Annotated in this window: 51 protein-coding genes and 2 pseudogenes (2 of these 53 running past the window's edge); 27 read left to right on the top strand and 26 right to left on the bottom strand. The window is 73.1% G+C overall.

The window, feature by feature from the left end; translation table 11 throughout:
* On the top strand, positions 1–235 hold the 3' portion of the coding sequence (locus AB0I60_RS33780) for an ABC transporter ATP-binding protein (RefSeq protein ID WP_360737295.1). It extends 1,646 nt beyond the left edge of the window; only the last 235 of its 1,881 coding nucleotides appear in the window; its start codon lies off the left edge, out of view; the stop codon is at positions 233–235.
* A 7-nt stretch (positions 236–242) separates the two neighbouring features.
* Here AB0I60_RS33780 and AB0I60_RS33775 read toward each other — a convergent pair whose 3' ends face one another.
* Positions 243–1,817: a penicillin-binding transpeptidase domain-containing protein gene (locus tag AB0I60_RS33775; protein ID WP_360737292.1), complete on the bottom strand. Its 1,575-nt coding sequence runs from the start codon at positions 1,815–1,817 to the stop codon at positions 243–245.
* A gap of 61 nt (positions 1,818–1,878) precedes the next feature.
* Positions 1,879–2,616, bottom strand: coding sequence for an SIS domain-containing protein (locus AB0I60_RS33770; protein ID WP_360737290.1), 738 nt, complete (start codon positions 2,614–2,616; stop codon positions 1,879–1,881).
* 108 nt (positions 2,617–2,724) lie between these two features.
* Here AB0I60_RS33770 and AB0I60_RS33765 point away from each other — a divergent pair, with 108 nt between their 5' ends.
* Positions 2,725–3,489 carry a DeoR/GlpR family DNA-binding transcription regulator gene (locus AB0I60_RS33765; RefSeq protein ID WP_360737288.1) on the top strand — a complete coding sequence of 255 codons (765 nt, stop codon included), beginning with the start codon at positions 2,725–2,727 and terminating at the stop codon, positions 3,487–3,489.
* A gap of 14 nt (positions 3,490–3,503) precedes the next feature.
* Here the strand turns inward: AB0I60_RS33765 and AB0I60_RS33760 are convergent, their stop codons facing one another.
* The 4 genes and pseudogenes from AB0I60_RS33760 to AB0I60_RS33745 all read right to left on the bottom strand — a co-directional run bounded on the left by AB0I60_RS33760 (position 3,504) and on the right by AB0I60_RS33745 (position 5,822).
* On the bottom strand, positions 3,504–4,151 hold the full coding sequence (locus AB0I60_RS33760) for a hypothetical protein (RefSeq protein ID WP_360737286.1): 648 nt from the start codon (positions 4,149–4,151) through the stop codon (positions 3,504–3,506).
* Between the two features lie 41 nt (positions 4,152–4,192).
* Positions 4,193–4,753: a nucleotidyltransferase family protein gene (locus AB0I60_RS33755; protein WP_360737284.1), complete on the bottom strand. Its 561-nt coding sequence runs from the start codon at positions 4,751–4,753 to the stop codon at positions 4,193–4,195.
* 4 nt (positions 4,754–4,757) lie between these two features.
* Positions 4,758–4,940: pseudogene (locus AB0I60_RS33750) on the bottom strand (helix-turn-helix transcriptional regulator); the annotation flags it as partial.
* Positions 4,941–4,994: 54 nt separating this feature from the next.
* Entirely contained in the window at positions 4,995–5,822 is an 828-nt protein-coding gene (locus AB0I60_RS33745; protein ID WP_360737282.1) for an alpha/beta hydrolase, read from the bottom strand.
* Positions 5,823–5,877: 55 nt separating this feature from the next.
* Here AB0I60_RS33745 and AB0I60_RS33740 point away from each other — a divergent pair, with 55 nt between their 5' ends.
* From AB0I60_RS33740 to AB0I60_RS33695, 10 genes and pseudogenes are all read left to right on the top strand, one after another.
* The gene (locus tag AB0I60_RS33740; RefSeq protein ID WP_360737279.1) at positions 5,878–6,582 is read left to right on the top strand and encodes an alpha/beta fold hydrolase; all 705 of its coding nucleotides are present in this window, start codon (positions 5,878–5,880) and stop codon (positions 6,580–6,582) included.
* Positions 6,566–7,840 carry an FAD-dependent oxidoreductase gene (locus AB0I60_RS33735; protein ID WP_360737276.1) on the top strand — a complete coding sequence of 425 codons (1,275 nt, stop codon included), beginning with the start codon at positions 6,566–6,568 and terminating at the stop codon, positions 7,838–7,840. Before AB0I60_RS33740 ends, AB0I60_RS33735 begins: the two co-directional genes overlap by 17 nt.
* Entirely contained in the window at positions 7,834–8,538 is a 705-nt protein-coding gene (locus AB0I60_RS33730) for a DUF1365 domain-containing protein (RefSeq protein WP_360737340.1), read from the top strand. Before AB0I60_RS33735 ends, AB0I60_RS33730 begins: the two co-directional genes overlap by 7 nt.
* Positions 8,535–9,761 carry a cyclopropane-fatty-acyl-phospholipid synthase family protein gene (locus tag AB0I60_RS33725; RefSeq protein WP_360737273.1) on the top strand — a complete coding sequence of 409 codons (1,227 nt, stop codon included), beginning with the start codon at positions 8,535–8,537 and terminating at the stop codon, positions 9,759–9,761. The genes AB0I60_RS33730 and AB0I60_RS33725 overlap by 4 nt, the downstream gene beginning before the upstream one ends.
* 178 nt (positions 9,762–9,939) lie before the next feature.
* On the top strand, positions 9,940–10,632 hold the full coding sequence (gene shbA, locus AB0I60_RS33720) for an RNA polymerase sigma factor ShbA (protein ID WP_360737270.1): 693 nt from the start codon (positions 9,940–9,942) through the stop codon (positions 10,630–10,632).
* Positions 10,633–10,650: 18 nt separating this feature from the next.
* The gene (locus tag AB0I60_RS33715; protein ID WP_360737267.1) at positions 10,651–11,688 is read left to right on the top strand and encodes a carbohydrate kinase family protein; all 1,038 of its coding nucleotides are present in this window, start codon (positions 10,651–10,653) and stop codon (positions 11,686–11,688) included.
* A gap of 223 nt (positions 11,689–11,911) precedes the next feature.
* Entirely contained in the window at positions 11,912–14,026 is a 2,115-nt protein-coding gene (locus AB0I60_RS33710; protein ID WP_360737265.1) for a transglycosylase domain-containing protein, read from the top strand.
* A gap of 659 nt (positions 14,027–14,685) precedes the next feature.
* The gene (locus AB0I60_RS33705) at positions 14,686–15,537 is read left to right on the top strand and encodes a M23 family metallopeptidase (RefSeq protein ID WP_360737263.1); all 852 of its coding nucleotides are present in this window, start codon (positions 14,686–14,688) and stop codon (positions 15,535–15,537) included.
* 151 nt (positions 15,538–15,688) lie between these two features.
* Positions 15,689–16,342, top strand: a complete 654-nt coding sequence (locus AB0I60_RS33700) for a GNAT family N-acetyltransferase (RefSeq protein ID WP_360737261.1) — start codon at positions 15,689–15,691, stop codon at positions 16,340–16,342.
* Between the two features lie 60 nt (positions 16,343–16,402).
* Positions 16,403–17,118, top strand: a pseudogene (locus AB0I60_RS33695) (LLM class flavin-dependent oxidoreductase).
* A gap of 32 nt (positions 17,119–17,150) precedes the next feature.
* Here the strand turns inward: AB0I60_RS33695 and AB0I60_RS33690 are convergent.
* Positions 17,151–17,609 (bottom strand): peroxiredoxin, encoded by a 459-nt coding sequence (locus AB0I60_RS33690; protein ID WP_360737258.1) that lies wholly within the window; start codon positions 17,607–17,609, stop codon positions 17,151–17,153.
* A 150-nt stretch (positions 17,610–17,759) separates the two neighbouring features.
* On the opposite strand from AB0I60_RS33690, the gene AB0I60_RS33685 reads away from it, so the two are divergent.
* From AB0I60_RS33685 to treZ, 6 genes are all read left to right on the top strand, one after another.
* Entirely contained in the window at positions 17,760–18,725 is a 966-nt protein-coding gene (locus AB0I60_RS33685; RefSeq protein ID WP_360737337.1) for a LacI family DNA-binding transcriptional regulator, read from the top strand.
* A 108-nt stretch (positions 18,726–18,833) separates the two neighbouring features.
* On the top strand, positions 18,834–20,696 hold the full coding sequence (locus AB0I60_RS33680) for a 4-alpha-glucanotransferase (protein ID WP_360737255.1): 1,863 nt from the start codon (positions 18,834–18,836) through the stop codon (positions 20,694–20,696).
* Positions 20,697–20,784: 88 nt separating this feature from the next.
* Positions 20,785–21,132 carry a hypothetical protein gene (locus AB0I60_RS33675; protein WP_360737253.1) on the top strand — a complete coding sequence of 116 codons (348 nt, stop codon included), beginning with the start codon at positions 20,785–20,787 and terminating at the stop codon, positions 21,130–21,132.
* A gap of 49 nt (positions 21,133–21,181) precedes the next feature.
* Positions 21,182–23,299 carry a glycogen debranching protein GlgX gene (gene glgX / locus AB0I60_RS33670; protein ID WP_360737250.1) on the top strand — a complete coding sequence of 706 codons (2,118 nt, stop codon included), beginning with the start codon at positions 21,182–21,184 and terminating at the stop codon, positions 23,297–23,299.
* On the top strand, positions 23,296–25,461 hold the full coding sequence (treY, locus tag AB0I60_RS33665) for a malto-oligosyltrehalose synthase (protein WP_360737248.1): 2,166 nt from the start codon (positions 23,296–23,298) through the stop codon (positions 25,459–25,461). Before glgX ends, treY begins: the two co-directional genes overlap by 4 nt.
* Complete coding sequence (gene treZ / locus AB0I60_RS33660; protein WP_360737246.1) at positions 25,458–27,185, top strand: malto-oligosyltrehalose trehalohydrolase; 1,728 nt, start codon at positions 25,458–25,460, stop codon at positions 27,183–27,185. Before treY ends, treZ begins: the two co-directional genes overlap by 4 nt.
* On the opposite strand, the gene AB0I60_RS33655 is transcribed toward treZ, so the two are convergent.
* Positions 27,134–27,616: an ANTAR domain-containing protein gene (locus tag AB0I60_RS33655; protein ID WP_360737244.1), complete on the bottom strand. Its 483-nt coding sequence runs from the start codon at positions 27,614–27,616 to the stop codon at positions 27,134–27,136. The two genes, treZ and AB0I60_RS33655, sit on opposite strands and share 52 nt — an antisense overlap.
* An 852-nt stretch (positions 27,617–28,468) precedes the next feature.
* Here AB0I60_RS33655 and AB0I60_RS33650 point away from each other — a divergent pair.
* Complete coding sequence (locus AB0I60_RS33650; RefSeq protein WP_360737241.1) at positions 28,469–29,197, top strand: 3-oxoacyl-ACP reductase family protein; 729 nt, start codon at positions 28,469–28,471, stop codon at positions 29,195–29,197.
* Between the two features lie 92 nt (positions 29,198–29,289).
* Here the strand turns inward: AB0I60_RS33650 and AB0I60_RS33645 are convergent, their stop codons facing one another.
* The 3 genes from AB0I60_RS33645 to AB0I60_RS33635 all read right to left on the bottom strand — a co-directional run bounded on the left by AB0I60_RS33645 (position 29,290) and on the right by AB0I60_RS33635 (position 31,458).
* On the bottom strand, positions 29,290–29,808 hold the full coding sequence (locus tag AB0I60_RS33645) for a lytic polysaccharide monooxygenase auxiliary activity family 9 protein (protein WP_360737239.1): 519 nt from the start codon (positions 29,806–29,808) through the stop codon (positions 29,290–29,292).
* 139 nt (positions 29,809–29,947) lie between these two features.
* Positions 29,948–30,841, bottom strand: coding sequence for a DUF4231 domain-containing protein (locus AB0I60_RS33640; protein ID WP_360737236.1), 894 nt, complete (start codon positions 30,839–30,841; stop codon positions 29,948–29,950).
* A complete protein-coding gene (locus AB0I60_RS33635; protein ID WP_360737234.1) occupies positions 30,838–31,458 on the bottom strand; it encodes a hypothetical protein in 621 nt (206 codons plus the stop codon). The genes AB0I60_RS33640 and AB0I60_RS33635 overlap by 4 nt, the downstream gene beginning before the upstream one ends.
* Before the next feature lie 54 nt (positions 31,459–31,512).
* Between AB0I60_RS33635 and AB0I60_RS33630 the strand changes: the two genes are divergently transcribed.
* From AB0I60_RS33630 to AB0I60_RS33620, 3 genes are all read left to right on the top strand, one after another.
* Positions 31,513–32,544, top strand: a complete 1,032-nt coding sequence (locus AB0I60_RS33630; RefSeq protein WP_360737232.1) for an AI-2E family transporter — start codon at positions 31,513–31,515, stop codon at positions 32,542–32,544.
* Positions 32,545–32,617: 73 nt separating this feature from the next.
* Positions 32,618–32,818 (top strand): hypothetical protein, encoded by a 201-nt coding sequence (locus tag AB0I60_RS33625; RefSeq protein WP_360737230.1) that lies wholly within the window; start codon positions 32,618–32,620, stop codon positions 32,816–32,818.
* 136 nt (positions 32,819–32,954) lie between these two features.
* Positions 32,955–34,562: an HEXXH motif-containing putative peptide modification protein gene (locus tag AB0I60_RS33620; RefSeq protein WP_360737227.1), complete on the top strand. Its 1,608-nt coding sequence runs from the start codon at positions 32,955–32,957 to the stop codon at positions 34,560–34,562.
* 6 nt (positions 34,563–34,568) lie between these two features.
* Here the strand turns inward: AB0I60_RS33620 and fxsT are convergent, their stop codons facing one another.
* From fxsT to gabT, 7 genes are all read right to left on the bottom strand, one after another.
* Positions 34,569–38,915, bottom strand: coding sequence for an FxSxx-COOH system tetratricopeptide repeat protein (gene fxsT, locus AB0I60_RS33615; protein WP_360737224.1), 4,347 nt, complete (start codon positions 38,913–38,915; stop codon positions 34,569–34,571).
* Positions 38,912–39,919 carry a MoxR family ATPase gene (locus tag AB0I60_RS33610; RefSeq protein ID WP_360737222.1) on the bottom strand — a complete coding sequence of 336 codons (1,008 nt, stop codon included), beginning with the start codon at positions 39,917–39,919 and terminating at the stop codon, positions 38,912–38,914. Before AB0I60_RS33610 ends, fxsT begins: the two co-directional genes overlap by 4 nt.
* Positions 39,916–41,424: a hypothetical protein gene (locus AB0I60_RS33605; protein WP_360737219.1), complete on the bottom strand. Its 1,509-nt coding sequence runs from the start codon at positions 41,422–41,424 to the stop codon at positions 39,916–39,918. Before AB0I60_RS33605 ends, AB0I60_RS33610 begins: the two co-directional genes overlap by 4 nt.
* A 102-nt stretch (positions 41,425–41,526) precedes the next feature.
* On the bottom strand, positions 41,527–42,555 hold the full coding sequence (locus AB0I60_RS33600; protein WP_360737335.1) for a hypothetical protein: 1,029 nt from the start codon (positions 42,553–42,555) through the stop codon (positions 41,527–41,529).
* Positions 42,556–43,478: 923 nt separating this feature from the next.
* Entirely contained in the window at positions 43,479–43,934 is a 456-nt protein-coding gene (locus AB0I60_RS33595; RefSeq protein ID WP_360737216.1) for an NUDIX domain-containing protein, read from the bottom strand.
* A 171-nt stretch (positions 43,935–44,105) separates the two neighbouring features.
* Positions 44,106–45,533 (bottom strand): aldehyde dehydrogenase family protein, encoded by a 1,428-nt coding sequence (locus tag AB0I60_RS33590; RefSeq protein ID WP_360737214.1) that lies wholly within the window; start codon positions 45,531–45,533, stop codon positions 44,106–44,108.
* Positions 45,530–46,810: a 4-aminobutyrate--2-oxoglutarate transaminase gene (gene gabT, locus AB0I60_RS33585; protein ID WP_360737212.1), complete on the bottom strand. Its 1,281-nt coding sequence runs from the start codon at positions 46,808–46,810 to the stop codon at positions 45,530–45,532. The genes AB0I60_RS33590 and gabT overlap by 4 nt, the downstream gene beginning before the upstream one ends.
* 81 nt (positions 46,811–46,891) lie before the next feature.
* On the opposite strand from gabT, the gene AB0I60_RS33580 reads away from it, so the two are divergent.
* Genes AB0I60_RS33580 through AB0I60_RS33570 form a run of 3 tightly spaced genes read left to right on the top strand, consistent with a single transcriptional unit; the run spans position 46,892 to position 49,263 of the window.
* Complete coding sequence (locus AB0I60_RS33580; protein WP_360737210.1) at positions 46,892–48,202, top strand: PucR family transcriptional regulator; 1,311 nt, start codon at positions 46,892–46,894, stop codon at positions 48,200–48,202.
* Positions 48,203–48,254: 52 nt separating this feature from the next.
* On the top strand, positions 48,255–48,761 hold the full coding sequence (locus AB0I60_RS33575; RefSeq protein WP_360737207.1) for a hypothetical protein: 507 nt from the start codon (positions 48,255–48,257) through the stop codon (positions 48,759–48,761).
* Positions 48,762–48,771: 10 nt separating this feature from the next.
* A complete protein-coding gene (locus tag AB0I60_RS33570) occupies positions 48,772–49,263 on the top strand; it encodes a hypothetical protein (protein ID WP_360737204.1) in 492 nt (163 codons plus the stop codon).
* 144 nt (positions 49,264–49,407) lie between these two features.
* On the opposite strand, the gene AB0I60_RS33565 is transcribed toward AB0I60_RS33570, so the two are convergent.
* Positions 49,408–49,551 carry a hypothetical protein gene (locus AB0I60_RS33565; protein ID WP_360737202.1) on the bottom strand — a complete coding sequence of 48 codons (144 nt, stop codon included), beginning with the start codon at positions 49,549–49,551 and terminating at the stop codon, positions 49,408–49,410.
* Between the two features lie 189 nt (positions 49,552–49,740).
* Between AB0I60_RS33565 and AB0I60_RS33560 the strand changes: the two genes are divergently transcribed.
* Positions 49,741–51,054: a protein kinase gene (locus AB0I60_RS33560; RefSeq protein WP_360737199.1), complete on the top strand. Its 1,314-nt coding sequence runs from the start codon at positions 49,741–49,743 to the stop codon at positions 51,052–51,054.
* A 28-nt stretch (positions 51,055–51,082) separates the two neighbouring features.
* Here the strand turns inward: AB0I60_RS33560 and AB0I60_RS33555 are convergent, their stop codons facing one another.
* From AB0I60_RS33555 to AB0I60_RS33525, 7 genes are all read right to left on the bottom strand, one after another.
* Positions 51,083–52,039, bottom strand: coding sequence for an LLM class F420-dependent oxidoreductase (locus AB0I60_RS33555; protein WP_360737197.1), 957 nt, complete (start codon positions 52,037–52,039; stop codon positions 51,083–51,085).
* A gap of 9 nt (positions 52,040–52,048) precedes the next feature.
* Positions 52,049–52,696 (bottom strand): HAD family hydrolase, encoded by a 648-nt coding sequence (locus AB0I60_RS33550; RefSeq protein ID WP_360737195.1) that lies wholly within the window; start codon positions 52,694–52,696, stop codon positions 52,049–52,051.
* Between the two features lie 151 nt (positions 52,697–52,847).
* Positions 52,848–53,600: an alpha/beta fold hydrolase gene (locus tag AB0I60_RS33545; RefSeq protein WP_360737192.1), complete on the bottom strand. Its 753-nt coding sequence runs from the start codon at positions 53,598–53,600 to the stop codon at positions 52,848–52,850.
* A gap of 84 nt (positions 53,601–53,684) precedes the next feature.
* Positions 53,685–54,605, bottom strand: coding sequence for a sensor histidine kinase (locus tag AB0I60_RS33540; protein ID WP_360737190.1), 921 nt, complete (start codon positions 54,603–54,605; stop codon positions 53,685–53,687).
* 42 nt (positions 54,606–54,647) lie between these two features.
* Positions 54,648–55,151 carry a GNAT family N-acetyltransferase gene (locus AB0I60_RS33535; protein ID WP_360737188.1) on the bottom strand — a complete coding sequence of 168 codons (504 nt, stop codon included), beginning with the start codon at positions 55,149–55,151 and terminating at the stop codon, positions 54,648–54,650.
* Between the two features lie 203 nt (positions 55,152–55,354).
* Entirely contained in the window at positions 55,355–55,732 is a 378-nt protein-coding gene (locus AB0I60_RS33530) for an STAS domain-containing protein (RefSeq protein ID WP_360737186.1), read from the bottom strand.
* 12 nt (positions 55,733–55,744) lie between these two features.
* Complete coding sequence (locus AB0I60_RS33525) at positions 55,745–56,656, bottom strand: exopolyphosphatase (RefSeq protein ID WP_360737184.1); 912 nt, start codon at positions 56,654–56,656, stop codon at positions 55,745–55,747.
* A 197-nt stretch (positions 56,657–56,853) separates the two neighbouring features.
* Between AB0I60_RS33525 and AB0I60_RS33520 the strand changes: the two genes are divergently transcribed.
* Positions 56,854–57,671 carry the 5' portion of a S8 family serine peptidase gene (locus AB0I60_RS33520; RefSeq protein WP_360737182.1) on the top strand. It continues 742 nt past the right edge of the window, so 818 of the gene's 1,560 nt are visible here — the first part of the coding sequence; its start codon is at positions 56,854–56,856; the stop codon falls past the right edge of the window.

The raw sequence follows: 57,671 nt of genomic DNA, 5'->3' as shown, positions 1-57,671 counted from the left end.
CGAGGCGGCGGTGCAGGCCGCGCTCACCGAGGCGTTGCAGGGCCGGACGGCGCTGGTGATCGCGCACCGGCTGTCCACGGTCCGCTCGGCGGACCAGATCCTGGTCGTGGAGGACGGTCGCGTCGTGGAACGCGGCACGCACGTCGAGCTGCTCGCCGCGGACGGGCGCTACGCCGAGCTGTACCGCACGCAGTTCGACGAAGCGCCCGCCGCGGAAACGCCCGCAGCGGTCTGACGACCGCCTACAGGGCACCGAGGAAGGTCGCGGTCGCGCCGACCGCGACCTTGGAGGTGCCCGCGTCCACCACGAGCACCGCGAACGCGAGATCGCCCCGGTAGCCGACGAACCAGCCGTGCGACATCGAGCCGTCGCCGTGCTGGGCCGTCCCGGTCTTGCCGCGCACGCCACCGAGCCCCGCGAGCGCCGTCGCCGTGCCGCCGGTGACGACCTCGCCCATCATCGAGCGCAACGCCGACGCGACACCGCCCGGCAGCGCGCGGCCCTGCCCGCCCTGCGTGGGGATCTCGCGGATCAGCTGCGGCGTGGGCGTGCTGCCGTTCGCCACGGTCGCCGCCGCCAGGGCCATGCCGAACGGCGTGGTCTGCATGGTGCCCTGGCCGATGCCCGCCTCGACGCGCTGGGTGACCGTCTCGGACGGCGGGATCTTGCCGGTGTTCGTGGTCAGGCCCGCGACCGCGTAGTCCTCGCCCAGCCCGAACAGCGAGGCCGCCCGGGGCAGGGCGTCGGCGGGCAGGTCGGCCGCGAGCCGGCTGAAGCTGGTGTTGCACGACGCGGCGAACGCCCGGTGCACCGGCACGGTCCCGAGGTCGAACTGGTCGTCGTTGACGATCTGGCGCGGCCCGATGGTCGCCTTGCCGGGGCGCTCGACGGGGGAGTCTGCCGTGACGTTCCCGGACATCAGCGCCGCCGTCGCGGTCACGATCTTGAACGTCGAGCCGGGCTCGTAGTAGTTCTGCAACGAGATCGGCCCGCCGGCGCTCGCCCCGGCGTTCTGCGCCACGGCCAGGATCTCGCCGTTGGACGGTGCCAGCGCGACGATCACGGCCGGCAGCGGCACCTGGTCGACGGCGGTCTGCGCGGCGTTCTGGGTGGACGGGTCGAGCGTGAGCGTCAGCTTCTGGCGGGCCTTGGCCTTCTTCTCCGCCAGCACGGCCACGGGCGTGCCCGCCGCGTCGACCACGGCCACCTGCCAGCCCTGCTCACCGGTGGTGCCGCCGAGCTGCTGGGTGACCGACGACACGACCACGGGCGCGAACCCGGGCGGCACGGGCGTCCCGTCGCGGTCGAGCAGCGCGCCGTCGCCGGAGGTCGTGGTGTAGGCCAGGGACTGCCCCTCGACCAGGTTCGGGTGCAGCAGCGCGGGTGTCCAGTGCACCTGCCACCGGGTGTCCGCGCGGCGCAGTTCCACGGGCACCGCGTACTTCAGCGGTGTGCTGTCGGGCAGCGTCCAGGTCACGTCGACGGTGATCGTCGCGGTCCTGTCCGCGTCGCCGATCGCCGGCGACGCACCCACCCGGCCCCCGTAGACGACGCCCTTCATGCCCTGCAACATCTTCTCGATGGCCGGTTGCGCGGCGGCGGCACCGTCGGTGGCCGCAGCCGCCTGCGCCGCGTCGCCGGCCATCAGCGCCGCGACGAACTGCTGGGCGACCGGTGCCGGCAGCGGGCGGACGGTGGGCGGTGCCGAGGCCGACCTGCCGTCGGACGGCCACAGCACCACCACGCCCGCCACCACGACGGCCACTGCGGCCAGGCTTCCCCCGGCCAGGATCCATCTCTTGCCAGTCCTGTTCACGTTTCCCCCTCTGCGACCGGAGACTAGCCAGATCGCGTGGAGGAATCGTGAACAGGGACGCTCAGCCGAGTTCGGGGATGCGGGCCTGGTACTTGCGCAGCAGGTCGGAGTTGGCGGCGTCGCCGCCCTCGACGTTCGCGCTGCGCCACAGCGGCAGCTCCACGCCCGCCTCGGTCGCCTTGTCCAGCAGCCGCACCAGCAGCAGGTTCCACAGGAACGCGGTGGCCACGGTGGACACGGCCGCCGTGACCGGGTTCTCCACCGGGTAGGTGGCGTCACCGGCCGGCACCAGGTTGTCCAGCACGACGGTCGCGTTCTCGGCGAGCGTGGTGCCCGCGCGGCGCGGCGCTGCGGCGCTGGCGGCGAGCGAGGTCACCGCGACCACCGGGCAGCCGGCGTCGGCGGCCAGCACGGCCAGCTCCACCGGGTACGGGTTGACGCCCGAGGTCGAGAACACGAACAGCACGTCGTGCGCGGCCAGTCCGGCGTCGCGCAGCACCTCGGCGGCGAGGCCGGAGCGGCGTTCGGCGGAGGTGCTGCTCACCGCGCCGTGCATGGGCAGCAGTTCGGGGTGGTAGATCGGCCGCACGCAGGCCAGGCCGCCCGCGCGGTAGAACGTCTCGGCGACGGCGGCCAGCGAGTGGCCCGCGCCCGCCGCGAGCACCATGCCGTCCGCCTGCACGCCGGCCAGGACGAGTTCCGCAACGTCGTCCAACGCAGCGGCGTTCTGCTGCTCCACCCTGGTCAGGTGGGTCCGCACGACGTCGCCGTAGTCGGAGCCGGGCACGGTCTCGGTCATGCGGTCTGCCCTCCGGTGGTCTACACCAAGTTGGTGATCGCCAGTCCTACCCGATCCGCCGGCCCGCCGCCAGCAGGTGTTTGACCTCCGAACACAGCACGTGTTCAGATGAACACCGTGGATGTTGCCAGACGGCACGAGCTGATCCTCCAGAGCCTGCGCCAGGGCCGGCGGGTCGGGGTCGGTGCCCTCGCCGAACTCGTGCAGGCGTCGGAGATGACCGTGCGGCGCGACCTGGACGTGCTGGAGCGCGACGGCCTGCTGCGTCGGGTGCGCGGCGCGGCGGTAGGCATGTTGACCGGTGAGGAGACGCCTTACGCGGCCCGAGCCCGGCAACGGCTGGAGGCCAAGCGCCGCATCGGTCACGCCGTGGCCGAACTGCTCGACGACGGCGAGACCGTCGTGCTCGACGGCGGCACCACCACGCTGGAGGTCGCGCGCCGGCTCACCGACCGGCGGGTGACCGTGCTGCCGCTGTCACTGCACTCCGTGGACGTGCTGCGAACCGCCGACCAGGTGCGGGTGGTGCTGCCCGGCGGCGAGCTGCGTCCCGGTGAACTGGCGTTCGGCGGCCCGCTGACCCTGTACGCGTTCCAGGTGATGCGCTTCGACACGGTGGTGCTGGGCTGCTGCGGGCTGAGCGCGGCCAACGGGGTCTCCGCGCACGACCTGGCCGAGGTCGCGGTGAAACGGGCCGCCGTGGACGCCTCCGCGCGGGTCGTCGCCGCCGTCGACAGCTCCAAGTTGGGGCGCACCGCGTTCGGCCGGGTCTGCCCGGCGCGCGAGGTCGACGTGCTGGTGACCGACGAGGACGCGCCCGAGGACGAGGTGGCGCGGCTGCGCAAGGCGGGCGTGGAGGTCCGCCTGGTGTGACGCCGTCGCGCCGGTCAGTGCGACGGCGGCTCGTAGCACGCACCCTCGCGCGTGGGGCCCGTCACCGACACCAGCACCTCACCCGGTCGCACGTGGCCGATCACGCACCCGGTGCCCTGCGGGCTCTCCAGGGTGAGCGCGTACACGACACCCGGCGGCGGCGTGGTGCCGGGCGACGTGGTCATCGTGGTGAGCCAGACCTTCGGCTGACCCGCTTCGGCGAACACGGACCGGACCGACTCCGGCGAGGTCGTGCCCGCGTCGCACCCCGCGTCGAGCCCCGGCCGCACCTTCTCCGCCACCGCGAGGGTCGACGCGCGCACCTCCGGCCTGAGGGCCTTGCGCACCCGCCACGACCGGTTGTCCACGTGGTTGGGCGGCATGTCGCCCGGCAGTTCCCTCGAAGTCGCCGGCGTCGTCGTCGCGCCCGGAGTCGCGGCCTTCGCCACCTCGTCCACGTCGAACGCGACCCGGCACGCCCCGGTCTGCGGGATCTCGGTCGCAGTGGCCGGCGGAGTGGCCGGCGCAGTCGTGACCTGGACCGTCGTGACCTCGGGAACCGGTGGCAGGTCGCCGCCGCCGTCCGACGCCGTGTCCGCGCGCTGCGCGCACCCCGCCGCCGCCAGCGCCACCAGCACCAGCCCCCACCTGGAACGTGACATGCCGTCGACTGTGGCACACCCGATCCGGGCGCGTGCGCGGATCAGCGAAGATCCTCCGGCCGGTCCACGTCCGCACCGTCCGCGACGTCCTCGCACGCCACCGCCACCGCCCCGTGCGCCCGCAGGTAGTCCCGCGCGCCGGCGTCACCGGTCGCCGAAGCCGACACGGCCGCCCAGTGCTCACGGCCCAGTAGCACCGGGTGCCCCGGCGCACCGCCGTAAGACGCGCGCAGCAAGCCACCGGGCGAGGCCAGGACCACGAAACGGCGGACCGCCTCGACCGTCACACCCGGCGTGTCGACCGGCAGCACGACGACGGCGTCCGCCGAGGTGCCCAGCGCCGCCAGACCCGCTCTCAGCGACGAGCCCATGCCCGTCGCCCACGCGGGGTTCTCCACCACCAGGGCGTCGCCCAGCGTCGCCCGCGCCCTCACGTCGTCGGCGCCCGCGCCCAGCACCACGACGACCGGCGCGCAGCCCGCGTCCCGCAGCGCGGACCGGGCCGACTCGACCCAGAGCGCGCCACCGCGCCGCACCAGCGCCTTGGGCCCGCCGAACCTGCGCCCGGCCCCCGCGGCGAGCAGCAACCCGGCGACCCGCATGAGGTCACACTAAGGCCCGGTGTCCCTTCAGCTCGGCCCGGCTGGACACCGCCAGCTTGCGGTAGACCCTGGTCAGGTGCTGCTCCACGGTGCTCACGGTGATGTGCAGCCTCAGCGCGATGGCCCGGTTGCTGTGGCCACACGCGGCGAGGGTCGCGACCCGGCGCTCCGAGTAGGTCAACTCCGTCATACGGACAAACACGTGCCACGCCGAGGGTGCGGTTCAACGGTCACGGAAAAATCACGGCGCGAGGTGCTCCAGCAGCAGCGCGGTGAGCACCTCGGGCACCTGCTCGGGCACCCAGTGCGAGACGTCCTCCAGCATTTCGAAGCGGTAGGGCCCGCTGACCCACTTGGCGGTGTCGAAGGCGGCGGTGGACCCGAACGCCACGTCCTCGGTGCTCCAGACGTACATCGTCGGCACCGCCACGTGCTCGATCCGGCCGTCCGGCCGGCCCGCCCGGTACCAGTTCAGCGCGGCGGTCAGCGCGCCCGGCTCGGCCAGCCGCCGCAGGTAGTCGTCGACCCGCGACGGCGGCACCTGCCACTCGAACATCTGCCGCAACGCCGCGCCGTTGTCCGCGAGCATCCGCCGCTCGGTGGAGCTCTGCCGCCACTCGGTCATGTACGCCGACCGCATGTGCTGGTCCTCGTCGCTCTGCACCGCGTCGGCCAGCGCGCGCGGGTGCGGCGTCGACACGGCCGTCAGCGTCCGCAGGCGGTCGGGGTGCTCGTAGGCCGTCCACCACGCCACGGCCGCGCCCCAGTCGTGCCCCACCAGGTCGAACCGCGACCACCCCAGCGAGTCCGCGACCGCCAGCACGTCGCCGACCAGCGAGTCGATCCCGTACTCCAGCGCGGCCTCGGGCCGCACGCCGGGGGAGTAGCCGCGCTGGTCGAACGCCAACGCCCGGTAGCCGGCCCGCCCCAGCACCGCCACCTGGTGCTCCCACGCCACCGCCGCCTCCGGGAAGCCGTGCAGCAGCAGCACCGGCCGGCCGTCCTCGGGACCTGCCGCGATCGCGTCGAACACACCTTCGGCCGTCTGCACCCCGAGCTGTTCGGTCACTGTGATCCGAGTCCCATCCTCGATCCGGTCGTGCTGTCCGAGCGAACATTGTGCTGTGGAACCCGCCATCGACGTCCTCGCACCCACCGGACCCGTCCGCGCCGTGGTCCTGGTCCTGCACGGGGGCAGTGTCGAAGGTCACCGCCCGGTCAGCCGCCACAAGCTGCCGTACCTGCGGATGGTTCCCTTCGCGCGGTCCATCCACCGCCACGGCGAGGGCGTGGCGGTGTGGCTGCTGCGGCACACGCACAACGGCTGGAACGCGCCTCACAAGCACCCCGTGCAGGACGCGCGGTGGGCGTTGGCCAAGATCCGGCGCGAGCACCCCGCCGTGCCCGTGGTGCTGGTCGGCCACTCCATGGGTGGCCGGACCGCCCTGCACGTCGCCGACGACCCGCAGGTGGTCGCGGTGTGCGCGCTGGCCCCGTGGATCGAGGGCGGCGACCCGCACCGGGGCCTGGCCGGGCGCGCGCTGCTCATCGCCCACGGCGACCGCGACCGCACCACCAGCCCCGCCGCGTCCTACCGGTACGCCCTGCTCGCCCGGCAGGTCACCGACCGCGTGGCGCGGTTCACCGTGCCGGGCGAGGGCCACGCGATGCTGCTCCGGTTCCGCTGGTGGACCCGGTTGGTCACCGACTTCGTGCTCGGCGTGATCGACATCGAACCGCTCGCCCCCTATCTGGCGAACGCCATGCGGGAGCCCACACCGAAGGGCTTGGACGTGCCTCTGGGAGGAACGCGTGGTGGTAACCGGTGAACGGCAACGGGTAGCGGTGGTCGGCAGCGGGGTCTCCGGGCTCACCGCCGCCTACCTGTTGCAGCGCCGCTACGACGTGGTGCTGTTCGAGCAGGACGCCCGACTGGGCGGCCACGCCCACACCCACGAGCTGGCCACCGACGACGGTGGCACGACCGTGGTCGACAGCGGCTTCATCGTGCACAACGAGCGGACGTACCCCAACCTGGTGCGGCTGTTCCGCGAACTCGGCGTGTCCACCCAGGACTCCGAGATGTCCATGAGCGTCCGGTGCCTGGGCTGCGGCCTGGAGTACGCGGGCGCCCGCAAGCTGGCCGGGCTGTTCGCCCAGCCGCGCAACCTGACCCGGGCCGGCTACCTGCGGATGCTCGCGGAGGTCACCCGGTTCCACCGGCACGCGAAGCGGCTGCTGGCGATGCCCGACGAGCACGACACGACCCTGGGCGCGTTCCTGGTGATCGGCGGGTACTCGCAGTACTTCGTGGACCACTTCGCCCTGCCGCTGGTGTCCGCCGTGTGGTCGTCCGGGCCGCAGGACAGCAGGCGCTACCCGGCGCGCTACCTGTTCGAGTTCCTGTCCAACCACGGAATGCTGTCCGTGGGCGGCACGCCGCAGTGGAAGACCGTGGTCGGCGGCTCGCGCGCGTACGTCGAACGCGCCGCGAAGGGGCTGACCGCCGTACAGGTGTCCACGCCCATCCGCAGCATCCTGCGCACCGCCGACGGCGTCGAGCTGCGCGACGACGCCGACCAGCGGCACCTCGCCGACAAGGTCGTCGTCGCCACCCACCCGGACCAGGCGCTGGCCTTACTCGGCGACCCGACCGACGCCGAGCGCGAGGTGCTCGGGGCGTTCCGCTACTCCCGCAACGAGACCTGGCTGCACCACGACGCCGGCGTGCTGCCCGAGAGCCCCGGCGCGAAGGCGTCCTGGAACGTCCTCAAGCCCGCGTGCCACGAACGCGGCGGCGAGGTCCTGGTCAGCTACCACATGAACCGGCTCATGCGGCTCGTCGAGCCCCTTGACTACGTGGTGACACTGAACGCGACCGATCTCGTCGACCAGGGTTCGGTGATCGCCCGCATGGTGTACGAGCACCCCGTCTACACGCCCGAGTCGCTGGCGGCGCAACGGCGGTTGCCGGAGCTGAACACCGGGCGCACGGCGTACGCGGGCGCGTACCACGGGTGGGGTTTCCACGAGGACGGGTGCGCCTCGGGGGTGCGTGCGGCGACCGGCTTCGGGGTGGCCTGGTGAACCTGTACGAGGTCGAGATCGGCCACACGCGCCGGGAACGGCTGCACCGGTCGTTCCGGCACAAGGCGTACGTGTGGCTGGTGGACCTGGACGCGCTGCCCCGGCTGCCCCGGTGGCTGCGCCCGTTCGCCCGGTTCGAGGCGCGGGACCACCTCGGGTCCCCGCAGCGCACGATCCGGCAGAACGTCGATGCGTGGCTCGCCGAGCGCGGCATCGACCTCGGCGGCGGCCGGGTCACCATGCTCGCCAACGCCCGCCTCCTCGGTTACGTGTTCAACCCCCTGTCGCTCTTTTGGTGCCACAACGCGTCCGGGGAGCTTGAGTGCGTCATCGCCGAGGTACACAACACCTATGGGCAGCAGCACGTGTACTTGCTGCACCCGGACGCCGCAGGACGCGCGCGCGTGGACAAGAACTTTTACGTGTCGCCCTTCCTGGAGATCTCCGGGCACTACGTGATGCGCGTCCCCGAACCAGGTGAAGAACTCTCCGTGACCATCGCCCTGCGCCAAGGCGGGGCCACGCCGTTCAGCGCCACCATGAAGGGCCACCGGCGACCCGCCACCCCGCGCGAGCTGGTGCGGCTGCTGATCCGCCGGCCACTGATGACGTACCGGGTTTCCGGGCTGATCCGCCGTCATGGCATCGCGCTCTGGGCGCGGCGCGTGCCTGTAGTCCCGAGGAGTGACAAGCGATGAGCACGATCGACCTGCCCCGTCCCAACCAGGGGATCTGGCCGGGGCTGCACTACCCGCCGCGCTCGCCGTGGCGGGCCGGGATCGCCGAGGCGCTGTTCCGCCGGGCCGTGCGCACGCTGCCGATCAGGGTCGTCCTGCCCGGCGGCGTCCGGCTCGGCGCGGGCGGCACCGACGCGCCGGTCATGCGCGTGCACCGGCCCGCCGCGTTCTTCCACCGGCTCGGGGTGGACGCCAAGATCGGGTTCGGCGAGGCGTACATGGTCGGCGACTGGACCTGCCACCGGCTCGCCGACCTGCTCACGCCCTTCGCCGCGCGGCTGAGCACGCTCATCCCGCCCAAGCTGCAACTGCTGCGGCGCTGGGTGGAGCGCCGGCACCCCGCGTCGGACGCCAACGACGTGCGGGGGTCGCGGCGCAACATCCACCGGCACTACGACCTGTCCAACGACCTGTTCACCACGTTCCTGGACGAGACGATGACGTACTCGTCGGCGTGGTTCGACGGGACCGACTCGCTGCCCGAGGCGCAGCTCCGCAAGATCGACGGCGTGCTGGACTACGCCGGCGTGCGCTCGGGGTCGCGGGTGCTGGAGATCGGCACCGGCTGGGGCGCGCTCGCCATCCGGGCCGCCCAGCGCGGTGCGACCGTCACCTCCCTGACGCTGTCGGCCGAGCAGAAGGCGCTGGCCGAGCAGCGGGCGTCCGCAGCGGGCGTGTCCGACGCCGTCGACATCCGCCTGCGCGACTACCGCGAGGAGCGCGGCACCTACGACGCCGTGGTCAGCGTGGAGATGATCGAGGCCGTGGGCAGCGAGTACTGGCCCGCCTACTTCACCATGATCGACCGGTCACTGGTGCCGGGCGGCCGGGTCGGGCTCCAGGCCATCACCATGCCCCACGACCGGATGCTGGCCAGCGCCGCCAGCTACACGTGGATCCACAAGTACATCTTCCCCGGTGGCCTCATCCCGTCCGTGCGGGCGATCGAGGAGACCGTCCGCGACCACACCCGGCTCAGGGTCGAGGCGACCCGCGAGTTCGGGCTCGACTACGCCGAGACGCTGCGCCGGTGGCGGGAGCGGTTCACCGACCGGTGGGAGGACGTCGCCGCGCTCGGGTTCGACGAGACGTTCCGCCGGATGTGGGAGTTCTACCTCGCGTACTCCGAAGCGGGGTTCCGGGTGGGCTATCTGGGGGTGCGCCAGTTCGGCATGGTGAAGTAGCGCTGCGCCGACTGCGCCGAACGGCTCATCCTCTCCCTCGGTCGGGTGCTGTTCCCACCACGTGGGCCACGATCGTGGTCAGCTTTGGCGAATCCCGTATCAGGGAGCGGAGTGCTCCCTCCTCATCAATGAGCCGGGATGTGCCGGGAAGGGTTGACGAGCGTGAGGAGGTCGCCGGATGGTGCACGCATCCGTGCGGACCGACGTCGGGATCGAGGTCGGCGCGGTCGGCGACGCAGGCGCACCCGGTCGTCCCGAGGTCCGATTGGTCGCGGGCGGTGCGCCGACCGGGGTGACCACCCGGTGGCTGGCCGAGGCCGAGATGTCGGAGCTGGTCGACGCCGCGCTGGCCGGGGAGCCGCGCGCCGTCGAGCAGCTCCTGGCCCGGATCCAGCCGCTGGTGCTGCGCTACTGCCGGGCCCGGGTCGGCTCCCGGGAGCGGACGCTGGTCTCGGCCGAGGACATCGCGCAGGAGGTCTGCCTCGCCGTCGTGGCGGCGCTGGCCAAGTACCGCTACGAGCCCGGCTCGTTCCTCGCGTTCGTGTACGGCATCGCCGCGCACAAGGTCGCCGACGCGCGCAGGCGCGCGGTCCGCAGCCGGTCCGAGGTCGTCCCCGAGCTGCCCGACACGCCGACCCTGGAGGACGGGCCGGAGCAGCGCGCCATGAACGGCGAGATGATCGAGGCCGTCACCCAGCTGCTGCGCCGGCTGCCCGAGCGCCAGCGGGAGATCCTGGTGCTGCGCGTCGCGGTCGGGCTGTCCGCCGAGGAGACCGCCGCCGCCGTGGGCTCCACGCCCGGCGCGGTCCGGGTCGCCCAGCACCGCGCGCTGGCGCGGATGCGGGAGATGTTCGCGGCCGTCGAGGGCTGACCCTGGCATCGTAGGGGGATGACGACCCCCGACGAGCCCGCGTTCGACGTGGTGTTGTCCGGCACCGTGTTCCTGGACATCATCTTCACCGGCCTCCCGCGCCCGCCCGCACCGGGCACCGAGGTGTGGGCCGAGGGCCTCGGGTCGTGCCCCGGCGGCATCGCGAACCTCGCCGTGGCGCTGAGCAGGCTCCAACTGCGCACCGCGCTGTCGGCCGCGTTCGGCGAGGACGCCTACGGGGACTTCTGCTGGGAAGTCCTCTCCGAACAGGAAGGCGTCGACCTGTCCTACTGCCGCCGCTACTACGGCTGGCACTCGCCGGTCACCGTGTCGATGGCGATGGACCGCGACCGCTCCATGGTGACCCACGGGCACCGGCCGCCCGTCTCCGCCGACGAGATCCTGTCGCCGCCCCCGTCCACCCGCGCGTGCTTCGTGCACATCCAGCCGGAGGAGGAGCAGTGGGTGCAGGCCGCCAAGGCGGCCGGGGCGCTGCTGTTCGCCGACATCGGGTGGGACCGCACGGGCGTGTGGGCGCCCCAGCTGCTGCGGCGGCTGGAGGACTACGACGTGTTCCTGCCCAACGACGCGGAGGCGATGCGGTACACGCGCAGCGAGTCGGCGGAGCGCGCTGCGATCGCGTTGGCCGAACACGTGCCCGTGGTGGTCGTCACGCGCGGCGGCAAGGGGGCGGTGGCCGTCGACTCGTCCACGGGGGAGGTCGTGGACGTGCCCGGGTTGAACGTGGCACCGCTGGACTCGACCGGCGCGGGCGACGTGTTCGGTGCGGGGTTCGTGCTCGGGACGCTGGCCGGGTGGCCGCTGGCGGACCGGGTGCGGTTCGCCAACCTGTGCGCGGCGCTGTCGGTGCAGCACTTCGGCGGGTCGCTGTCGGCTCCCGGCTGGGTGGACATCGCCACGTGGTGGCGCACCGTCAGCCGGCGTGCCGACTCCGACCTGTGCGGGTACGGGTTCCTGGAGGACGTGCTGCCGCACCGCGCGGGCGTCGAGGTGAGCCGGGCGAGCGCCACCATCCGGCTCCGGGGCCCCCGATGATCACCCGATGGTGATCTTGCGCTGGTTCGAACTCCTGTTCGAGAATCTACCCGTACGGTCCGCCGCCATCCGGCGCAGGGGGTTTGGCGTCGGCCGGTAACGGGCAGGAGTAATTTCGGGTGTGCGAGCAACCTGGGGCGGTCGCCAAGCGACTTAGTGATCAGGGAGCTTTTCCCGACGGGGATCGCAGGGGCTTCGCAAGGGGATCGGAAGGGGTTGTTCGGTGTTCGCCGCGCGCGCGACGGGTCTGTTCAAATTGCTGGGGTTGTGCCTGATGGCGGGCGTGCTGCTGGCCGCTCTGCTGTTCCCCGTCGTGGGCGGGCTGGGCCTGGCGTCCAACCGCGCCGCCGACACCGTCGACCAGACCTCGGGCGAGCTGACCAAGGCGGAGCCGCCGCTGGTCACCACGGTGCTCGACAAGGACGGTGCGCCGATCGCCTACCTGTACGACCAGTACCGCATCCCGGTGCCGTCCTCCGGCATCTCCGACACCATGAAGGCCGCGATCATCGCGATCGAGGACAAGCGGTTCTTCGAGCACAAGGGCGTCGACTGGCAGGGCATCGCGCGCGCCGCGGCCAAGGCGGGCGTCGACGGCGGGGCGTCCCAGGGTGCGTCGACGCTGACCCAGCAGTACGTGAAGAACTACCTGGCGTTCGTGGTGGGCGAGGGCAAGCAGGAGGCGTACGAGAAGGCCACCGAGGCCACCCTCGGCCGCAAGATCAGCGAGGCGCGCATCGCGACCCAGCTGGAGCAGAAGCTGAGCAAGGACGAGATCCTCACCGCGTACCTGAACATCGTCCCGTTCGGCAACGGCACCTACGGCGTCGGCGCGGCCTCCAAGACCTACTTCAACACCACGCCGGACAAGCTCACCGTGCCGCAGGCCGCGATGCTCGCCGGCCTGGTCAACGAGCCCAGCCGGCTCAACCCCGGCGCGGCCGTCGAGCCCGCGATCAAGCGGCGCAACACGGTGATCGACAAGATGCGCGAGAACGGCGCGTTCGGCGCGGACGCGAAGGTCGCCGAGGAGAAGGCCAACGAGTACAAGGCGGCGGACATCGGCGTCGTGCCGGACCTCCAGCTGCTGCCCAACGGCTGCGTCGGTGCGGGCGACGGCCCGGTGTACGGCTTCTTCTGCCGCTACCTGCTCGACTACCTCGACACGGCGGGCATCCCGCCGGCGAAGCTGCGCAAGGGCGGCTACACCATTCACACCACGATGGACCCGGTCGCCACCCGCGCCGCCAAGGAGGCGGCCGAGGAGCAGGTGCCCAAGACCCAGCCGGGCGTGGCGAACGCGATGGCCGTGGTCGAGCCGGGTGACGACAAGCACCGCGTGCGGGCGCTGGCCGCGAACCGCGACTTCGGCAACAACGCCGACGCCGGGCAGAGCGCGTACTCGATCCCGGCCGAGGTGACCAAGTTCGGCGCGGGCTCCATCTACAAGGTGTTCACCGCCGCGTCCGCCCTGGAGAAGGGCGTCACCGGCATCGACAAACCGATCGACGTCCCCGCGACCTACACGTCCAAGGTGTACAAGAACGGCAGCAAGCCGTACACGGTGAAGAACGCCGGCCCGTACAAGGACAAGATGACGCTGACCGAGGCGCTGGCCCAGTCGCCGAACACCGCGTTCATCATCCTGGAGGAGAAGGCGGGCCTGAACAACGTCGTGGACATGGCGCACCGCCTCGGCCTGCGCGAGTCGATGCAGGGCGTGAACGAGGCGGGCGACCCGCTCAAGTCGGACGGCTCGAACGGTCCCAGCCAGGGCGACGTCTACAAGCGCGACAACAGCGGCTCGTTCACCCTGGGTGCCGGCCCGACCAGCATCCTGGAGCTGTCGAACGTGGCGGCGACCATCATGAGCGGCGGCAAGTGGTGCCCGCCGACCCCGGTCGAGAAGATCACCGACCGCAACGGCGTCCCGGTCCAGCTCAAGGAAGCCCCGTGCGACCAGGCCGTGGCCCCCGAGGTGGCGAACGCCCTGGCCACCGCCATGAGCCACGACACCAAGCCCGGCGGCACGGCGGCCAACGCGACCAGGGGCTGGGACCGTCCGATGATCGGCAAGACGGGCACCACCGAGAACCACTGGTCGGTGGCGTTCATCGGCGCGACCCCCCAGTTCGCGGGCGCGGTGATGACCTTCACCGACGGCGTGGCACCGCAGGTGATCTGCAACGGCTCCCCGCCCTACCTGTGCGGCACCAACGACGCGGGCGGCGTCTTCGGTGGCCAGGTGGCGGCCCCGACGTGGTTCAACGCGATGAAGACCATCCACGGTGCGGCCGAGACGAAGCCCCTCCCGCCGGTGGACCCCCGCTTCCGCTGACCCCACCGACCACTCCCGCCCACCCCACCGGACCCCGCCCGCTCCCCAGCGGGCGGGGTTCGCGCATCTCGGCCGCCGCCTCGACCCCGTGCCGGACCGCAGCCCGACCACGGCCGAGGAAGGCTTCGGGATCGCCGTAGAGGCACGCCGGGGCGGGCCGGTGCAGATGCTCGCCGGGCAGGAGGCGTCCCGCCCGGGGCGAGGCCGACCCGCACCTCTGCGTCGGGGGCGTCCGCGCCGTTCCTGTGCGGTGCCGCGTTCGCCTCGCCGCGAACTTCGCAGGTCATCGCGGTGTGTCAGGGGTCGGTTGCGAAGCGTGGGGCGATCACGGTCCGTGGCCTTCGGGGAGCCGTGGTGGTCATGGCCCTGACCTGCGATTTGTAACGGCCCAATACGAGACCTGCATGTATCTGAACACGCACTGTGACAAACAGTGGGCTATCTCACCAAATTGCCCCAGTTGGTGCGGTGTGTCTTGCCTTCCCTCGTTACGTCGGGTTACGTTCCCGGCCGCATGTCACGGTTCGGTCACCAAAAGGACACGGCGTCGCTCCCCGAAAGCGCCGCCACCCGGATCCCCCGCCGGGTGTCCTGACCGGGCTCCCCGATGCAGGAAGGCAACCCCCTTGGCACGGCACACCAAGGCCCGTGGTCGCAGCGTGTTCACCACGCCCCCGAGGACCACCGGCAAGCGCGGCTCCCACCGCGCGGACGACGAGAAACCCCTCGCCTCCGGCAAGATCACCGCAGTGGTGGCCTTCGGAGCACTGACCGCCGGCATCGGCGTGGCGGCCGGCTCGTCCGGTCCGCAGATCACGCCCCTCGCCGGCTCCGGCGACCTCGCCGCAGCGCTGGCGGGCACCACCGCCTCGCCGCAGTCCCACGCGATCCAGACCCGGCACGTCATCGAGCCCGGCCTGGAAGCGGCGAAGCTCATGCGCTCCGAGGGCATGTACGCCCGACAGCACGTCGACCAGGCCATCAAGCACGCCTCCAACGGCTACGTCGACCGCCAGGCCGAGCTCAAGCGCCAGAAGGACGCGCAGGACGCCGAGAACGCGCGCATCGCCGCCGAGAACGCCGACAAGGCACGCGCCGCCGCCGCTGAAGAGGCCGCGCGCAAGCCCAAGGTGTTCAAGCCCGCCGAGGGCACCTTCACCTCCGGCTTCGGCGCGCGGTGGGGCACCACCCACTTCGGCGTCGACATCGCCAACGCCATCGGCACGCCGATCGTCGCCCCGCTGGACGGCACGGTGGTCGAGGCGGGTCCGGCGAGCGGCTTCGGGCTGTGGGTGCGCGTCCAGCACGCCGACGGCACGATCACCGTCTACGGGCACGTCAACGAGATCCTGGTGAGCCAGGGCCAGCAGGTCGCCGCCGGTCAGCAGATCGCGACCATCGGCAACCGGGGCGAGTCCACCGGCCCGCACCTGCACTTCGAGGTGTGGATCGGCGGCTCGCAGAAGATCGACCCCATCGGGTGGCTGGGCGAGCGCGGCATCTCCCTCTGACCCACCCCGCCGCCGACGCCGCGGAGCGTCGGCGCGCTCCTCACGCCGGTCGGCGTTCGCTCGAACCGCACCCCGCTGAGCCGGACCAGTCCCCCTGGTCCGGCTCAGCGCGTGTCCGGGGTCGGCGGCGTGGGCGTGGCAGGATCGTGGGGTGGTCGATTCCCGGAGTCCGGCACTCGCGTCGCGGACCGGCGAGGTCGTCGCCGACTGGGTGTGGGGCTGGGCGCTGTCCCGTGGCACGGTGGATCCCGTCACCGAGCCCGACGGCTTCCGCGTCGACGTCGGGTTGCCCGGCCACCGGGTGCGGTACGTGCTGGTGGAGCCGAGGTCGGTGGGCGCGCGTGCCGCCGGCCTCCGCGACCCGGGCACGTGGGTGAAGGTCTGCGGGCCGCTCGACGAGGTGCGGTCCGGCCTCGGACCCGAGTGGGTCCTCGGCGAGCCGGAGTACCTGATGAGCACCGGGCTGGGGGAGCAACCGCCCCTCGCCCCGCCGGCCCCCTACGCGGTGGAACTGCGCAGCACCGGTGACGTGCACGACGTCGTGCTCCGCGCCGGCGACGGCGGGTGCGCGGCGAAGGGGCGCGTCGCGGTGCGGGGCCTCGCCGCTGTCGTGGACATGGTGGAGACCGACCCGGCGCACCGCCGGCGGGGCCTGGGCAGGGTCGTGATGTCCGAGTTGTCGCGGGTCGCGTCGGCTCGTGGTGCGGTGCGGGGCGTGCTGGTCGCCACCGAGGCCGGGCTCGCGCTCTACCGCAAGCTCGGGTGGACGGTCGAGTCGCCGATCACCGCCGCCCACCTGGAGTAGCACCCCACCTGGAGCAGTACCCGTCTGGAGACACGGAGGGCGATCGTGGGGCGTTGAGGCATCACGCTGCCGTTGACCGGTGTGCCGGTGCTCGCGTTCACGCCGCTGGCACCGGCCGCCCAGTGGTCCGACCGGCTCCGGCTCGGCGGCGATCGCGCCCGTCTTCACCCGTGGGCCGGCGACGCTCGCCATGACCGCCGCCACCCTGGCCGGCGACGAGGTCACCGAGGAGTACGAGACGTTCGCCGTGCGCGGGTTCCGCCTCGAACGCGCCCCCGAGCGGCGGGTGCCGGTCATGCTCGCCGCGCTGCGGCCCGCCATGCTCCGGCTCGCCGGGCGCGAGGCCGACGGGGCGATCACGAACTGGCTGGGTGCCGGGGACGTCGCCCGGGTCCGCGCCGAACTCGGGCAGGGCGAACTCGCCGCCCGGGTCTTCGTCTGCCCGACCGAGGACGCCTCCGCCGCCCGCGCTCGGCCGGGTGCTCATCAGCACCTACCTGACCGTGCCCGCCTACGCCGCGTTTCACGAGTGGTCGGGGCGCGGCGACGCGCTGCACCCGATGCACGACGCCTGGAACGCCGGCGACCGGCGGGGCGCGGCCGCGCTCGTCCCCGACTCCGTGGTGGACGACCTGGTGGTGCACGGCAGCGTCGACCGGTGCCGCGCGCGGGTGGCCGAGTACGCCGCCGACGGTGTCGACACGCCGGTCGTCGCCGTGCTGCCCACCGGGGCGGACCAGCTCGACCTGGTGCGCGCGCTGGCACCGGGTGCCTGAGCCGGCCGGGGGCCGGTGACGCCGCGCGGCGGTCAGCGGCCGGCGCGGGTGCGGAGGGCGGCCAGGGCCTTGTCGGCGTGGGTGGTCATGGAGAACTCGGACTTGATCACGTCCAGCACCGTGCGGTCCCGGTCGATGACGAACGTGTGCCGCTTGACCGGCAGCGGGCCGAAGCGGCGCTTGACGCCGAACAGGGCCGCCACCTCGCCGGACTCGTCCGACAGCAGCGGGTAGTCGAAGGCGTGCAGGTCGGAGAACTGCTTCTGCTTCGCCACCGCGTCCGTGCTGATCCCCACGCGCCGGGCCCCCGCCTCGGTGAACTCGGCGGCCAGGTCGCGGAAGTGGCAGCTCTCCGCCGTGCACCCGCCGGTCATCGCGGCCGGGTAGAAGAACAGCACCACCGGGCCGTCCGCCAGCAGCCCGGACAGCGTGCGCGGTGCCCCGCCCTGGTCGGGGAGGGTGAATTCGGGGGCGGTGTCGCCTGGCTTCATGGTTCGGCGGGTCCTTCCGCTCGGTGCCCCACCGGCGGGCTCGCGGCCACCGGGGGTGGTGATCACTTCTCGCACGGTGTTCGCGTCGGGCCGTCCGCGCGGTTCTCGCTAATCTCGTGTCAGCCCGGGAGGTGTGTGCAGGTGACCAGCATGTCCGATGTCGCGCGGGCCGCCGGTGTGTCGGCGGCCACCGTGTCGCGCGCGCTGCGGGGCGAGCCGGGGGTGTCCGAGGCGACCCGCCGGTACGTCACCGAGGTGGCGAAGCGGATGCAGTACGCGATCGCGCGCGACGCGTCGAGCCTGGCGGGCGGGCGCAAGTACGCGGTCGCGGTGCTGACCGCCGACGTGGGGCGCGGTGACCTGCTCGCCGGCGCCGAGAGCGCGCTGCGCGGCGCCGGCTACGACGTGCTGCTGTACGTGCTGCGCGACGACGACTCGCGCGCGCGGTTCTTCGAGGGACTGCCGCCGCTCGGCCGGCGGGTGGACGGCGTGCTCGCGCTGTCCGTGGGCTTCTCCGCCGACGAGCGGCAGGCGCTCGACGCGCTGGACGTCCCGGTGGTCGCGGTGCGGCCCGACGACCTGCGCGACGCGCTGCGGCTCGCGGCCGGGCACGTGGCGGGGCTCGGCCACCGGGAGGTGGCGCTGGTGCTCGCCGAGGACGTGGACGAGTCGTGCGAGGAGCTGCTCGTCGCCGAGGGGCTGCACGTGCGTCCCGAGTGGACGCTGTGGTCGTCGTCCACGGTCGCGGGCGGCGAGCAGGTGGCGGACGCGCTGCTGGACGGCGACCGGCTGCCGACCGCCGTGATCTGCTCCGCCGGCGAGGTGGCGCTGGGGGTGTTCCTGCGGCTGCGCCGCGACGGGCGGGGCGTGCCCGAGGACGTGTCGATCGTCAGCCTGGACGGGCCGGAGCTGGCCCGCGCGGTCGGGATCACGGCCGTGGAGGGGGCTTGGCGGGAGCGCGGTGAGCACGCGGTGGCCCGACTGCTGGCCGCGGTGCGCGAGGAGCCGCGGCCCGCGTCGCAGGAGGGGTCGGCGGGCGGGGCCCGGGAGGAGCGTTCGCCGTCCGTGCACCTGGTGGTCCGGGGGTCGACCGGACCGGTGACGATCACCCCGTGATCATCGTCACCCGCCGGGCGGGGGGTTCGATGAACCTCCTGCGACCATCGGGTGACCACCGCTACCCCGCCTGGCCCCGGGGTGCCGGGAGCGACGAAGCTGTCCCACGTGGACGACGAGCTTGCCGCACTGGCCGAACTGCACGGCGTGGCCACCTGGTACGAGGACGCGAACCAGCGTCGCGCGGACGTCGACGCCGACGTCGTGGTGGCCGTGCTGGCGCAACTGGACGTGGACGCCTCGACCCCGGAGGCGGTGCGCCGGGCGCTCGCCGCGCCCCGGCCCGAGCCCCGGACCCTGGTCCTGCGGGCCGGCGACGTGCTGGGGGGACCCGGGTCGCTGCTGCTGGAGGGCGGTGGCGAGCTGGCCCTGCCGGCCGAACCGCCGCTGGGGTACCACCGGCTGGGCGACCGCACCGTTGTCGTCGCGCCGCGCGCCCTGGAACCGCCGCCGAGGGCGTGGGGCTGGATGCTCCAGCTCTACGCGATGCGCTCGGACGAGTCGTGGGGCATGGGCGACTTCGCCGACCTGGCCACGATCGCCCGGCGCAGCGCCGACGAGCTGGGGGCGGGCGTGCTGCTGGTCAACCCGGTGCAGGCGGTCGCGCCCACCACCCCGGTGGAGCGCTCGCCCTACTCGCCGTCGAGCAGGCGGTTCGCCAACCCGCTCTACCTGCGGGTCGAGGACACCGACGCCTACCGGGAGGCCGACGCCGCGACGCGCGCGGCGGTCGACGCGCTGCGCCCCGACAACGACACCGAGCTGATCGACTACGACGCCGTGTGGACGGCGAAGAGGGCCGCGCTGGAACTGCTCTGGCCCTCGGTCGAGCACCCCGCGCCGGAGGGCGACCTGCGCGACTTCGCGCGGTTCTGCGCGCTCGCCGAGGTGCACGGCCCGGACTGGCGGCAGTGGCCCGAGGCGCAGCGCGACCCCGCCACGGCGACCGCCGACCCGGAGCGGGTGGCGTTCCACGCGTGGTTGCAGGAGCTGTGCGAGCGCCAGCTCGCGGACGCCCGGCAGGCCGCCGGTGCCATGCCGGTCGGCATCGTGCACGACCTGCCGGTGGGGGTGCACCCCGGTGGCGCGGACACCTGGGCGGTCCGCGACGCGTTCGCGCCCGACGTGCGGGTGGGTGCGCCGCCGGACGCGTTCAGCCAGCTCGGCCAGGACTGGAACCTGCCGCCGTGGCGGCCCGACCGGCTCGCCGAACAGGGCTACGAACCGTTCCGCGCGGTGCTGCGCAGCGTGCTGCGGCACGGTGACGGCGTCCGCGTGGACCACGTCGCCGGGCTGTGGCGGCTGTGGTGGATCCCGCCGGGCGAGCCGGCCAAGCGCGGCACTTACGTGAACTACGACGACGACGCGATGCTCGCCGTGCTGACCCTGGAGGCCCACCGGGCCGGCGCGGTCGTGGTGGGGGAGGACCTGGGCACCGTCGAGCCGAAGGTGACCGAGGGCCTGCACGAACACGGGATGCTCAGCTCGGCCGTGCTGTGGTTCCAGCGCGACTACGACCGGCCCGGCCACCCGCTGGTCCCGCCGGGGCGGTGGACGACCTCGGCGATGGCCAGCATCTCCACCCACGACCTGCCGACGGTCGCGGGGTTCCTCGGCGCGGAACACGTTCGGCTGCGAGCCGAACTGGGGCAGTTTGCGAACGACCCGGAAGGGGAACTCCGGAACGCGGAGCGGGAGCGCGCAGAATTGATCGCGCTGCTCAAGCAGGAGGGGGTGGCTGCCGATGACCTGGTTACCGCGTTCCACGCCCTACTAGCGAAGGCACCGTCCCTGCTGCTGCTGACATCGCCACAGGACGCGCTGGGGGAGACCCGCCAGCCGAACCTGCCCGGCACCGTCGACCAGTACCCGAACTGGCGGATCCCCCTGCCGGTCCGGTTGTCCGGCCTGTTCGAGGACGCCCGCGTCCGGCGGGTGGCCGGGGCGTTCGCGCCCGGGCGTGGCCGATGACCGGGCGCACGCCCGTCCCGCAGGCCGCCCACCTGCGGAGTACCGTCGAACCGTCACCCGCGCCATGGTTTGGAGGTGGCATTCTCCCGTGAACACCGACGTGGTGTCCCGCTCCGGGCTGGTGCCCGAACAGATGATCGCCACCGCACCCGCCGACGCCCTGGAGAGCGCCGTCGAGTACGCGCTGGCCGCCGTCCGCCCGTCGAACCCCGTCGACACCGCGTCGACCGAGCCGGCGAGTTCCCGGTTGGCGGAGGAGTCCCTGGTCGACGCCCTCGGGCGGACGCGGCCGGGGGTGGACGACGCCCTCGGGCAGGCGGTGGCCTGCGCGGAGGCGGCGGCCGAGCACCTGCGCTACGGCGAGCTCCAGGAGGCCCGCCTGCTGCTGGTGGCGGCCCGTGGCCAGCTCGTCAGGTCGCACACCCGCAGATCTTGATCTAGAACAGTAGGGTCGAATGGTTTCAGCTCGTCCCGGAGGAGCATCAGTGCGGCCCTGGCCCGGAACGCCTTACCCGCTCGGTGCGGGGTACGACGGCGTTGGCACGAATTTCACCCTGTTCTCCGAGGTGGCCGATTACGTCGAGCTCTGCCTGTTCGACGACGACGGGACCGAGACCCGGGTCCGGCTGCCGGAGGTGGACGGCTTCGTCCACCACGGCTACCTGCTCGGCATCGGTCCCGGCCAGAAGTACGGCTACCGCGTGCACGGCCCGTACGACCCGGAGCAGGGTCTGCGGTGCAACCCGAACAAGCTGCTGATCGACCCGTACGCGAAGGCGATCGCGGGCGGCGTCGACTGGCACGAGTCGTTGTTCGACTACCGGTTCGACGCCCCCGACGAGCGCAACGACCAGGACTCCGCCGGTCACGTGCCGCTGTCGGTGGTGGTGAACCCGTACTTCGACTGGGCGAACGACCGCCCGCCGAAGACGCCGTACAACGAGTCGGTGGTCTACGAGACGCACGTGCGCGGGCTGACCATGCAGCACCCGGAGGTGCCCAGGTCGCTGCGCGGCACGTACGCGGGCCTCGCGCACCCCGTGGTGATCGACCACCTGAAGTCGCTGGGCGTCACGGCGGTCGAGCTGATGCCGGTGCACCAGTTCGTCAGCGATCACGCGCTGTCGGAGAAGGGGCTGCGCAACTACTGGGGTTACAACACGATCGGGTTCTTCGCCCCGCACGACGGCTACTCCGCACAGCAGGCCAACCAGGTGCAGGAGTTCAAGGGCATGGTCCGCGCCCTGCACGAGGCGGGCATCGAGGTCATCCTCGACGTCGTCTACAACCACACCGCCGAGGGCAACCACCTCGGTCCGACGCTGTCCATGCGCGGCATCGACAACCAGGCGTACTACCGGTTGGTCGAGGACGAGCCGAAGTACTACATGGACTACACCGGTACCGGGAACTCGCTCAACGTGCGCAGCCCGCACACGTTGCAGCTCATCATGGACTCGCTGCGGTACTGGGTGACCGAGATGCGGGTGGACGGCTTCCGGTTCGACCTCGCCGCGACGCTGGCCCGCGAGTTCTACGACGTGGACCGGCTGTCCACGTTCTTCGACCTGGTGCAGCAGGACCCGGTGGTGAGCCAGGTGAAGCTGATCGCCGAACCGTGGGACGTCGGGCCCGGCGGCTACCAGGTCGGCAACTTCCCGCCGCTGTGGACCGAGTGGAACGGCAAGTACCGCGACACCGTGCGGGACTTCTGGCGCGGCGAGCCCGCCACCCTGGGCGAGTTCGCCTCCCGGATCACCGGGTCGTCCGACCTCTACCAGGACGACGGCCGCCGGCCCTACGCGTCGATCAACTTCGTCACCGCGCACGACGGGTTCACGCTCACCGACCTGGTGTCCTACAACGACAAGCACAACGACGCCAACGGCGAGGACGGCCGCGACGGCGCGGACGACAACCGGTCGTGGAACTGCGGTGTCGAGGGCCCGACCGACGACCCGGAGGTCAACGACCTGCGGGCCCGCCAGCGCCGCAACCTGCTGGCCACCACGCTGCTCTCGCAGGGCGTGCCGATGCTGCTGCACGGCGACGAGCTGGGCCGCACCCAGCAGGGCAACAACAACGCCTACTGCCAGGACAACGAGCTGTCCTGGGTGGACTGGACGCTGCTGGAGAAGAACCGGGACCTGGTGGAGTTCACCGCCGCGCTGACCGACTTCCGGCGGCGGCACCCGGTGCTGCGCCGCCGCCGCTTCTTCCAGGGCAAGCCCATCCGCAAGGGCGACGAGCTGCGCGACATCGCGTGGTTCACCCCCGCCGGCGAGGAGATGACCGAGCAGAACTGGGAGGACGACTTCGGCCGCTGCGTCGTGGTCTTCCTCAACGGCGAGGGCATCCCGAGCCTGGACCAGCGCGGGATGCGGGTGCTGGACGACTCGTTCCTGATCGCCTTCAACGCCCACTACGAGGACATCGAGACCACGCTGCCCGAGGCGGGCTACGGTCCGCAGTGGACGGTGGTGGTCGACACCGCGACCGGGGTGGTGCAGGACGCCGACCGGGGCGAGCCGGTCCCGGCGGGCGGCACGGTGACGCTGACCGCGCGCTCGCTGGTCGTGCTCCAGCGGACGGGCGTCGAATGAGCCCGGCGTCGACCTACCGCATCCAGTTCACCCCCGACTTCACCTTCGCCGACGCCGAAGCGCTCGTCGACTACCTCGACGCCCTGGGCGTCGGCGCGCTCTACGCGTCGCCGCTGCTGGAGGCGGTGCCCGGGTCCACGCACGGCTACGACGTGGTGGACCCGACCCGGGCGCGCGAGGAGTTCGGCGGCGAGGCGGGCCGGCAGGCGCTGGGCAAGGCCCTGCGGCAGGCCGGGCTGGGGCTCGTGCTGGACATCGTGCCCAACCACATGGCGGTCGAGGACGGGCCGGTCAACCCGTGGTGGTGGGACGTGCTGCAGCGCGGCGGGGCGTCGCCGTACGCGGGGTACTTCGACGTGGACCGGTCCGCCGGGAAGCTGCTGCTGCCCTTCGCCGGCTCGCCCGAGGACGAGCGGGAGCACGAGCACTACGTGTCGGCGTTCTGGCGGCGCGGCAACACCGAGCTGAACTACCGGCGCTTCTTCGACATCACCACCCTCGCCGCCGTGCGCGTGGAGGACCCGGAGGTGTTCGAGGCGACGCACGGCGAGGTGCTGCGGTGGGTCGCGGCCGGCGACGTGACCGGCCTGCGGGTCGACCACCCGGACGGGCTGGCCGACCCGGGCGGGTACGTGCGGCGGCTGCGCGAGCGGGCCGGCTGCTGGCTGGTCGTGGAGAAGATCCTCGGCCCGGACGAGGCGCTGCCCGCGAGCTGGCCGGTGGACGGCACCACCGGCTACGACGCGCTGCGCGAGGTGTGCGGGCTGTTCGTCGACCCGGCGGGCGAGGCCGGCTGCACCGCGCTGGCCCGCGAGCTGGGCGTGCCGGTGGACTTCGCCGCCGTCGAGCACGAGTGCCGGGACCTGGTGACCGGCTCGATCCTGCGCGCCGAGGTGCGCCGGATCGCGGCCCTGGTCGACCACCCCGACCGCGAGGCCGCCGAACGGGCCGTGGCGCGGGTGATGGCGGCCTTCCCGGTCTACCGGTCCTACCTGCCCGAGGGCCGCGACGCCTGGGACTCGGCGGTCGCGTCGGCGCTCGCCGGGCCGGACGGCGCGGCGGTGCGGGCGCTGGACGAGCAGGTCCGCGCCGACCCGCGCGGCGAACTGGCCACCCGGGTCCAGCAGACCTCCGGCATGGTCGTGGCCAAGGGCACCGAGGACACCGCGTTCTACCGGTACACCCGGTTCGTGGCGCTCAACGAGGTGGGCGGCGCCCCGGACCGGTTCGGGGTGGCCCCGGCCGAGTTCCACCAGCGCGCGGCGGCGCGCGAGGCCGGGTCGCCGGCCGCGATGACCGCGCTGTCCACGCACGACACCAAGCGCTCCGAGGACGTGCGGGCCCGGCTGGCGGTGCTCGCCGAGATCCCCGACGAGTTCGCCTCGGCCGTGCGCCGGTGGACCGCCGCGCACCCGATCGACGAGCCGTCGCTGAACCTGCTGGCCTGGCAGTCGCTGGTGGGCGCGTGGCCGGTCACCGCCGAGCGGATGGCGGCCTACCTGGACAAGGCGGCCAAGGAGTCGAAGGTCCGCACCACGTGGGTGGACCACGACGAGCCGTTCGAGGCGGCCGTCGCGGCGTGGCCGCGCGAGGTGCTGGACGGGCCGCTGGCGGGCGACGTGGCCGCGTTCGCCGCGCGGGTCGAGGGGCCGGGCTGGTCCAACGCCCTGGGGCAGAAGCTGGTGCAGCTCACCGCCCCCGGCGTGCCGGACGTCTACCAGGGCACCGAGCTGTGGGACCTGTCGCTGGTCGACCCGGACAACCGGCGGCCGGTGGACTACGCCGTGCGGCGCGAGCTGCTCGACGCGATCGCGGACGGCTGGCTGCCTCCGGTGGACGTGACCGGCGCGGCGAAGCTCCTGGTGGTGCACAAGGCGCTGCGGCTGCGGCGCGACCGGCCGGAGCTGTTCCGGGGCTACCGGCCGCTGCCCGCCTCCGGACCGGCCTCGGCGCACGCGGTCGCGTTCGAGCGCGCCGGCCTGGTCGCGGTGGCGACCCGGCTGCCGCTGGGCCTGGCCGCCGCCGGCGGCTGGGGTGACGCGGAACTGCCCCTGCCGCCCGGCGAGTGGACCGACGTGCTCACGTCGCGGCCCGCCCGGACCCGGCTGGCCGACCTGTTGGACCACTACCCGGTGGCACTGCTGGTGCGAGGAGATCGGTGAGCTTCTCTGTGTGGGCGCCGCACCACGAGCGCGTCCGGGTGCGGGTGGACGGACAGGACCACGAGATGACCGCCGGCGACGGCGGGTGGTGGCACAGCGACGCCACGGGCGTGGACTACGCGTTCGTGCTCGACGGCGACGCGCTGCCCGACCCCCGGTCGCTGTGGCAGCCCGACGGGGTGCACGGGGCGTCGCGCGTCTACGACCACTCCGCCTTCCAGTGGGGTGACGGGGCGTGGACCGGGCGCGGGCTGCCCGGCGCGGTCCTCTACGAGCTGCACATCGGGACGTTCACCCCGGCGGGCACCTTCGACGGGGCCGTCGAACGGCTGGACCACCTGGTGGACCTCGGCATCACGCACGTCGAGGTGATGCCGGTGAACTCGTTCGACGGGGTCGCGGGCTGGGGCTACGACGGCGTGCTGTGGGGCGCGGTGCACGAGCCGTACGGCGGCCCGGACGGGTTCAAGCGGTTCGTGGACGCCTGCCACGCGCGCGGCCTGGCCGTGCTGCTGGACGTGGTCTACAACCACCTCGGGCCGTCCGGGGCGTACCTCGACCGGTTCGGCCCGTACTTCGCGGGCAGCAACGACTGGGGCCCCGGCCTGAACCTCGACGGCGCGGACTCCGACGAGGTGCGCCGGTACGTGGTCGACAACGCGGTGGGCTGGCTGCGCGACTTCCACATCGACGGGCTGCGGCTGGACGCGGTGCACGCCCTGGTCGACCGGGGCGCGGTGCACCTGCTGGAGCAGCTGGCGGTCGAGGTGGACGCGCTGTCGGCGGCCGTGGGCCGGCCGCTGTCGCTGATCGCCGAGTCGGACCTGAACGACGCGCGGCTGGTGAGCGCGCGCGAGGCCGGCGGGTACGGGCTGACCGCGCAGTGGGACGACGACCTGCACCACGCGCTGCACGTGGCGCTGAGCGGGGAGGACTTCGGCTACTACCCGGACTTCGCGGGCGCGCTGCCGGAGACGCTGCGCGGGGTGTTCTTCCACGCCGGCACGTGGTCGTCGTTCCGGCACCGCCACCACGGGCGGCCGGTCGACCGGCGCCTGCCCGGCCACCGGTTCCTGGCCTACCTGCAGAACCACGACCAGGTCGGCAACCGGGCGACCGGCGACCGGCTGTCCGCGACGGTGCCGCTCGGGCGGCTCGCGGTGGGCGCGGCGATCGTGCTGTGCTCGCCGTACACGCCGATGCTGTTCATGGGGGAGGAGTGGGCGGCGAGCACGCCCTGGCAGTTCTTCGCCTCGTTCCCGGACCCGGAACTGGCGGAGGCGGTGCGCACCGGCCGGCGGCGGGAGTTCGCCCGGCACGGGTGGGGCGAGTCGGAGGTGCCCGACCCCCTCGACCCGGCGACGGTCGAGCGGTCGACGCTGCGGTGGGACGAGCTGACCGCCGATCCGCACCGCGAGGTGGTGGAGCTGTACCGGTCGTTGATCGCGCTGCGGAGGTCCCGGCCGGAGCTGTCGGACCCCCGGCTGGACCGGTTCGGCGTGGAGCAGGACGGCGACGTGCTGGTGCTGGTGCGGGGCGGGCTGCGGGTGGCGTGCAACCTCGGCGCGACCGGTGCCGAGGTTCCGCTGGCCGGCGAGGTGCTGCTGGCGTCGGGCGGGGCGGAGGTGGTCGGGCAGGTGGTGCGCCTGCCCGCCGAGTCGTTCGCGATCGTTCAGTTGTCGGGCAGCCAGCCGACCTCGGCCAGCTTCTCGGCCAGCAGCTGACCGGCCTGGGTGACCTGGTCGGCGAGCTGTCTTCGCACCTCGGGGTGTTCCGCGCCGGCGGCGTCGACCGCGTCGTAGGCCGCGACGAGCCGCCGCGCGGCCTGCACCACGTCCACGCCGGGCCAGTCGGGCCGGTCGCCGTTGCCCTCCGACTGGTGCACCGCGCGCACGGCGCGGCGCGGTCCCAGCTCGGCGGCGAGGTCCAGCAGCTTCACGGCGATCGTGTGCAGCTTCACGTTGTGGTGCTGCGACATGGCCACCAGCAGCCGGAACCCCTGCTGCGGGGTGCAACCCTGCACGGCCGCGATCAGGCCGGTGGCCTGGCCGATGACCGTTCGGGTCTGCACCGCCTTGCGCAGCCCCGCCACCTCGGCCTCCAGGCCGGCGATCCGCGCGGACAGCGTTCCGTCCAGTCCGTTGTCCCCGACCACGGTCGGGCTCCTCTCGCACGTCGAAGACGGGTCGGCGCGCGCGAGGACGGGCGGTGCCAGCCCCGGCAAGCCCTCAGCGGACGCTGACCCTGGGACCCAGCAGGCTGGGTCCCAAGTGGCTTGCGGCTGGCTTTTCAACCGCGTGAACGATCACCGTAGTCGAGGCGGGCGGGACGTCCGGTCCCGGGGGCGAGGTTCGGGCGCGTCGGGCGGGTGGGAGCGGCCGGGGCGCGCCAAGGGTGAGCCGGGGGCTGTCAGGCGGCTTGAGCGGCCGGGGCGCGGGATCGCCCGTCCGGCGGCGGAGAAGCCCCACGGCGACCGGTGGGGGTCGGTGGCCGAGGCTGGGGGGTCGGTGGCTGAGAGGCCCTGCGGCGGCCGAGGAGGGAGATCGTCGGACCGGTGCCGGACCGGCCGTCGCGCGGGGCGGAAAGGTGCCTGGAGGCGCGGGACCGGGCGGCAGCGGAGGCCGGGGCCGCTGCGCGCGGCGGGAGGGCACTGCGCCGGGTGCGGGCGGTCGGCCGTGCGCGGAGCGTGACGGCCCGACAATGTGAAACGGCCCCCTGACCGTCTCCCGCACGGGGTGCGGGCCGAGCTGGACTGGGCTCGGGGTCACGGGGGCCGGGTGGCTGCCTGGGATTCGCCCAGACCACCTTGGGGGAGGTCCTAGCGGACAGCCACCTCACGACGAGTCCTGTAGCTATACAACTTCGGACCACCTCCTTCCTCGTGTACCGCGAACGCTATGCGGTCACCGGGGGCGTCCGCAACGGGTTTCCCCGATCTCCGCCGAGCGCCGGCGCGACGTCCGATTGCCGCCGGACTTCCGGTCGGCGGCCGGCCAGGATGGCTTCCATGGACATCGAAGGCAAGGTCGCGCTGGTCACCGGCGGTAGTCGGGGGATCGGCGCGGCGGTGGCGGAGCGGTTGGCGCGCGACGGCGCGGACATCGCGTTGACCTACCGGAACAACGCGGACGACGTGGTGGAGAGGATCAAGGGCACCGGCCGGCGGGTGGTGGCGATCCGGGCGGACAGCGGGGACCCGGCGGCCGTGGAGGCGGCGGTGGCCGAGGCGGTGGGGACGCTGGGCCGGCTGGACATCCTGGTGAACAACGCCGCCGAGTTCCTGGTGGGCCCGGTGGAGCAGCTCGGCGTCGAGGAGTTCGACCGCACCTTCGACGTGAACGTGCGGGCGCCGTTCCTGGCGGTGAAGGCGGCGCTGCCGCACCTGGGCGCGGGCGGGCGGATCGTGAGCATCGGCAGCAACGTCGCCGAGCGGGCGGCGTTCCCGGGCTTCTCGCTGTACTCGGCGAGCAAGGCGGCCCTGCTGGGGCTGACCAAGGCGCTGGGCCGCGAGCTGGGGCCGCGCGGCATCACGGCCAACCTGGTGTGCCCCGGCGCGACGGCGACCGACCTCAACCCCGAGGACCACCCGATGGCGGGCGCGATTTGCGCGCTCACCTCGGTCGGCCGGTACGGGCAGCCGGACGAGATCGCCTCGGCGGTGGCCTACCTGGTCTCCGACGAGGCCCGGTACGTGACCGGGACGCAGTTGGCCGTGGACGGCGGTTTCACCAGTTAGTGCGCCGGGCGGGACGGACAGGGGCGGGGGCGTGCCTACAGGCTGGCACGCCCCCGCCGGTATCCGGTCCTGCTTCGTCCCTCAGCCCGTCATCAGCTCACGTTGACGTCGATGCAGGCGTAGAACGCGTTCGAGGTGTCGCCGATGTTCCAGATGGCGAGCACCTTCTGCTTGCCCGTCACGCCACCGAGGTTGATGGTGTGCGACACGGACGCCGGCGGCTGCTGCATCTTGCCGTCGACGAACCCGACCCGCTTGCCCCCGATGTAGTACTCGTAGTTCGAGGTGCGGTGCCGGGCGGTGAACACCCAGTTGAACGTCACCGTCTGACCGACGTTCGTGACCTTCCAACCCTTGCTGTCGTTGTTCAGGTCGGCGAACCCGGCGACGCCGCCGTTGCAGCTGCGCAGGCCCTTCGGGCCTTCCACGCTCTGCGGCTCGTACTTGATGCTGCCGCAGCTCACGGTGCCCTTGGCGCACTGGGCCTGCCTGCTGGGCGGTGAGGACACGTAACCGTGGGCGAACGCCTGGGAGGTCGGCAGTGCGACCACCAGCAGCGGCGCGGCGAGGACGCCGGCCGCCAACGCGGCGATCCGTCGGCGGAGTGCCATGTGTCAGCTCCTTTCGGGTGGACAGGACTTCGCTGGGCCGGCCCGTTCCCGAAGCAGCCGAAACCGCTTTGGGCGGACATTTCACCCAACGCGGCGGCAGGTCTAGACCATACTCTGTGTGATTGCCGGGTGACAACTTTTATCCGGCAGGTCGGGTCCGGGAGGCCCGCCACATCGTGTGCTCCCGGCTCACCGCGTCCTCCGCGTCGGCCACCTCGGCGGCCCACGCCGCCTCGTCCTCCACCAGCGCCAACCGGCCGCGCACGATGCCCAGCTCGTTGGCCGCGAACGTGTACGCGCGGGCCAGCGTGGAGAGCTGGCGCAGGCTCATCCAGGCCGTCCCGGCGGCGATCACCGCCGCCACCACGCCCGCCAGGTCGATCGTGATCGCGCCGACCGCCTTGGCCAGCGCCGCGCCGATCCCGGCCACCTCGATCGCCAGCAGCGCGGTCCGCCACCAGCCCGCCCGCCGCTCGTTGCGCTTCGCCCGGCGGGTGTAGTAGTCCTGCTGGTCCTCGATCCGGGAGCGGAGGTAGACCTCCTTGCGGGTGTCCAGGTCCTGAGACCGCAGCAGGCGCATCGCGTCGGTCACCACCGGCCGGTCCGACGGCGTGATCGCGGTGGTGGGCGCCTCGGCCAGCAGCTCGCCCACCTGCTTGATGAACTCGCGCTCGGCGGCCTGCGGGTCGCGCACCCGGCCGGTCTTGGCGAACGGGCTGCCGCCGACGGCGAACTTCCACGCCAGGCTCTTCGCCGACTCGGCCAGCGCCCGCCCGTCGTACCAGCGGTCCTCGGGCCGGGACGACTTGAGGTTCAGCTCCGTCGCGGTCACCCCGGCCAGCGCGATCGCGGTGCCGATCGCGGCCAGGTCGACCCGGCCCACGATCAGCGGCCACACCCCGGTGGCCGCCGCCGCCACCGCCAGCACCAGCCGCAACCGCACGGCGCGCACGTACCGCCGCTGGCCGTCCAACGACGCGGCGTCGGCCGCCTCGAACAAACCGGGCAGGTCCCGGTCGGTTAACCCGCTCATACCACCCCTTCGCCGTTCAGCACGCGGGCGACGCCGGCCGCCAGCCCGTCGAGGTCCACCACCCCGGTCAGCGGCGACGCCGAGATCCGCGCCGCCTCGGGGCCCGAAGCACCCGCGATCGCGTCCGCGCTGCGCCCGGTTCCGCGCACCACCAGCAGGGGACGGCCGTGCGCCAGGCTGGCCGCCGCGTCCGCGAGCGCGACCTCGCCGCCGTTGACCAGGACGGTGACCGACGGGCGGCCCCCGGCGACGTCGGCCGCGACCGAGGCCAACCAGGGCACCTCGTCGCCCCACCGCTCGCCCGGCACCCGCACGATCGCCGTGTGGTGCGGCTCCAGGACGGGGGACACGCCCTCGACCACCACGCCCACCAACGGGAACCTGCCGGCCCACCGCGCCCGCGCCCGGCCCATCGCGCCCATGACGCCGCTGTCCGTGCCCCCGTCCACCACCGCCGCGCCCAGGTCGTCCAGCAGCGGCACCAGGTCGGCGAGCGCGTCCTCGAACAGCGCCAGGTGGGCCGGCCCCATCTTCGCCGCGCCACCCACCAGCACCAGCACCGGTCGTCCGGTCGGCAGGCCCGGCAGCGGCCGGCCGGTGGGCGAGGTGATCCGCATGATCGCCGACGCTACCGGCAGGCCGGCCCGCCGTGCCGGCCTTACCCTGCGGGGATGGACCTCCCCCGAGGGCTCGTCGTGTTGCTGGGCACGGCCGCCGCGGTGATCGCGGGCGCCGGGATCATGGCCCTGTCCTGGTTGATCGGCCCGGTGTTCCTGGCGCTCACGCTGGTCATCGCGGTCGGCCCGGTGCACGGGTGGCTGCGTAGCAGGGGGTTGCCGAACTGGGTCGCCGCCACCGCGCTGGTGGCCGGCGTCTACGCCATCCTGCTGTCGCTGGTGGTCGTGCTCGTGGTGTCGGTGGCCCAGCTCGCCACCGAGCTGCCCCGGTACGCCGACCAGGCGCGCGACCTGGTCGACGCGGCGGCGGGGGAGCTGTCCCGGTTCGGCGTCGGCGCGGCCGAACTGCGCAAGGTCGCCGACGGGCTCGACGTGGGCAGGGTCGCGGGCGTGCTCGGCACCGTGCTGAGCAGCGTGGGCGGCCTCGCCTCGAACATCGTGTTCCTGCTGTCGCTGCTGCTGTTCCTCAGCGTCGACGCGGGCAGCACCGGCGCGCGGCTGGCGGTGATCGCGGCCGACCGCCCGGAGGTCGCCTCGGCGCTGGGGCGGTTCGCCTCCGGCACGCGCAAGTACCTGGTGGTGTCGACGGTCTTCGGGCTGATCGTCGCGGTGCTGGACGGCGTCGCCCTGGCGATCATGGGCATCCCGCTGCCGGTCCTGTGGGCGCTGCTGGCCTTCATCACCAACTACATCCCCAACGTGGGGTTCGTGCTGGGCCTGGTGCCGCCGGTCCTGCTGGCGCTGCTGGAAGGCGGCTGGCAGACCGCCGCGTGGGTGGTCGTCGTCTACAGCGTGCTGAACTTCGTCGTGCAGACGCTGATCCAGCCCCGGTTCGTCGGCGACTCGGTGGGCCTGTCCACCACCGTCACGTTCCTGGCGCTGCTGTTCTGGGCGTGGCTGATCGGCCCGCTGGGCGCGGTGCTCGCGATCCCGCTCACCCTGTTGGTGAAGCTGCTGCTGGTCGACATCGATCCCCGGGCCCGGTGGGCGGACGCGTTCCTCACCGACCGGGCACGGCCGGAATAGACCTGTTGGCCGTCGGGTGAATAGCCGCCTGGGGGCAGACGTGGCCGGAGTCGTTCGGGCATCATGCGGTGAGGTGGACGAACGTGGGGAGGCGGTCGGCGTGGCAGCACTTTCTCCGACGGAACTGCCGTCGCGGGTGCTCGATCTGACCGGGATACCGTTGTCGGAGCTCAGAGACCTGCGCGAACCGTCCTTCCAGAAGGCGGTGCGCCGCACGGAGTGCCTGATCCGCGCCGGTGCTTATGGGGACGCGGTCCAGGGACAGCGTGACTAGTGGTGCGGCGAACTCGGGTCGGCTGAGGACGCACGGACTTCCGCGTTCCGTCTTCGACGAGATCTGTTCCGGCCCCGTGTCGGGCGGGGGAATCGCATTATTGCGGGAAAGCCAGCACAGCCTCCGCAGACTGCGCTTGCGGACATTCGCCGCAGCGGCGGAATCGCTCGCGGACCGGCTCGGTCCGTTCGCCGACGTGGCCCGCGCGTGGGCGCTGCTCGCCGAGGCCGAGCGGGTCGCGCCCGCCGTCGTGGAGGAGTTGTTGCTGCTGCCCTCGGTGGGCGTGTGGCTCAGCCGGGTGCTGCGCCACACCGTGGCCACCGCGCCCGACGCGACCCCGCTGCGGTCTGAGGTCGGCGGCTTCCACGCGCTGGCCGCCGCGGCGGCCGTCCGCAGCGGGCTGCCGTGCGAGGTGCCGGTGCCGGTGGTGCACGGGGTGGTCACCCTGCCCTCGGTCGGCGCGTACCGGCCGGCGACCGGCTTCCCGGTCGGGCACGCCGTCCTGCGGCACGACGCCCACGGCACCGCGCTGGTCGTGCGCGGCAAGCCCTGCGCCGCCGCCTTCGAACCCGTGAAGCGGCACCGCAGCGCGGTGCGCGGCCGGAGCGTGGAGCTGACCTTCGACGACCTCGACCCGTACCGCGAGTTCGGCGCCCCGGTCCGGCCCCGGCCGCTGGGCGAGGCCGAGTACGCCGAGTGGCGCAAGCTGATGGACGAGTCGTGGGACCTGCTCACCCACGCCCACCCGGCCTGGGCGGAGGAACTGGCCGCCTGCCTGTCCACCGTCACGCCGCTGGACGCCGGCCTCAACGTGTTCGCCGCCTCGTCCACGGCCGCGTTCGGCGCGGTGGCGATGTCGCCCAAGCGGTCGGCCGCCCAGTTCGGCGAAGCCCTGGTGCACGAGTTGCAGCACTCGAAGGTCAACGCGCTCATGGACCTCGTGGACCTCTACGAGGGCGACGACGTGGAGCGGTTCTACGCGCCGTGGCGCGACGAGCCCCGGCACGTCGCCGGGCTGCTGCACGGCGTCTACGCCTTCGTCACGGTGGTCGAGTACTGGAACGTGCAGCGCCGCCACCTGTCCTCGGACGACCTCGCCGCGCACGCCTCGTTCAGCCACGCGCTGCGCGCCCGCCAGGTCGCCGAGGTGGTCGACACCCTGCGCGGCCTGACCGAGCTGACCGACCTGGGGCGGCACTTCGCCGCCACGGCCTCGGTCCGGCTCGCCGCCGCGACGCCGACCGACCTGCCCGACGGGCTGGCGGAGGCGGTCTCGATGATCACCGACGCGCACCGCGCCACGTGGCGGCTGCGGCACGCCCACCCGGACCGGGCGGTGGTCGCCGACCTCGCCGACGCGTGGTGCCGGGGCCTGCCGCCGGGACCGGCGGCGGAGTCCCACGTCGAACCGTCCGGGGAGGCGGGCACCTCGCCGCTGGAGGCGCTGCTCAGGCTGCACGTGCTCGACCCGTACCGGGCGCGCGGGCTGGCCGGCCGGCCCGGTCCCGACGTCGCGCTGGTGCACGGCGACCGGGCGGGCGCGACCACCGGCTACCTGGCCCGGCTGCGCGCCGCGCCGGGCGACTCGGCCGCGTGGGTCGGCCTCGGCGTCGCCCTGGGCTCGCCCGCCCTGCGGCTGCGCCCGGAACTCGTCCGGGCGGTGCACCACCGGGTCGCCACCCGGTCGGGCGCGGCACCGGACCCGGCCGACCTGGCGGCCTGGTTCGACCAGGCCGCCGGGTGACCGCCGTCAGAGCTGCATCGTGTCGCTGTCGCAGTTCGCCCGCACGTGCTGGGTGGCCGCCAGCACGGCGGGGTGGTTGTCGCCCAGCACGGCGCGCAGGGCCTGCACGGTCTTGTTGTGCAGCAGGGCGGCGTCGTCGTCCTCGCCCAGCGCCGTCAGGTCCAGCGACAGGTTGAGCGCGACGGCCAGGGTCGACGGGTGGTCGGGTCCCAGCACCCGCTCCGACCGCGCCCGGGTCTCCTCGTCCAGCGCCCTCGCCGAGGCGAAGTCGCCCTTCGCGGCCAGGTCGCTGGCCAGGTTGGTCGCCGCGAGCAGGGTCGTCGGGTGGTCGGCCCCGAACACGTCGAGCAGCGCGGTGTGCGTCTGCCGGTCGAGGTCCAGCGCCTCGTCCAGCTCGCCGCGCAGGCGCAGCGTGACGGCCAGGTTGAGCGCCGCGACGAGGGTGAACAGGTGGTTCGGCACCATGAGCGCCTGGAAGCGCTCGTGGCTGCCGCGCGCCAGCCTCAGCGACTCGTCCAGGTCGCCCAGGTGGCGCAGGTCGGTGGAGACGTTCATCTCGGCGGTGACGGTGTCGACGTGGTCCTCGCCGTGCCGGCGGCGGTAGCGCGCCAGGCAGTCGTCGGAGTACTCCTTGGCCCGCTCGTGCAGGCCCGCCTTGCGCAGCGCCACCGACAGGTTCCGGGTCGCGCCGATGGACTGGGGGTTGTCCGGGCCCGCGACCTCCAGCAGGTAGTTGAGGCTGTCCTCCTGCTGCTTGGCCGCGTCCAGGTACTGGCCGCACTCGCGCAGGTCCATGCAGTAGGCGTTGCGGGAGCCGAAGGTCTGGAGGTGGTTCGCGCCCAGCACGGCCGTGCGCCGCCGCAGGATCGCCTGGTCCAGGTCCCGCGCCTGCTCGTACTGGCCCATGAGCCGGTAGCAGCCGGACAGGTTGAAGCCGTAGTTCAGCGTCTCCGGGTCGTCGTCGCCGAGGATCGTGCCCGCGCGCTCGTAGACCTCCTGCTGGAGCCGCAGCTCCTCGGCGAACCGGCCCTCGTTGCGGTGGTCGGCCGCGACGGTGTCCAGGATGCCGAGGTACTGCTCGTCGTCCTCGCCGACGACCTCGCGGACCAGTTCGAGGGTGCGCTCGTTGAGCGCGCGGGCCTCGCCCGCGAAACCGAGCCGGCGCAGCGCGATCGCGTACCGCCGGCTGATCTCCAGGGTGTCCCGGTCGCGTTCGCCCAGCGCCTCGGTCCAGAACTCGCGGGCTTGACCGGCCAGGTCACGTGCGGCACCGAAATCGCCTGTGCGGAGCAGGTAGCGGACCAGGTTGATGACCAGTACCCGGACCCATTTGTCCTTGCTCTCCACCGCGCGCGACACGAGGGCGTGCGGGAGTAGTTCGGCGTAGCGGGGCCAGTTGGCGGCGGCGTCCGGGTCACCCGGGTCGCCGTTGACCAGCAGCACGTGCACTGCGTGCCTCATCTCGTCTTGCTCGGATTGGTTCAACTTGTTCTTCAGCACCGTCTGCACCAATCGGTGCAACTGGAGCGCGTTGTTGCGGTGGTCGATCTTCGCCAGGCTGTACCGGGTGATCTCCTTGACCGCGCGACTGATTTTGATGGGGTCGCCGAACGCCTGGGCGAGCGCATCGGGGACCGGCACGTCCCGGGCACCCCGGAACAGCTTCTGGGAAATCGGCTCCGGGCCGAAGAACGCGCACACCTGGAGCAGTTGGAGGGCCGCCGGCTGCTCGGCCTCCAATTTGTTCAGCGGCACGTTCCAGGCCGCCGCCACGGGGAGCTGGTCGGTCGCCAGCGGGTCCGCTTCCAGCAGTTCGGTGCGGTTCTGCTCCAGCAGGTCGAGGTACTCCGAGACCTGCATACCGGTCTGCGCGCGCCAAGCCGCCGCCTGCTCGACCGCCAGCGGCAGGTCGCCCAGCGCCTCGGCCAGCGCGTCGGCCTCGGCGTCCTCTATCCCGCCGCCGCGCCTGCGCAGCAGCTCGATGCTCTCCCGGCGGGTGAACAGGTCGACCTCGACCGGGCGGGCGAACCCCTCCCACGCGGAGTTCCGGGAGGTGACGACGATGTGACCGGCTCCGGCCGGGAAGAACTGGCGCACGTCCTGCGGCCGGTCGGCGTTGTCGAACACCAGGATCCAGCGCTGGTGCGGCACGCCCTTGCGCAGCGCCTCCCGGACCGCCGGCACCGCCGCCTCGGTGGTGCCCGACCCGGCCACGCCGAGCTTCTTCGCCAGTTCCACGAAGCTGTTCCGGATCTGTGCCGGGTGTTCGGCCGGAATCCACCACACGACGTCGTACTCGGCGGAATGCCGGTACAGGTACTCGATTACCGTCTGCGATTTGCCCACGCCGCCGAGACCGTGCAGCGCTTCCGGGAGAACCGCCGTCGTGCCCGACTCGCTCAACCGCAGCCGGAGATCCTCCAGCAGTTGTTCCCGACCGACGAATATGGGGTTCCGCAACGGGATCTGTCCCCACACCTGGGGTTGGAGCGCGGCCGGGCGGTGCTCGGGTACCACGTCGGTCTGGATGCCGGGAGCGGTCACTGTCTCTTCTCCTCCGGGCGGCTCCACAGTCTCGTTGACTGGTGACTGCGGCTCGGTTATAGTCAACTCGTCGTTCTCCCGATTCACCGTTGTTCCGACCTGCCGACCTCCATTCGGGGCTGCCGGGGTGGTTAATCCCAGCGCTTCGCGAATGCGTTTCGACCTGGGCAGGTACGGGCCCGAGAGGGCGCGCAGAACGGCCTCCTGGACCCGGAGGAACGGTGTGGAACCGGGCGTGGCCTCCGGTGCTTCGGCAGTCGGGTCGTCCACCGCCGCGCGGTAGGTGCGCAGGGCGGGGATGGTGGAACCGGCGTAGTCGTCCAGGACCCGCGCCACCCGTGCCGTGGTGCTGCGCCGGCCGATGGCCAGCAGTTCGCTGCGGACGTCCGCGTGGAAGTCGTAGGCGACCGAGGTCGGGCCGCCCCCGTCGCCGGGCAGCTTGGTCAGCAGGCCGCCGAGCATCACCTCGGCGAGCACCGACAGGTCGGCCCCGGGCAGCAGGACGCGCTGGACGAGCGTCATCAGGCGGGGCGCGAGCGGCGTGGCGGCGAGCAGGCCCGCCAGCTCCACCGCGTCGGTCGAGGCGTAGGACCGGAACCGGCGGACCCGCTGGGCGGCCGTGACCGGCTCGTCGTCGGGCAGCTCCGAGGGCGGTATCCCGGCCTGCGGCCCGACCAGCGCGGTCGTCGTCTCCACCCACTCGGCGCCGGGCGAGGTCAGCAGCCGCGCCCAGCCCGACATCCAGCTCTCGGCGAGGGCGAGCACGGGCACCGGGATCACGTCCGCGTCGGTCTTGCCCGCCACCCGCAGCGCCCGGTTCGGGCAGCCGGGCCTGGGCGCGGACAGCCTCATCCGCCGCGTGGGCAGGCCGCCGAGCGGCCACAGGCGCTGGTTCAGCGTCTGGACCACGGCCACCGGGGCGCGGCTGCCGCACTCGTGCAGCACGTGGCCGACCGCGCCGGAGTGCCAGCCCTCGGCGATGGTGTCGGTCAGCACCAGGACGATCCGGTTGCCGGTGGGCTCCAGGAGGTGCCGCCAGTGGTGCCGGGCACCGCCCTCGCTGCGCAGCACCAGCCGCTCGGGGTCGGCGTGGGCCGAGTCGAGCCGGTAGGTGCGGACGTTGCGGAACGCGCCCTGGTGGTCGAGCAGGGCGCGGAACTCGGTGACGGTCGGCTCCCAGATGTCCGGCGCGACCACGGTGTCCACCACGAGGGCGACCTCGAAGCGGTGCCACGGCGCGGGCCGGCACTCGGGGATCCACAGCGACTCCCGCGCGGCCCGCACGGCGGTCTTCTCCTCGTCCACGACCACCCGCCACGGCGACGAGGACCGGCTGCGCGCGAGCGGCCGGAGGGCGCGGCTGATGCCGTGCCGGTCGGGCAGCCCGGGGACGGTCGGCCAGGCGGAGGCCGCCGTCGGGGCGGTGGCGGAGCGGTCGGGGAGCGGTTCGGCGGGCGGCAACGACAGGGGACCGCGTGCCCAGTCCCGCGTGGCGCGCGGCTCGGTGGCGGACTCCGTGGCTCCCGGGTCGGCGGGATCGGGTTCCGTGGCAGCCTCCTCAGAACGCGGTGGCTGTTCCTGGGTCGCCGGGTCCGGTTCCGCGTCCGGGGCGGTGAGGGGGTCGTCGGGTGGGACCGGACGCGGTGGGCGGTCGGCGGGCTCGACCAACCTGGCGGCCAGCCAGACGGCGTCCCGGACCTCGTGGAGGCTGAGGTCCGAGGCGCTCGAACGCTTCTCCCGGCCCTTGGTCGACTCCCAATGTTGGAGCAGGACGAGATCGACCGCGGCCCTTTCACGCGGTTGGGTCATCCGTGCTCCGCCGAAAGGGGATGCCAGAGCTTGAGGACCAGGTTCGCCCACTCACCGTCCGGCTCGTAGTTACCCGATGTGGTCAACCGGATCGCCATGTTGACCGCGTTGAGCAACTGGTCCGCCGCGAGTGGGCCGGCCTCGGCCGCCCGCCGCTGGAACTCGTCGATGAACTGGTACACGTCCAGGTCGTGGTCCTGGCCGAAGTGCGAGGCCACCATCGCGGCGAGCCGCTCCCGGTCGGGCGCTTCGAGCTTGAGCGTCAGGCAGCGCCGCATGAAGGCCGACGGGAACTCGCGCTCGCCGTTGCTGGTGATGATCACGACCGGGAACTCCCGGCACCGCACCCGGCCCTCGCGCACCGTCGCCGGGTGGCCGGTGTCGGAGGTCAGCACGGTCACCTCGGACTGGGTCCGGGCGAACCGGACCAGTTCCGGGATCTCGTACTCGCCCTCCTCGAAGACGTTGAGCAGGTCGTTGGGCAGGTCGATGTCGCCCTTGTCCAGCTCGTCGATCAGCAGCACCCTCGGCAGGTCGGCCGGGAGCAGGGCGGTGCCCAGCGGGCCGAGGTGCACGTAGTCGCCGATGTCGGGGGTCTCGCCCCGGGTGTTGGACGCCTGCACGCGGGCGATCGCGTCGTACAGGTAGAGGCCGTCCTGGAGCACCGTCCGGCTGGTGATCGGCCAGCGCAGCACCGGGCCGAGGCCCAGCTCGCGGGCGATGAGGTAGGCGAGCGCCGACTTGCCGGTGCCCGGGTCGCCGGTGATCAGCAGCGGCCGGCGCAGGTACAGGCAGGAGTTGACCATCTCGACCTCGTGCGGGGCCGGCGTGCGCGGCACGCCGGGCACCCGGCCGACCTTGCGCGCGCCCTCGCCGCCGTCGTCGGCCGGCCGGGTGGCGTCGCCCGCCCCGTCGAACCGCCGCCACGGCGGCGGCTCGGGCAGCGCGGCGATCGGGCGCGACGCGACCTCGCCCGTGCCCCGGTAGAGCCACCAGCGGCTCACCCGACCGCCACCTCCTCGGGCGGTGCGGCCCGGTGCGGCAGCACCCGGCGCATCGGGTCGTCGTAGAGCACCGACAGCTCGCCGCACGGGTGTGCGACGTGCCGCTCGCCGAACGCCGTCGCCCGCGCGCGGCGCACCCGTTCCAGGAAGGGGTGCTCGTCGTCCTCGTCGTGCAGCAGGTACTCGACGGCCCGGACCAGGTTCTTGTCCGGGCCGCACTTGCGGTGCCACAGGATCAGGGGCACGCCCGCCTTGACCGCCGAGGTGATCTCGTCCTGCGGCTCGGGGTCGTCCTTGGGCGGTCCGCTGAGCAGCAGGGCGACCACCTCGTGCCGGCGGCTGAGCATGGACCGCAGCTCGCGCACGCCGTCCTGGCTCGCGTCCTGGGCGCGCACGCACCCGTCGCGGTCCACCGGCCGGCATGTGCGGGCCTGGCCCGCCAGCGCGCGCCAGCGCTTGCGCCACACCCGCAGGTACTTGTCGTCGGAGTTGCGCTCCAGGCTGCGCACCACGACCTGGTAACGGCTGCCGAGCGGTTCCGGCACGGTCTCGTCGTTGTCGGCCGGCCACTGGTCGACCGCGAGGTTGATGTTGTCCCGGTCCAGGGCGAACTCCACCCTGATGTCGGGTTCGAACGCCGCCCAGTCGCGCTCGGCCTGCTCGACCAGCTCGGCGACGTGGGCCTGGATGGCCTCCAGCGAGCCCACCCGGTCGGTGCCGACCCTCGGCGACCACTGGGGCGTGACGCCGAGGTGCCTGGCCGGCGTGAGGCGGTAGAGGTCGCCGGACGGGCCCTCGCCGCGCAGCGCCATCAGCAGGTACGCGACCGTGCCGGGGCGCGGGGGCCAGTCGTCCGGCGGGTCGACCCGCAGGTTCTCCCGCAGCGCCGCGACCTCGGCCGCGATCTCCCGCTTGGCGGCCTGCTCGTCCACCCAGAGCCTCAGCTCGATCCCCAGGTCCTTGCGCACCTTCACCGCGACGTGCTCGATGAACACGATCGGGCGCGGTATGCCGTCCGGGCGTGAATTCAGGTTCTCCAGGACGGCGAAGACCTCGACGTAGGTGGTGGCCCTGCCGAGACCGGAAGCGGCGTCGCCGGCGACCGCGCGGTAGATCTCCGCGATGTCGGGCACAACGATTCCGCCGAGCAACTTCAACAACCTCGTCAGATCGTCCGGTTCGAACAGGTCGAGGGTGTGCATCATGCCAATGTGCCGACGGAGGTCCTGCATCGGCCTGGACGACTCGTCCTCCATCATCTCCAGTATCCGCAGAAGTGCGCCCCACCGCTTGGGACGTTCGGTGCAGTGCTCCGCGAGGTGGGAAAGGTGCACCACGGCGTTGGGGTGGTCGGATATCGTGAGCGGTTCTCGCAATTCGTCGGCGAGCAGGCGGGTCACCGACGACCTGGTCGTGGGATCGGCCAGCGAGGGCAGCTTGACCAGGGCCGTGACGAGGGGGAGGAGAACACCTCTTTCCACCGCGTCGTCACTCGTACGGATCATCCGACGGCCCCCTGTTCGCGTCCTCAACCCTCTACAGTCTGACAAACCTTCGTCCGTACGAGTGTCTTGTTTTCATCAAATCGCGTTACTGCGCAGCGCGTTTCACGCTGAAGTCCAACCCTGAATGGCAATGCGAACCCTCCTCATCTGAACAGTGTCTCCCTCGACCCTGCCCAGCGCTGTGCGGAGGTGGGTGAAACCGCCTTCGAACTTCTGGCACGTCAGTGCGAGACCGACGACGAAAGCCCTGGTCCTGCTGTTGCGCGGGACATCACCGGCGATCGTGGCCGGCAGCAGTTCGAGCACCGTTTCCCGGCTGTGGTGATCGCGCAGGGCGGGCACGGCCTCCAGCGCGTCGAGCAGTTCGTCGAGCAGGTCCGGCCGCTCGGTCGGCGGGTGCGGCGGGCGCAGCGGGGCCGTGGCGCGCTCCCGGGCGTCCGGCTGCGCGGCTTCGGGGAACCGGAGCGGCGAGAACTCCGAGGGCGGCTGCGGAGGCGCGGACGCCTGGGGCGGCACGGACGGGGCGGCCGGCTCCCCGGGCCCGGGCGGCCGGGGCGAGCCGGCGGGCGACCGGATCCAGGCCGTCTCCTCCATGCCCTTCACCAGCACCACGACCCTGCGGTACCGCTCGGGCTCGGTCGCCGGGTCGTGGTGCACGGCGTTGCGGTAGAACACGTCCGACACCATGATCGTCACCGGCTCGCCCGAGACCCGGTGGGCCGCGCGCAACTCGGCCGAGTCGAGTAATCGGCACACCACCGCGACGGCGGTGCCGACCTGGCCGTTGGGGACCTTGCGCACCGGCCCCTCGTGCAGCGCGAGGCGGAGCCTCATCCGCGCCTCGGTCGCCGAGACCTCGTTGTGCCGCCGCACGGCCGCCGTGATGCGCGAGGGCAGCAGGTCGATCAGCCGGCTGCCCGACACCTCGGCCGGGATGAGCACGAGCATCCCGTCGCCGGTGTTCTCGACCAGGCAGGAGTCCCAGGCGATGGCGATGTCGTCGAGGGCCTGCCGCACGGCGGCGAACAAGCCCCGGTGCATGACGCGGCGGTGCTCGTCGGTGCGGGCCGGATCGGTCCAGCGCTCGATGTCGAGCGCGAGGATCGTGTGGTGCAGGGGCGGGCTGTCCACTGACAAGGGCGATCACCCCGATCCGACGGGTGTGCCAGGGCAAGGGCCAGGGCACCAGCCACGGTAACCACCGCGACCCCTGCAGTGCAGAACCCGAAAGGGCGAAGATGGGCCGCAGTCGCGGGCGCACCCGGCACCCCGCCGCCGGAAGCACCCGCAACTGCCCCGAACCGCGCACCGGACCCGCAGACGTGCGGATCGCCCGCCGCCGTGAGGTGGTAGGGAAGCGCCTCCCGGAGGCGGTCACCCTTCGAGCAACTCCCGCACCGGACCGGCCCCGGGGTCGAGGTCGGTTGGTCAGTGGCAGACCTCGGTACGACCCCGCGATTCGCACTGCGTCCCCGGCTCGTCGGTGATCCGCCGGTCGTGAGCGCATCCGGTCGGAGCGCGACGCGTTGTTCGGCGAAGTCGGCATCGGGTGTGGCCAGTGAGCTGCGCCAGGTGTGCCACGCGGAGGGCGAGCGCGGTCCTGCCGACCCCGGCAACCCGCCCGACGCCCACACCGCGCCCGGCGAACCGGGGCGCAGGGCCGTCACCAGGTCGTGCAGCTCTCGTTCCCGGCCCCCGAAGACGGGCTGCGGCGGGATGCCCGCGACGGCGTCCGGGCGGACCGACAACGGAACGACAGCGCTCCGGTGACGATGTTCTTCCGCCGGCCCCCGTCCCCCCGGCCGGCTTCGCCCGCCACCACATCCGCCCTTCCCGGAGGGGTCGATCACCCGACTGCCGCCATTCCCGGCCGACGGCGTTCTTTCCACGACGGGGTGCAGACCGTCCGGTGGGGGACGCATCACGCCACTTCGAGCAAGCAGACGCGAAAGCTCACTTCGTGTGGCTGTCCGGTCCGGCACCCTCTCCCACGGCTTTCGATGAGCAGACAGCTCCCTGATGCGCTCGCGGCGAACTTGGAGTTGGGCCTGTCTTCAGAGCTCCACTGGCTGCCGAGCCCAGCCTCGGGTGCTGAAGGTGGCTGCGGCGCGGTAGGCGTGGATGCCTGCGGCCGGGTAGTCGATGAGCCGGTCGGGCAGGTCGTCGAGGCGGAACCAGCGGACCGCAGAGCACTTCTCGGGTTCCCGGTTGGTCGGTGTGCCGGTCCACTGGCGAGCTTCGAAGAAGAGACCGAGGCGGGGTTCGGGGCCCGAGCCCTCGACGTGGAGGGTGTGGACCAGGCGCAGGTCGGTGGGATCGAGGTGGACGCCGACTTCCTCTTCGGCCTCCCGGACGGCAGCGTCGAGGACCGACTCCCCCGCGTCGAGCTTGCCGGAAGGCAGGTGCCACAGGCCGTCGAAGACGGGATTGGTGTCGCGACGACGGGTGAGCAGAACCTCGTCGTCGCGGACGAGGAGGACGTGGACATCGATCAGGTGACGGTCGGCCATGGGTCCTCAGCAGCTGCCCACGCGGTTCAAGACCTGGCGCAGCTTACGCGGAGTGTGATCTGTCGGGCGTACTGGCTGTCAGGTGGATTGCCGGCGATGTCGCCGGACAGTGCGTTGCGCGTGCCCTCCACACCGGCAGTGTGGAGGGCACGCGGGCAGCGGCCGAGTGGGTTACAGGTCCAGGCCGGTGAGGACCAGGACGTGTTCTTCGGTCAGGTCGTTCATCGCCGAGAGCACCCCCTCGCGCCCGGTGCCGGACTCCTTCACGCCGCCGTAGGGCATCTGGTCCGCGCGGAAGCTCGGGACGTCGCCGACGATCACGCCGCCGACCTCCAGGCGCTTCGACGCCTTGAACGCCAGCCGCACGTCGTTGGTGAACAGGCCCGCCTGGAGGCCGAACCGCGAGTCGTTGACCTTGTCGAACGCCTCCTCGACCGACTCGACCCTGGTCAGCACGACCACCGGGCCGAAGACCTCCTCGTCGACCACCTTGCAGTCCGCGGGCACGTCCGCCAGCACGGTCGGCGCGTACACCGCGCCCTCGCGCGTCCCGCCGGTGAGCAGCGTCGCGCCTGCCGCGACGGCCTCGTCCACCCAGCTCTCCACGCGCGCGGCGGCGGCCTCGTTGATCAGCGGGCCGACGTCGGTGGCCGGGTCCTGGGGCGCTCCGGTGCCGAGCTTGCGCACGTGGGCCACGACCGCGTCGGCCACCTCGTCGTACACGTCGGCGTGCAGGTACACCCGCTGCACCGAGATGCACGACTGACCGCCCTGGTACATGGCGAAGGTGGCGATCCGCTGCGCCGCCCAGTCCAGGTCCGCCCAGTCGGGGCAGACCACGGCCGCCGCGTTGCCGCCCAGCTCCAGCACGACGTGCTTGCGCGGCACGCGGTCGAGGATGCCGTAGCCGACCGGGCCGGAGCCGGTGAACGACACGACCGGCAGGCGCGGGTCGGCGACCAGGTCGGCGGCGACCTCGTTGGGCACCGGGACGACCGACCACGAGCCGGCGGGCAGGTCGGTCTCGGCCAGGATCGAGCCGAGCAGCAGCGCGACCAGCGGGGTGGCGGGCGCGGGCTTGAGCACGATCGGCGCCCCGACCGCGATGGCGGGCGCGACCTTGTGCGCCACCAGGTTCAGCGGGAAGTTGAACGGCGCGATGCCCAGCACCACCCCGCGCGGGGACCGGCGGACCAGCGCCAGCCTGCCCGACGCCGCCGGGTCGGTGTCCAGCCGCTGGAGCTCGCCGGAGAACCGGCGGGCCTCCTCGGCGGCCCAGCGGAACGTGGAGACCGCGCGGGCCACCTCCATCCGGGACCACTTGACCGGCTTGCCGGACTCGGCGGTGATCAGCGCGGCCACCTCCTCGGCGCGCTCGGCCAGCCGGCGGGACACGTGGTCCAGCGCGGCGGCGCGGGCGTGCGCGGGCAGCGAGGCGAACTCCTCGGCCACGTCGGACGCGGCGGCCACGGCCCGTTCCACGTCCTGCGCCGTCGCGTTCGACGTGGTCCCGGCGAGCGCGCCGTCGTACGGGCTGCGCACCTCCAGCACGTCCTCGCTGGAGGTGGCCTGCCCGGCGACCCAGTACGGGGTGTTCATCGTCCGACTCCTTCGACAATCGCCTGTTCCAGCACCGCCACGCCCTCGTCCAGCACCCCGTCGGGGATCACCAGCGGCGGCAGGAGGCGGATGACGTTCCCGTGCGTCCCGCAGGTCAGCACGACCACACCGGCCGCGTGGCACGCCGAGGCCACCCGGCCGGCGACCTCGGGGGTGCGGTCGGCGAACTCGACGGCCAGCATCGCGCCGCGCCCGCGCACGTCGCCGTGCCCGCCCACGGCGGCGCGCAGCCGGGGCAGCACGGCGGCCTCGATGCGCCGGGCGGCGGCGTTGAGGTCGAGTTCGACCATGGTGTCGATCGCGCCGAGCGCCGCCGCGCAAGCCACCGGGTTGCCCCCGTAGGTGCCGCCGAGACCGCCTGCGTGCACCGAGTCGAGCACGTCCGCGCGGCCCGTCACGGCGGCCAGCGGCAGCCCGCCGGCGATGCCCTTGGCGGTGGTCACCAGGTCCGGCACGACGCCCTGGTGCTCGGCGGCGAACCACGCCCCGGTGCGGCAGAAGCCGGTCTGGATCTCGTCGGCCACGAGCAGCGCGCCGCGCGCCCGGCACCAGTCGGCGAGCGCGGCGAGGAACCCGGGGGCGGGCTCGATGAACCCGCCTTCGCCCTGGATCGGCTCGATCACCACGCACGCCGGGATCCCGACCTGCTTCTCGATCACGTCGACCGCCCGCGCGGCGGCTTCGGGACCGGTGAGCCCGTCGCGGTACGGGTACGACATCGGCGCGCGGTACACCTCGGGCGCGAACGGCCCGAACCCGTGCTTGTAAGGCATGTTCTTGGCGGTCAACGCCATCGTGAGGTTCGTGCGCCCGTGGTAGGCGTGGTCGAACACGACGACCGGCGCGCGCCCGGTGGCGTGGCGGGCGATCTTCACCGCGTTCTCCACCGCCTCCGCGCCGGAGTTGAACAGCACCGAGCGCTTCTCGTGCGTGCCGGGCGTCAAGGCGTTGAGCCGCTCGCACACCTCCACATAGCCCTCGTAGGGCGTGACCATGAAGCACGTGTGGCTGAACCGGTCGATCTGCTCGTGCACGGCCGCCGCCACGCGCGGGGCGGGGTTGCCGACGCCGGTCACCGCGATGCCCGACGCCAGGTCGACGAGCCGGTTGCCGTCCACGTCGACCAGCAGCCCGTCCTCGGCGCGCTCGACGTACACGGGCAGCGTGGAGCCGACCCCGGCCGCGACGGCACCCCGGCGCCGGGCGGCGAGCGCCAGCGACCGGGGGCCGGGGATCGGGGTGCGCAGTCGGGTCACCGGTCCAGCATCCGTCCCCGGGGCCGAACCGGCCAGAGGAAGGAATGGCGAAGGTGAGCAGGAACACTGTACAAAGTGTCCATGCCGCTCACGGTGGCGGGCTTGGCCCGCGAGGTGGGACTGCCCGTCCACGTCGACACGGGCCTGGACCGGCCGGTCGCCTGGGTGCACAGCACCGAGCTGGCCGACCCCACGCCGTTCCTGGAGGGCGGCGAGCTGCTGCTCACCACAGGCATCGCGCTGGGCCCGCACCGCGCCTACGTGCGCCGGCTGGTCGACGCGGGCGCGGTCGGCCTCGGCTTCGGCACCGGACTGAGCCACGCGGCGGTGCCCGCCGACCTGGTCGACGCCGCCCGCGCGGCCGGGCTGCCGCTGGTCGAGGTGCCGCGCGAGGTCCCGTTCATCGCCATCACGAAGGCCGTCTCGCGGGCCGTCGCGGCGGACGAGTACGCGGCCCTGACCCGCACCAGCGACGCCCAGCGCGCGCTCACCCGGGCCGCGCTCACCTCGCCCGAGGCCGTGGTGCGCAGGCTGGCCGCGCTGATCGGCGGCGTGGCGGCGCTGCTCGACCCGGACGGCGGGATCGCGCACGTCAGCGGCACCGCCGGTGACACCGCCGGCGGGCTGCCCGACCTGCGGGAGGAGGCCCGGCGGTTGGGCGTCGGCCCGGCGGGGTCGGCGTGGCAGGCGGGGGAGCGGCACCTGGCGATGCAGGCCCTCGGCCGGCGCGGCCACCTCGCCGTGGCCCGCGACGCGCCGCTGGACGCCGCCGACCGGCACGTCGTCAACACCGCCGCGTCCCTCCTCACGCTCGCGCTCGCCCAGTCGGACGCCGTGGACGGGGTGCGCCGTGAGCTGCGCGGCGCGCAGTTCCGGCTGCTGCTCGCCGGGCAGCCCGTCGCCGACGCGCCCGACGGGCCGTTCCGGGTCTTCGTGCTGCCGAAGGGTGTTCCGGCCGACGCCGAGGACCTCCCCGGCTTCTGGGCCGAGCACGACGGGCGGGTCGTGGTGCTCGCCCGGGAGCTCGACCGGCCGGCCCACGCCTCCGGCGAGGTCGACGCGGGCAGCGTCGCGCGCGGCTACCGCGAGGCGTCGCGGGCGGCGGAAGAACACCTGGCGAACTTCGCCGACGTGCCCGGATCCGGTTTGCTGGCAACGGATGTCGCCGCGCACGCGGCCACCCTGCTCGCCCCGCTCGACGGCCCGCTGCGGGAGTCGCTGCGGATCTGGCTGGGCTGCCACGGCCAGTGGGAGCCGGCGGCGGCGCGGCTGGGCGTGCACCGGCACACCATCCGCAACCGGATGCGGCGGGTGGAGGAGCTGCTCGGTCGGTCGCTGGACTCGCCGGGCGTGCGGGCGGAGCTCTGGTTCGCCCTGCACGCCGGGCAGTAGTCTGCCCCCGGTGCCGCCGCGACCAGCCTGGATACCAGGGGGATCGATCGTCATGGCCCGTTTACGTTTCCTGGCCCATGCCGCTGCGACGGCAACCGTGGCGGCCGGGTTGCTCACCGCCGTGCTGACCGGGACGGCGAGCGCGTGCAGTTGCTACCCGGGTGACAACGAGGTCTGGCGCTACAACCGCGCCGACCACGTCTTCGTCGGCCTGGTGACCGCCAAGCGGCGCGATCCGCGCGACCCGGCGAGCGGCACGGACGACCAGTACGTCTACACGGTCTGGGTGAGCCAGGAGTACAAGGGCGACGTGCCGCGCCGCGTGGACGTCGCCACCCACGTGCAGGGGTCCGCGTGCGGCCTCGGGCTCACCGTGGGCACCAAGTACCTCGTGTTCGCCAAGGGCGACAGCAGCGACCGCCGGGTGGAGTCCCACCAGTGCGACGGGACCCGGCTGGCCAGTGGCGGCCCGCCGGTCACCACCGGGCTGCCGACCTCGACGACCTTGCCGCCGCTGGCCGCCTGCGCGAAGTCCACCTCCGGCACCGCATCGATCTGAGGAGGTTCCCGTGGCACGTCTACGTTTCCTGGCCCACGCCGCAGCGGCGGCGACCGTGGTCGCGGGCTTGCTGACGGTGGTGCTCACCGGTACGGCGAGCGCGTGCAGTTGCATCCCGGGTGACACCGAGCCGCAGCGCTACGCGCGGGCCGCGCACGTGTTCACCGGAATCGTGCTCAGCGAGAAGGTGGAGCCCAACAAGCCCGACACGCCTTACGACGACCAGTACCGCTACACGATCCGGGTCGCCAAGGAGTACAAGGGCGACGTGCCGCGCCGCGTGGACGTGCTCACGTCCACCAGCGGCGCGATGTGCGGTGTACGGCTCACCGTGAACACCAAGTACCTGGTGTTCGCCCACAACGGTGCCACGGCGGGGGAGGTGGGCACCCACCTGTGCAGCGGAACCCGGCTCGCCTCCGGCGGACCGCCGAACACCGTACCCTCGCCCACGGTTACGACGACACCGCCGACAACGCCCTGTGCCACCGCGTCACCGTGACGCGGGAGCACCACGGGGACCCGGTCGCGGTTCCGGAGGATCGACGCCGGTCGACCGGCGCTGAGCTGTTCGGGTGAGTGATGCGGCGTCGGAGGACCCGGCGCGGTGTGGAGGGGGTGGCCGCCGGTCCGCGCGGGCCGGCGGTCACACCTCGTCGTGCTGGTACTCCTCGTCGGGGTCGGTGTCCGCGTCCTGGGCTTCCCTGGTGCTGTCCACCTCGCCCAACGCCTCCAGCTTGGCCTCCGGGTCGTCGATGAACTCGTCCAGGGTCGGCTCGTGTCCGCTCATACCGACCGTCTACCCGCTGGTGCGCGAACCCGAACACGGCGCGCGCCCCAGAACCGGCGGAACCCGGCGGTTTGTGGCCGCCGGGTGACCGGAACATGGACTCAAAACGGCAAACGGGGTAGCCCGCTCCGGAGCGTGACGGTAGTTTCGGCGCACGGTGACTCGGTCGGAGCAGCGGAGGTCGGCCGGATGTGGGACGGGGACCTGACCGGTGAAGTGGTCGACGGACGGTACGCGTTAGGCAACCTCTACGGCTCCGGTGGCATGGCCGAGGTCTACCGGGCGTTCGACACCAGGCTGGACCGCAAGGTCGCCATCAAGGTGTTCCAGGGCACCGCCACGCACGAGGACCAGATCCGGCTGGACCGGGAGGCCCAGGTGCTGGCCGGGCTGCGGTGCCCCGGCGTGGTCACCGTGTACGACACCGGCTCGTACCGGGGCCGGCCGTTCTACGTCATGCAGCCCGTCGAGGGCGGCACGCTGCGCCGCCGGATGCGCGAGCCGCTGCCGCCCGAGGTGGTCGGCCGGATCGGCGCGCAGGTCGCCGAGATCCTGGCCCACGTGCACCGGCACGACGTCGTGCACCGCGATGTGAAACCCTCCAACATCCTGCTCGAACCCGGCGAGCGCCGCGCCTACCTGGCCGACTTCGGGCTGGCGCTCCAGGCCCAGGTGACCCGCGTGACCAGGTCCGGGATGCTGGTCGGCACGGCCGGCTACCTCGCGCCGGAGCAGGTGCGCGGGGCCGAGGTGGGGCCCGCGTCGGACGTCTACGCGCTCGGCCTGGTGCTGCTGGAGTGCCTGACCGGGCGGCCGGAGTACCCGGGCGGCGACACCGAGGCCGCGCTCGCGCGCCTGCACCGCGACCCGCGCGTCCCGGAGGACCTGCCGCAGCCGTGGCGGGACGTGCTGACCGCGATGACCCACGCGCTGCCGTCCAAGCGGCCCACGGCCGCCGAGTGCGCCCGGCTGCTGATGGCCGCCGAACTGGCGAGCGTGGGCGCGGCCCCGCTGACGGAGGTGCAGGCCGCACCCCGCCCGGAGCCCGTCGTCCCGCCCCCGCCCGTCGAGCTGCCGCGCCCGACGCCCAAGCGGCGGGCGGCAGCGGCGTTCGGCGGGGTTGCGGTGGTGGTCGTCGCGGTCGCCCACGCGGCCGTGTTCGGCCTGCGCGAACCGGTGCCTGCCGACACCCGGGAGCAGCCGGCCACCACGACGCACACGGTGGTCGTGACGCAGTCGCCGTCCACGGTGACGGTGGTGGAGCAGGACCAGGCGGAGACGGTCGTCGTGGTCGCCCCGGACGCGGCGGAGCCGACCCGGCCGGCCCACGTCGAGCCCGTCGACGAGGTCGAGCCGACCAGCGACGTGCCGCCGCCCTCCGACGTCCAGCCGCCCGGTGCCGACCACACCGAGGCCCGGGGCAAGCCGCAGCGGCCCTCCACCGGACCGCCCACCACCCCGGGCAAGGGCAAGAACGGTTCCGGGCCGGACGAGAAGGGCTGACAGCGCCGGGCGGAGGTCGACCGGGTGGTCAGCGCAGGGCGGGCAGCAGCTCGTCCCGCGCGAAGTCGAAGAACCCGTCCTGGTGCTCCCCGCCGATCTGGACCAGCGCCAGGTCGGTGAAGCCGGCGTCGGCGAACGCCTGCGCCGCCTCGACCACCGGGCCCGGGTCCGGACCGCACGGGATGTTCCCGGCCACGTCGTCGGGCCGCACGAACTGGGTGGCCGCCGCGAACCCGGTCGGGCCGGGCAGCTCGGCGTTGACCTTCCAGCCGCCCGCGAACCAGCGGAACTGCTCGTGCGCCCGCGCGACCGCCCGGTCCCGGTCCGGGTCCCAGCAGATCGGGAGCTGCCCGATCTTGCGCGACCCGCCGCCCTGGAACACGTCCCACTCGCGGGACAGCTCGGCGTTCGGCTCGACCGCGACCATCGCGTCCGCCAGCGGCGCGAACGTGCGCACGGACTGGCCGCCGGACACCGCCACGGCGATCGGCACCCGCCGGTCGGGCAGGTCCCACAGCTTCGCCGAGTCCACCCGGAAGTGGGTGCCCGCGTAGTTGGTGTACCCGCCGTCGAACAGCAGCGAGATGATCTCCACGGCCTCCCGCAGCATCTCGTGCCGGACGTTGACCGGCGGCCACCCGCGCCCGACGACGTGCTCGTTGAGGTTCTCGCCGGCGCCCAGGCCGAGGCTGAACCGGCCGTCGCTGAGGAGCTGCACCGTGGCGGCCTTCTGCGCCACGACCGCCGGGTGGTAGCGGAACGTCGGGCAGGTCACGTAGGTCATCAGGTCGACCCGCTCGGTGACCTGGGTGACCGCCCCGAGCACGCTCCACGCGTAGGGCGCGTGGCCCTGCTCCTCCAGCCAGGGCGAGTAGTGGTCGCTGACCACCTCGAAGTCGAAACCGGCCCGCTCGGCGAGCGCGGCGTGCCGCACCAGCTCGCGCGGCCCGGCCTGCTCGGTCATCAGGGTGTAGCCGATCCGCACGGGTCCTCCTCAGGCCAGCGGCAGGTCGTGGAGGTCCGCCCGCACCAGGTCGAGCTCCTCGTACACGGCGGACGCACCGTGCTCGCGCAGCTCGGCCTCGCCGAACCCGCCGGTCCGCACCGCCACCACCGGCCGCCCGGCCTTGCGGGCCGCCTCGCAGTCCCACACAGAGTCCCCGACGACCACCGCCCGCGCATCCGGGGCCACCCGGCCGAGTGCCACCTCGATCAGGTCCGGCGCGGGCTTGGTCTCCTCCACGTCGTCGGACGAGGTGGCGTCGACGCCCTCGACCTCCAGCAGCTCCAGGTAGCGGTCCACGTGCCGGCGCTTGCCGGAGCTGGCCAGCACCACGGCGAACCCGGCGTCCACGGCGGCGGTCACCAGGCGGTGCGCGCCCTCCAGGGGCCGCACCTCGGGCAGCATCGGGTCGAACTCGTGCTCCCACGCCTCGCGCAGGGCGTCGCCGTGCGCGTCCTCCACGTGCTGCCCGGCGACGGCGGCGACCAGCTTGTCGCCGCCCATCCCGATCGCGCGGTGGATCCGCCACACCGGCACGGTCACGTCGAACCCCCGGAACGCCCGGAACCACGCCAGCGCGTGGTGGTAGTTGGAGTCGACCAGCGTTCCGTCCACGTCGAGCACCACGGCATTGGTCACCCGCGCTGGTTAGCCCGAGCGGACCAGCCGCAAACCAGCCCGGCGGGCGGTCCCCGTCACCCCCGCGCGGTGGCGCGGACGACCTCGGGTGGTGGCGCACAGCGGTCGCGCGGTCCGGTGGCCGCACGCCTGGCGCGCGCCAGGCGGGGGTTCAGGTCCGGCTCGGAGCGGTGAAGTCCGGTCCGTCCACGAACTCCGCGATCAGCCGGACCCACTCGGCGGTCGCCTCCAGGGCCGGGGCGTGGCCGCTGTCCAGCTCCGCCCACCGCGCGCCCGGGATCGCGTCGGCCAGCGCCCGCGTGGTGGCCGGCGTGATCAGCCGGTCGTGCTTGGTGCCGATCACCAGGGTGGGCACCCGCACGGCGGGCAGCTCCGCCGTCAGGTCGACCCGCTCCACCAGCTCCACCTGCTCGACCACGCCCGGCGGCGTGGTCAGCGCGACGATCTCCAGGAAGCCCTCCACCTGCTCGTCGGTCATCTCCCGGCGGAACGGCTCGCCGAGCACCACCGACATCACGAACCGGGCCAGCTCCGCCGGGTCGCCGGCGGCCAGCAGCCGCCGCCACTCGGTGGTGCGGGCCCGGGTGGCGTCGTCGATCCGGGCGCAGCCGGCGGTCAGCACCAGGCCGGTGACGCGCTCCGGGTACCGGGAGGCCGCCCGCACCGCGACCGCGCAGCCCAGCGAGTAGCCGACCACCGCGAACCGCTCGACGCCCGCCGCCGCCACCAACCGGTCGGCCAGGTCGTCCAGCTCCAGCGGCCCGTCGGCGCGCGGCGTCGCGCCGGAGCCGGGGAAGTCCGCCCAGAACACCGGGCGGGTGCGGGCCAGCAGGGGGATCACCGAGGCGAAGTTCGAGCGGGCGGTGCCACCGGCACCGTGGGCGAGCAGCAGCGCTGTGGTCACCCGGTCGATTCTGCCCGGAAGCGTGCCCCACGGGGCAGATCGACTACGGTGTGCGCCCACCCGGCCCGGCTGCCGGCGGTGCGGTCAGCGCACGTCGAGGTAGACGCGGACCGCCGTCCCGTCCTCGCGGGTGTGCACCCGGACCAGGTCGCACAGCAGGTTCACCAGCATCACGCCGTAGCCGCCGTGCGCGGACGGCCCGGGGTGCCGGCGGCCGACCATCGGGTTCGCCAGCCGGCCCCGGTCGCGCACCTCGCACACCGCTGCCGTCCCCTCGCGCCACAGCAGCACCGACCCGCGCCCGTCCGCGTGCACCACGCTGTTCGTGGCCAGCTCGTTCACCGCCAGCACCAGGTCCTCGACCCGTTCCTCGGACAGCCGGGCGTCCCGCGCGAACGCCGCCACGGCGTGCCGGGTGTCGATCAGGCTGTCGACGTCGAACCGCCGCTCCACCGCGTCCGGCGGGGGCGGTGGCAGCGGGCGGTTGAACTCCTCGACCGTGACGAACGGGTCGCGGTAGCCGGTGCTCGCCCGCCGCCGGGTGCCCTCGACCACCACCGGGTGCGTGGTCTCGGCGTCCCACAGCACCGACGGGGCCAGCGCGGCCACGTCGTAGGGGCACAGCATCCACGCCGGCCGGTCCTCGAACGCGGTGTTGACCAGCGCCTCGTGCTGGACGCAGGCGGGGTACTCCAGCTCCGTCCGACCGGACCACACCGGTTCGCCCACGATCCGCACCCGGCCGCCGCGACCGCCGTCGGTGAACGAGGCCAGCACGCCCGGGATCAGCCGGCCCGGGTTGCGCCCGGCGCGCGCCATGTCCAGGAACTCCACGCGGTCCGCGCGCGTGCCCAGCGCGCGCCGCAACAGGTCGACGTTCGCCTGGGGCACGGTCACCAGCACCGGTTCGCCCGCCGACAACCCGTCGAGCACGAACGGCACGGTGCCCGCCACGTACTCGTCCGCGTCGCGGTAGAGCAGCGCCTCGTGCACGAAATCGACCACTGGTGGAGCCTCCGAACGTCGGCCTGCGGGAGGTCTGCGCCCTCAGTATCTCCTGTGAACGCCCCCGCCGGACCTCCGGCGCAGGCACACGCGGCTGACCGGGTCCAACCCGCGTTCCGCCTCCTCGGCCACGATCGCCGCCAGGCCCGGCGAGGGCTCGATCTCCCGGAAGCCCAGGCGCTCGTAGTAGGGGGCGTTCCAGGGGATGTCGCGGAAGGTGGTGAGCGTCAGGCCGGCCAGGTCCCGACCCGCCGCCCATTCCTGGACGTGGTCGAGCAGCCGCGCGCCGATGCCGCGCCGGGCCCGGTCGGGGTGCACGCTGACCTGCTCGACGTGCGCGTACCCGTCGACCTCCCCGGCGGCGACCCAGCCGACCGGATCGGGGTCGCAGGCCACCCACACGTGCAGGCGGGCGAGCACGTCGAGGGGCATGGGGTCGTCGTCGGCGATCTCGGGCATCCCGTGCTCGCGGAACGGGGCGCCGGAGGCGTCCTCGATCTGCTGGAGGAGGGGGAACTCGTCGGGCCGGGCAGGTCGGATCTCCACCCCCGGATGATCGGACGCCGGCCGCACGCGCTCAACCCGATTGCCGCTCGGCCGGCCGCAGCGCGCCGACCGGCGCTGCCGCCGTGGCCGGTCGCGGGTGCCACCCGGCTCGCCGGCCGCGACGAGCCGTCCGCCGCCGGTCGCCGGCACCGGCCGCGAGCAGGTTCCTCGCGGCGCGTTCCGGGGCGGTCGGGGTCCGCCGGTCATCGGGGCTCGGTCGGGCCCGAGCGCTGGTCCGGGATCGCACGGCCCGCAGCGGCGGCCGTCACGTCCGGGAAGTGCGGGAACAGCCGGTCGAGGTCCATCTTGCCGAACACCCGCCGCACGTGCGGGGGCACGGCCGCGAGGCGCAGCCAGCCGCCCGCGCGCTGGGCCCGCGCCCTGGTCCGGACCAGCGCGCTCATCGCCTGCGCGCCGCAGAACGCCACGCCGGACATGTCCAGCACGATCCGGTCCTTGCCCTCGGTCACCAGGCGGTCCAGCTTGTCCAGCACCCGGCGGGCCCCCGCGAGGTCCAGCTCCCCGGTCGCCACCACCACCGCGCACCCCGTCCGGTGGGCTTCGACCGACAACGCCAGCATTCCCTGGTCCCCTCACGCCACCCGGCAGATCTCGTCGTCGCCCGCCCCGAGCAGGGTGAGCAGCAGTCCTTCCCTCGTCGACCACGGGCAGATGACCACCTCGTCGTGCCCCGCGGCCGTCATCAGCGCCTCGGCCACCACCGCGCCCGCCGCGCTCTGCCCCGCCCGGTGGCGGGAGATGCCCGGCAGGCGCGCGCGTTCCCGCTCGGTCATCGCGGCCAGCCGGCGCGCCCACTTGCGCAGGTCCGCGACGTGCAGCGACCTGCGCACCTCCGGCCCGTCGCGCTGCGGGCGCGCGCCGGAGAGCCGGGCGAGCTGCTGGAAGACCTTGGAGCAGCCGACCGCGAAGTGGTCTCGCAGGTCGCCCAGCCCGGCGAACGCGTCGAGCACCGCCGACCGCAGCTCGGCCGGTTCCACCGGGCAGCGGGACAGGGTGCGCGCGCCGCAGGGCAGCGTCGCCGACAGCACCGGCTCGCCGGCCGACCCGGCGGCCACCTCGACCGTGCCGCCGCCGATGTCGAGCACGAGCATCGGGCCGGTGTCCTCGCCGAACCAGCGCCGGGCCGCCAGGTAGGCCAACCGGGCCTCCTCGACGCCCGACAGCGATCGCAGCGCGACCCCCGTGCGGCGTTCGACCTCGGCGAACACCTCGGCGGCGTTGGGCGCGTCCCGCAGCACCGACGTGGCCCAGGGCAGCACCTCGCGCACACCCGCGCGCTCCGCGACGTGCCGCGCCTCGCTCACCGCCGCGACCACCTGGTCCACCCCCGACCTGCGAACCCCGGCGTTCCCGTCCAGACTGAGGTCGAGTCGCAGTCGGGTCTTGTGCGACAGCACGGGGTGCAACGCCGGGTCGCCCACCACGACGAGGTGCGCGCTGAAGCAGCCGACGTCGAGCACGCCGACCTGACCTGGTCCGGACATCCGTTACCGCCACCGCCCACTCTTTCGAAGCCCCGGGGTTCCCACGGTGACATCGGGTGAAACCACGCTTATTTGCGTAGCCCTACGTACTACTACCCGGATTGTTCGGGGTAGCGCGTCGCCCGAAGGTGGAAATCACAGGGCCGCCAGTCGTCACCGACCCCTGCATGGCGGCCGAGTGGAACGGAGTACACCCCATGCGACAGGATCGCTCGACCCCGCGACGGGTCGTGACCGCGTGCCTGGCGACGGCGGCGCTGATGGCAGGCGTGGGCTACGGCTACGGGTACGCGGCGGAGGGCTCCATCCGCGGCGCGGGCGCACCCGGCGCGGTCAAGGACGCCTACATCGTGGTGTTCAAGGACAGCGCGGTCGGCGCGCAGCAGGCCCCGGCCAAGGCCGGTGACCTCGCCGCGAAGTACGGCGGCAAGGTCAAGCTCACCTACACGGCCGCCCTGCGCGGCTTCTCGGTGGCGATGACCGAGGCCCAGGCGCGCAGGCTCGCCGCCGACCCGGCGGTCGACTACGTGGAGCAGGACGGCATCGCCAAGGCGTCCGGGGTGCAGGACAACCCGACCTGGGGCCTGGACCGGGTCGACCAGAAGAACCTGCCGCTGGACAAGAAGTACAACTACGCCAACACCGCGTCCAACGTGACCGCGTACGTCGTGGACACCGGCATCCACAAGGCGCACAGCGACTTCGGCGGGCGTGCGGTCGACGGTTACGACTTCATCGACAACGACTCGGTCGCCCAGGACTGCAACGGCCACGGCACGCACGTCGCCGGCACCATCGGCAGCACCACCTACGGCGTCGCCAAGGGCGTCAGGCTGGTCGCCGTCCGGGTGCTGAACTGCCAGGGCCAGGGCGAGTGGTCGCAGGTCATCGGCGGCATCGACTGGGTCGCCAAGAACGCCGTCAAGCCGGCCGTGGCGAACATGAGCCTCGGCGGCGGCGCCGACTCCTCGGTGGACAACGCGGTCAAGAAGGCCGTCGCGGCCGGTGTCACCTT

It is taken from the genome of Actinosynnema sp. NPDC050436 (genome assembly GCF_040655415.1).
GTDB lineage: Bacteria > Actinomycetota > Actinomycetes > Mycobacteriales > Pseudonocardiaceae > Actinosynnema.
This window is presented reverse-complemented; position numbering and strand designations above follow the sequence as displayed.

Excerpts from the sequence above, each read along its gene's own strand:
- AB0I60_RS33770 (WP_360737290.1), bottom strand. The coding sequence starts at position 2,616 with ATGACCGAGACCGTGCCCGGCTCCGACTACGGCGACGTCGTGCGGACC.
- AB0I60_RS33765 (WP_360737288.1), top strand. The coding sequence starts at position 2,725 with ATGAACACCGTGGATGTTGCCAGACGGCACGAGCTGATCCTCCAGAGC.
- AB0I60_RS33760 (WP_360737286.1), bottom strand. The coding sequence starts at position 4,151 with ATGTCACGTTCCAGGTGGGGGCTGGTGCTGGTGGCGCTGGCGGCGGCG.
- AB0I60_RS33755 (WP_360737284.1), bottom strand. The coding sequence starts at position 4,753 with ATGCGGGTCGCCGGGTTGCTGCTCGCCGCGGGGGCCGGGCGCAGGTTC.
- AB0I60_RS33725 (WP_360737273.1), top strand. The coding sequence starts at position 8,535 with ATGAGCACGATCGACCTGCCCCGTCCCAACCAGGGGATCTGGCCGGGG.
- shbA (WP_360737270.1), top strand. The coding sequence starts at position 9,940 with ATGGTGCACGCATCCGTGCGGACCGACGTCGGGATCGAGGTCGGCGCG.
- AB0I60_RS33715 (WP_360737267.1), top strand. The coding sequence starts at position 10,651 with ATGACGACCCCCGACGAGCCCGCGTTCGACGTGGTGTTGTCCGGCACC.
- AB0I60_RS33690 (WP_360737258.1), bottom strand. The coding sequence starts at position 17,609 with ATGAAGCCAGGCGACACCGCCCCCGAATTCACCCTCCCCGACCAGGGC.
- AB0I60_RS33685 (WP_360737337.1), top strand. The coding sequence starts at position 17,760 with ATGTCCGATGTCGCGCGGGCCGCCGGTGTGTCGGCGGCCACCGTGTCG.
- treY (WP_360737248.1), top strand. The coding sequence starts at position 23,296 with ATGAGCCCGGCGTCGACCTACCGCATCCAGTTCACCCCCGACTTCACC.
- AB0I60_RS33650 (WP_360737241.1), top strand. The coding sequence starts at position 28,469 with ATGGACATCGAAGGCAAGGTCGCGCTGGTCACCGGCGGTAGTCGGGGG.
- AB0I60_RS33645 (WP_360737239.1), bottom strand. The coding sequence starts at position 29,808 with ATGGCACTCCGCCGACGGATCGCCGCGTTGGCGGCCGGCGTCCTCGCC.
- AB0I60_RS33640 (WP_360737236.1), bottom strand. The coding sequence starts at position 30,841 with ATGAGCGGGTTAACCGACCGGGACCTGCCCGGTTTGTTCGAGGCGGCC.
- AB0I60_RS33635 (WP_360737234.1), bottom strand. The coding sequence starts at position 31,458 with ATGCGGATCACCTCGCCCACCGGCCGGCCGCTGCCGGGCCTGCCGACC.
- AB0I60_RS33630 (WP_360737232.1), top strand. The coding sequence starts at position 31,513 with ATGGACCTCCCCCGAGGGCTCGTCGTGTTGCTGGGCACGGCCGCCGCG.
- fxsT (WP_360737224.1), bottom strand. The coding sequence starts at position 38,915 with ATGACCCAACCGCGTGAAAGGGCCGCGGTCGATCTCGTCCTGCTCCAA.
- AB0I60_RS33605 (WP_360737219.1), bottom strand. The coding sequence starts at position 41,424 with ATGATCCGTACGAGTGACGACGCGGTGGAAAGAGGTGTTCTCCTCCCC.
- AB0I60_RS33595 (WP_360737216.1), bottom strand. The coding sequence starts at position 43,934 with ATGGCCGACCGTCACCTGATCGATGTCCACGTCCTCCTCGTCCGCGAC.
- AB0I60_RS33590 (WP_360737214.1), bottom strand. The coding sequence starts at position 45,533 with ATGAACACCCCGTACTGGGTCGCCGGGCAGGCCACCTCCAGCGAGGAC.
- AB0I60_RS33580 (WP_360737210.1), top strand. The coding sequence starts at position 46,892 with ATGCCGCTCACGGTGGCGGGCTTGGCCCGCGAGGTGGGACTGCCCGTC.
- AB0I60_RS33575 (WP_360737207.1), top strand. The coding sequence starts at position 48,255 with ATGGCCCGTTTACGTTTCCTGGCCCATGCCGCTGCGACGGCAACCGTG.
- AB0I60_RS33565 (WP_360737202.1), bottom strand. The coding sequence starts at position 49,551 with ATGAGCGGACACGAGCCGACCCTGGACGAGTTCATCGACGACCCGGAG.
- AB0I60_RS33560 (WP_360737199.1), top strand. The coding sequence starts at position 49,741 with ATGTGGGACGGGGACCTGACCGGTGAAGTGGTCGACGGACGGTACGCG.
- AB0I60_RS33530 (WP_360737186.1), bottom strand. The coding sequence starts at position 55,732 with ATGCTGGCGTTGTCGGTCGAAGCCCACCGGACGGGGTGCGCGGTGGTG.
- AB0I60_RS33525 (WP_360737184.1), bottom strand. The coding sequence starts at position 56,656 with ATGTCCGGACCAGGTCAGGTCGGCGTGCTCGACGTCGGCTGCTTCAGC.